General features: G+C 63.4%; 48 protein-coding genes and 1 pseudogene (1 of these 49 running past the window's edge). 28 read left to right on the forward strand and 21 right to left on the reverse strand.

The genetic code is table 11. The annotated features are described in order from the left end of the window. Positions 1-121 precede the first annotated feature (121 nt). Positions 122-286: a hypothetical protein gene (locus HOY34_RS05655; RefSeq protein ID WP_172360732.1), complete on the reverse strand. Its 165-nt coding sequence runs from the start codon at positions 284-286 to the stop codon at positions 122-124. 523 nt (positions 287-809) lie between these two features. On the opposite strand from HOY34_RS05655, the gene HOY34_RS05660 reads away from it, so the two are divergent. Beyond that, positions 810-1,472 (forward strand): hypothetical protein, encoded by a 663-nt coding sequence (locus HOY34_RS05660; RefSeq protein WP_172360734.1) that lies wholly within the window; start codon positions 810-812, stop codon positions 1,470-1,472. 32 nt (positions 1,473-1,504) lie between these two features. On the opposite strand, the gene scpB is transcribed toward HOY34_RS05660, so the two are convergent. Continuing rightward, on the reverse strand, positions 1,505-2,140 hold the full coding sequence (gene scpB, locus HOY34_RS05665; RefSeq protein ID WP_172360736.1) for an SMC-Scp complex subunit ScpB: 636 nt from the start codon (positions 2,138-2,140) through the stop codon (positions 1,505-1,507). 2 nt (positions 2,141-2,142) lie between these two features. After that, positions 2,143-2,844: pseudogene (locus HOY34_RS22005) on the reverse strand (DUF1403 family protein). Positions 2,845-3,302: 458 nt separating this feature from the next. On the opposite strand from HOY34_RS22005, the gene HOY34_RS05680 reads away from it, so the two are divergent. The 4 genes from HOY34_RS05680 to HOY34_RS05695 all read left to right on the forward strand — a co-directional run bounded on the left by HOY34_RS05680 (position 3,303) and on the right by HOY34_RS05695 (position 8,288). Then, on the forward strand, positions 3,303-4,358 hold the full coding sequence (locus HOY34_RS05680; RefSeq protein ID WP_172360738.1) for a tyrosine-type recombinase/integrase: 1,056 nt from the start codon (positions 3,303-3,305) through the stop codon (positions 4,356-4,358). A gap of 378 nt (positions 4,359-4,736) precedes the next feature. Then, a complete protein-coding gene (gene repA, locus HOY34_RS05685; RefSeq protein ID WP_172360740.1) occupies positions 4,737-5,936 on the forward strand; it encodes a plasmid partitioning protein RepA in 1,200 nt (399 codons plus the stop codon). Further along, positions 5,936-6,880 carry a plasmid partitioning protein RepB gene (gene repB, locus HOY34_RS05690; protein ID WP_172360742.1) on the forward strand — a complete coding sequence of 315 codons (945 nt, stop codon included), beginning with the start codon at positions 5,936-5,938 and terminating at the stop codon, positions 6,878-6,880. Before repA ends, repB begins: the two co-directional genes overlap by 1 nt. 250 nt (positions 6,881-7,130) lie before the next feature. After that, complete coding sequence (locus tag HOY34_RS05695; protein ID WP_172360744.1) at positions 7,131-8,288, forward strand: helix-turn-helix domain-containing protein; 1,158 nt, start codon at positions 7,131-7,133, stop codon at positions 8,286-8,288. Between the two features lie 42 nt (positions 8,289-8,330). On the opposite strand, the gene HOY34_RS05700 is transcribed toward HOY34_RS05695, so the two are convergent. Beyond that, a complete protein-coding gene (locus HOY34_RS05700) occupies positions 8,331-8,621 on the reverse strand; it encodes a hypothetical protein (protein ID WP_172360746.1) in 291 nt (96 codons plus the stop codon). Between the two features lie 241 nt (positions 8,622-8,862). On the opposite strand from HOY34_RS05700, the gene HOY34_RS05705 reads away from it, so the two are divergent. Both HOY34_RS05705 and HOY34_RS05710 read left to right on the forward strand, forming a co-directional pair. Then, the gene (locus HOY34_RS05705; RefSeq protein WP_172360748.1) at positions 8,863-10,917 is read left to right on the forward strand and encodes a calcium-binding protein; all 2,055 of its coding nucleotides are present in this window, start codon (positions 8,863-8,865) and stop codon (positions 10,915-10,917) included. Then, entirely contained in the window at positions 10,839-12,593 is a 1,755-nt protein-coding gene (locus tag HOY34_RS05710) for a calcium-binding protein (RefSeq protein ID WP_172360750.1), read from the forward strand. Before HOY34_RS05705 ends, HOY34_RS05710 begins: the two co-directional genes overlap by 79 nt. Positions 12,594-12,689: 96 nt before the next feature. Here HOY34_RS05710 and HOY34_RS05715 read toward each other — a convergent pair whose 3' ends face one another. The 7 genes from HOY34_RS05715 to HOY34_RS05745 form a co-directional block, all read right to left on the reverse strand. Continuing rightward, positions 12,690-13,475 carry an L-fucose dehydrogenase gene (locus tag HOY34_RS05715; protein ID WP_172360752.1) on the reverse strand — a complete coding sequence of 262 codons (786 nt, stop codon included), beginning with the start codon at positions 13,473-13,475 and terminating at the stop codon, positions 12,690-12,692. A 3-nt stretch (positions 13,476-13,478) separates the two neighbouring features. Continuing rightward, positions 13,479-14,753: an L-fuconate dehydratase gene (locus HOY34_RS05720; protein WP_172360754.1), complete on the reverse strand. Its 1,275-nt coding sequence runs from the start codon at positions 14,751-14,753 to the stop codon at positions 13,479-13,481. Then, entirely contained in the window at positions 14,750-15,592 is an 843-nt protein-coding gene (locus tag HOY34_RS05725; protein WP_172360756.1) for an ureidoglycolate lyase, read from the reverse strand. The genes HOY34_RS05720 and HOY34_RS05725 overlap by 4 nt, the downstream gene beginning before the upstream one ends. A gap of 102 nt (positions 15,593-15,694) precedes the next feature. Continuing rightward, positions 15,695-16,639, reverse strand: a complete 945-nt coding sequence (locus tag HOY34_RS05730) for an ABC transporter substrate-binding protein (RefSeq protein ID WP_172360758.1) — start codon at positions 16,637-16,639, stop codon at positions 15,695-15,697. Between the two features lie 105 nt (positions 16,640-16,744). Next, positions 16,745-17,770, reverse strand: a complete 1,026-nt coding sequence (locus HOY34_RS05735) for an ABC transporter permease (protein WP_172360760.1) — start codon at positions 17,768-17,770, stop codon at positions 16,745-16,747. Further along, the gene (locus HOY34_RS05740; protein ID WP_172360762.1) at positions 17,767-19,269 is read right to left on the reverse strand and encodes a sugar ABC transporter ATP-binding protein; all 1,503 of its coding nucleotides are present in this window, start codon (positions 19,267-19,269) and stop codon (positions 17,767-17,769) included. Before HOY34_RS05740 ends, HOY34_RS05735 begins: the two co-directional genes overlap by 4 nt. An 11-nt stretch (positions 19,270-19,280) precedes the next feature. Beyond that, a complete protein-coding gene (locus HOY34_RS05745) occupies positions 19,281-20,027 on the reverse strand; it encodes an SDR family oxidoreductase (RefSeq protein WP_172360764.1) in 747 nt (248 codons plus the stop codon). A gap of 126 nt (positions 20,028-20,153) precedes the next feature. On the opposite strand from HOY34_RS05745, the gene HOY34_RS05750 reads away from it, so the two are divergent. The 3 genes from HOY34_RS05750 (at position 20,154) to HOY34_RS05760 (ending at position 22,357) form a co-directional block, all read left to right on the forward strand. Further along, positions 20,154-20,945, forward strand: coding sequence for an IclR family transcriptional regulator (locus tag HOY34_RS05750; protein ID WP_172360766.1), 792 nt, complete (start codon positions 20,154-20,156; stop codon positions 20,943-20,945). A gap of 166 nt (positions 20,946-21,111) precedes the next feature. Then, the gene (locus tag HOY34_RS05755) at positions 21,112-21,939 is read left to right on the forward strand and encodes a cyclase family protein (RefSeq protein WP_172360768.1); all 828 of its coding nucleotides are present in this window, start codon (positions 21,112-21,114) and stop codon (positions 21,937-21,939) included. A 13-nt stretch (positions 21,940-21,952) separates the two neighbouring features. Continuing rightward, entirely contained in the window at positions 21,953-22,357 is a 405-nt protein-coding gene (locus HOY34_RS05760; RefSeq protein WP_172360770.1) for a carboxymuconolactone decarboxylase family protein, read from the forward strand. Between the two features lie 59 nt (positions 22,358-22,416). Here HOY34_RS05760 and HOY34_RS05765 read toward each other — a convergent pair whose 3' ends face one another. Beyond that, positions 22,417-24,636, reverse strand: coding sequence for a rhamnan synthesis F family protein (locus HOY34_RS05765; RefSeq protein ID WP_172360772.1), 2,220 nt, complete (start codon positions 24,634-24,636; stop codon positions 22,417-22,419). A gap of 324 nt (positions 24,637-24,960) precedes the next feature. On the opposite strand from HOY34_RS05765, the gene HOY34_RS05770 reads away from it, so the two are divergent. After that, positions 24,961-25,161 (forward strand): DUF1127 domain-containing protein, encoded by a 201-nt coding sequence (locus tag HOY34_RS05770; protein WP_172360774.1) that lies wholly within the window; start codon positions 24,961-24,963, stop codon positions 25,159-25,161. 97 nt (positions 25,162-25,258) lie between these two features. On the opposite strand, the gene HOY34_RS05775 is transcribed toward HOY34_RS05770, so the two are convergent. From HOY34_RS05775 to HOY34_RS05800, 6 genes are all read right to left on the reverse strand, one after another. Further along, the gene (locus HOY34_RS05775; protein WP_216654658.1) at positions 25,259-26,698 is read right to left on the reverse strand and encodes a gamma-aminobutyraldehyde dehydrogenase; all 1,440 of its coding nucleotides are present in this window, start codon (positions 26,696-26,698) and stop codon (positions 25,259-25,261) included. A gap of 14 nt (positions 26,699-26,712) precedes the next feature. Further along, positions 26,713-27,522, reverse strand: coding sequence for an ABC transporter permease (locus HOY34_RS05780; RefSeq protein ID WP_172360776.1), 810 nt, complete (start codon positions 27,520-27,522; stop codon positions 26,713-26,715). After that, complete coding sequence (locus HOY34_RS05785; protein ID WP_172360778.1) at positions 27,512-28,453, reverse strand: ABC transporter permease; 942 nt, start codon at positions 28,451-28,453, stop codon at positions 27,512-27,514. Before HOY34_RS05785 ends, HOY34_RS05780 begins: the two co-directional genes overlap by 11 nt. Beyond that, positions 28,450-29,436: an ABC transporter ATP-binding protein gene (locus tag HOY34_RS05790; protein ID WP_172360780.1), complete on the reverse strand. Its 987-nt coding sequence runs from the start codon at positions 29,434-29,436 to the stop codon at positions 28,450-28,452. The genes HOY34_RS05785 and HOY34_RS05790 overlap by 4 nt, the downstream gene beginning before the upstream one ends. A gap of 111 nt (positions 29,437-29,547) precedes the next feature. Then, positions 29,548-30,705: an ABC transporter substrate-binding protein gene (locus HOY34_RS05795; RefSeq protein ID WP_172360782.1), complete on the reverse strand. Its 1,158-nt coding sequence runs from the start codon at positions 30,703-30,705 to the stop codon at positions 29,548-29,550. Positions 30,706-30,969: 264 nt separating this feature from the next. Then, on the reverse strand, positions 30,970-31,872 hold the full coding sequence (locus HOY34_RS05800; RefSeq protein WP_172360784.1) for a LysR substrate-binding domain-containing protein: 903 nt from the start codon (positions 31,870-31,872) through the stop codon (positions 30,970-30,972). 886 nt (positions 31,873-32,758) lie between these two features. On the opposite strand from HOY34_RS05800, the gene HOY34_RS05810 reads away from it, so the two are divergent. The 15 genes from HOY34_RS05810 to HOY34_RS05880 all read left to right on the forward strand — a co-directional run bounded on the left by HOY34_RS05810 (position 32,759) and on the right by HOY34_RS05880 (position 51,286). Next, the gene (locus HOY34_RS05810) at positions 32,759-34,276 is read left to right on the forward strand and encodes an aldehyde dehydrogenase (NADP(+)) (protein WP_172360786.1); all 1,518 of its coding nucleotides are present in this window, start codon (positions 32,759-32,761) and stop codon (positions 34,274-34,276) included. Positions 34,277-34,645: 369 nt separating this feature from the next. Then, a complete protein-coding gene (deoC, locus tag HOY34_RS05815) occupies positions 34,646-35,557 on the forward strand; it encodes a deoxyribose-phosphate aldolase (protein WP_253944255.1) in 912 nt (303 codons plus the stop codon). Between the two features lie 10 nt (positions 35,558-35,567). Beyond that, positions 35,568-37,940, forward strand: coding sequence for an aldehyde dehydrogenase family protein (locus HOY34_RS05820; protein ID WP_172360790.1), 2,373 nt, complete (start codon positions 35,568-35,570; stop codon positions 37,938-37,940). Further along, positions 37,937-38,587, forward strand: a complete 651-nt coding sequence (locus HOY34_RS05825; protein WP_172360792.1) for an HAD family hydrolase — start codon at positions 37,937-37,939, stop codon at positions 38,585-38,587. The genes HOY34_RS05820 and HOY34_RS05825 overlap by 4 nt, the downstream gene beginning before the upstream one ends. Positions 38,588-38,758: 171 nt before the next feature. Further along, a complete protein-coding gene (locus tag HOY34_RS05830; protein ID WP_172360794.1) occupies positions 38,759-39,559 on the forward strand; it encodes a FadR/GntR family transcriptional regulator in 801 nt (266 codons plus the stop codon). Between the two features lie 4 nt (positions 39,560-39,563). Continuing rightward, on the forward strand, positions 39,564-40,346 hold the full coding sequence (locus tag HOY34_RS05835; RefSeq protein WP_172360796.1) for an SDR family NAD(P)-dependent oxidoreductase: 783 nt from the start codon (positions 39,564-39,566) through the stop codon (positions 40,344-40,346). A gap of 10 nt (positions 40,347-40,356) precedes the next feature. After that, positions 40,357-41,259, forward strand: coding sequence for an SMP-30/gluconolactonase/LRE family protein (locus HOY34_RS05840; protein ID WP_172360798.1), 903 nt, complete (start codon positions 40,357-40,359; stop codon positions 41,257-41,259). Positions 41,260-41,319: 60 nt separating this feature from the next. Then, entirely contained in the window at positions 41,320-43,134 is a 1,815-nt protein-coding gene (dld, locus tag HOY34_RS05845) for a D-lactate dehydrogenase (RefSeq protein ID WP_172360800.1), read from the forward strand. 164 nt (positions 43,135-43,298) lie between these two features. Next, positions 43,299-44,078, forward strand: a complete 780-nt coding sequence (locus HOY34_RS05850) for a DeoR/GlpR family DNA-binding transcription regulator (protein WP_172360802.1) — start codon at positions 43,299-43,301, stop codon at positions 44,076-44,078. Then, a complete protein-coding gene (locus tag HOY34_RS05855) occupies positions 44,075-45,673 on the forward strand; it encodes a sugar ABC transporter ATP-binding protein (protein ID WP_172360804.1) in 1,599 nt (532 codons plus the stop codon). Before HOY34_RS05850 ends, HOY34_RS05855 begins: the two co-directional genes overlap by 4 nt. After that, positions 45,674-46,645, forward strand: a complete 972-nt coding sequence (locus tag HOY34_RS05860) for an ABC transporter permease subunit (protein ID WP_172360806.1) — start codon at positions 45,674-45,676, stop codon at positions 46,643-46,645. Positions 46,646-46,707: 62 nt separating this feature from the next. Continuing rightward, the gene (locus HOY34_RS05865; protein WP_172360808.1) at positions 46,708-47,646 is read left to right on the forward strand and encodes an ABC transporter substrate-binding protein; all 939 of its coding nucleotides are present in this window, start codon (positions 46,708-46,710) and stop codon (positions 47,644-47,646) included. Between the two features lie 96 nt (positions 47,647-47,742). Further along, a complete protein-coding gene (gene araD / locus HOY34_RS05870; protein WP_172360810.1) occupies positions 47,743-48,432 on the forward strand; it encodes an L-ribulose-5-phosphate 4-epimerase AraD in 690 nt (229 codons plus the stop codon). A 56-nt stretch (positions 48,433-48,488) separates the two neighbouring features. Further along, the gene (locus HOY34_RS05875) at positions 48,489-50,093 is read left to right on the forward strand and encodes a ribulokinase (protein WP_172360812.1); all 1,605 of its coding nucleotides are present in this window, start codon (positions 48,489-48,491) and stop codon (positions 50,091-50,093) included. Between the two features lie 2 nt (positions 50,094-50,095). After that, complete coding sequence (locus tag HOY34_RS05880; protein ID WP_253944247.1) at positions 50,096-51,286, forward strand: AGE family epimerase/isomerase; 1,191 nt, start codon at positions 50,096-50,098, stop codon at positions 51,284-51,286. Positions 51,287-51,346: 60 nt separating this feature from the next. Here HOY34_RS05880 and HOY34_RS05885 read toward each other — a convergent pair whose 3' ends face one another. Next, on the reverse strand, positions 51,347-52,750 hold the full coding sequence (locus HOY34_RS05885) for an aminotransferase (RefSeq protein WP_172360816.1): 1,404 nt from the start codon (positions 52,748-52,750) through the stop codon (positions 51,347-51,349). A gap of 146 nt (positions 52,751-52,896) precedes the next feature. Between HOY34_RS05885 and HOY34_RS05890 the strand changes: the two genes are divergently transcribed. Further along, entirely contained in the window at positions 52,897-53,361 is a 465-nt protein-coding gene (locus HOY34_RS05890; RefSeq protein ID WP_172360818.1) for an Lrp/AsnC family transcriptional regulator, read from the forward strand. A gap of 53 nt (positions 53,362-53,414) precedes the next feature. Here the strand turns inward: HOY34_RS05890 and HOY34_RS05895 are convergent, their stop codons facing one another. Together HOY34_RS05895 and HOY34_RS05900 are read right to left on the reverse strand one after the other, a co-directional pair. Further along, positions 53,415-54,308 (reverse strand): ABC transporter substrate-binding protein, encoded by an 894-nt coding sequence (locus tag HOY34_RS05895; RefSeq protein ID WP_172360820.1) that lies wholly within the window; start codon positions 54,306-54,308, stop codon positions 53,415-53,417. After that, positions 54,305-56,473, reverse strand: a complete 2,169-nt coding sequence (locus HOY34_RS05900; RefSeq protein WP_216654659.1) for a TonB-dependent siderophore receptor — start codon at positions 56,471-56,473, stop codon at positions 54,305-54,307. Before HOY34_RS05900 ends, HOY34_RS05895 begins: the two co-directional genes overlap by 4 nt. Positions 56,474-56,784: 311 nt before the next feature. Here HOY34_RS05900 and HOY34_RS05905 point away from each other — a divergent pair, with 311 nt between their 5' ends. Further along, positions 56,785-57,671 carry the 5' portion of an AraC family transcriptional regulator gene (locus HOY34_RS05905; protein ID WP_216654660.1) on the forward strand. The gene runs 4 nt beyond the window's last position, so only the first 887 of its 891 coding nucleotides appear in the window; its start codon is at positions 56,785-56,787; its stop codon lies beyond the right edge, outside the window.

Raw genomic sequence — 57,671 nt, forward strand, 5'->3', positions numbered from 1 at the left:
AGCAGCTGCAGTAAGAAAAAAGAAGGAGACACACCCAACCTTGACCCCAGCTTGAACCAAAATCCATAATCAGAGGTGGCTCACTTCTCGGTGACAAAACCGGCTCAGTTCCGCGTGAGATTCAACAGCGTGGGTTCAGAGACAAGAGTGCATCCGGCCAGAATTTTCCGGCGTCGTACTGGGCATCGATCTCGGATTTCAGGTCGGGTGCCCGGATTGCGCCGAATGAACGCGAAAAGTGCTCGTAAGCGCCGATCAACTGGTGGTCAAATTCAAACGCTTTCATTGCAGCCCTTGTCCATCGGAATTCTTCCGGTTTTCAGAAATGCAAACGCTCAGCGCAAGGCCGTGTTTACAGATCCAACGAGTACAAGCGTCCGGAAACGCGTGGTTTTAGTGCTCTTGCTGTGACTGTGAAGCGTCAGCTGCACCTACGTCAAGCCAAGGCCGCAACGGGGAATGTCATATCTCAGCGGCCGACAAGTATAGGGCTGCCACCTTAGCCTGCGGTGATCGCCGTGCAGCGCCCCGACATGCTTCAACTACTATTATAATGCATAATTACAAAGCGATACCTAAGCTTCGATGAGCTCAGCCTCAACAAGTCCGTGACGCCATCCCAACGGACCAACAACCCATAAAAAATGGAAACTTGGCCTCAGGACGAAAAAACCCGCCGCAAACGCGACGGGCTTTCTGCAGATCTTACGACGATGAGGGAAGGCATACACCCGCGAACCTCAAAGCCTTGCTTACCCAAGATAGGTCACTATGGTCTTCGGGTCAACATCGCTATACCGCAACAATCCATGCCGACACGCTTTTCGAACCAGCTGATTCTTGATCTCGAGGCGGTGCTGTCGCCTCCCCGGTTTGCCACCTATCTGCGTGAAGCCGGTGGAGACCGTCAGAAGGCCATGGCCCTCTATTGCTGGAACACGGATGTATCGGCGGCGTTCTACGTCATGTTGCAATTCTGCGAACTGTCGATCCGAAACGGGGCGGTTGAGGCGATCGAGTCGGTTTTCGGCGCGAACTGGCATCTGAACCGAGGTTTTGTCTACACTCTCCCCGCACCTACGAAGGGCTACAGACCCCGAGAAGACCTGACGGGCTGCGCTGCGAAGCTTCCCACGGCCGGCAAGGTAGTCGCCGAACTGAAGTTCGCCTTCTGGCGCTTCATGTTCCTGAAGGGGCAGCAGCCTCGGATCTGGGATCATCATCTAGCCCGGACCTTCCCAGGCTACGACAAGGCGCTTACGCTTTCGCAGGCGCGCGCCAGGTTGTTTGATGACATCGACCAAGTGAGAAAGCTGAGAAACCGGATCGCTCACCACGAGCCGATCTTCGCTCGCAACCTCGCAGAGGACCACGCGCGCATTCGCCGGATCATCGAATGGCGACGCCCAGACGTAGCCGCTTGGTTGGACGGCACTCAGCAGGTTACCGCCCTTCTCGCCAGCCGACCCTGAACAGACTGAAAATCATGAGGTCGGGGGGGAGATCATTCGCCTTCACCAACAATCGGCAGATCCAGCGCGATGTCAGCTGCAGGCTTCAACAGTCCGGCATCTTCCAGCGCCTCAAGGTCCGGCAGGTCGCGTAGGGTTTCCAGTCCGAACTGCACCAAAAAACCCGCTGTGGTGACATAGGTGTAGGGCGCACCGGGTTCGGGGCTGCGCGGACCTCGGGCGATCAGGGCCTGGCGGTGCAGCCGTGCAATCAGATCTCGGCTGACCTCGCGGCCGGTCAGGCGCGAGATCGCACCACGGGTCACCGGCTGCATATAGGCGATGATGGTCAGGACAAGCGCTTCATTCTGGGTGAGATCGCGAACAGCTTCACCCTCGCCGCGCGCTGCCCGGATCGCCGCCGAATGTTGCGGCCTCGTGCGGAACTGCCAGCCGCCTGCGATGCGGGCAATCTCATAGGGTCGCCCCACGAGTTCGGCAGCAATGTCCTCGATCAGCAGGTCCAGCGCGCAATCCCGACCGACCACTCGGGCGAGCACCTCCCGCCCCACCGGCTCGGAGGCGGTGAATAGCACAGCCTCAACCCGCGCCATCCATTCCCGCCAGCGCAACGCCTGCGGCAGCTCGGCGAGTTCGGTGTCCAGTGGCTCGGCGGTTTTCGAGGCCATGGTCACAACCCGTAAAGCCGAAAGGTCGGTCGCCCGGTAAGTTCACGCACCAACCCCAGCGAGGTCAGCCGATCAAAGAGCCGCCGCGCCGCACGATCACTGGCCTCGGCCCCCGCCTGAGCCGCCAGCGCATCCTCCGTCAGGAGCCCGGTGATGATGGATGCTGTGTCCTTTCCCGGCCGCCGCAAATGCGCGGCGCGCAACGCATCGGCGCGGCGGGTCAGCTCGATGTGCAGATCGAAGGCGGCAACCGCCCCCCTGCCCTAGGCACTTGCGCAGGCCGCAAGCCACGCCTCCCCTTCCAGCCGGAGGGCTGCCCGCGGCAAATGAGCGGCGAGCAGCGACACCGGCCGGTCCCAGCCGAGTGCTCGAGCCAAAAGCGCATCCGCCAGCCAGAGCGCCAAGCCGCGATGGGCCGGGCCTAGAGCGAGAATCTCGCGCCCGGTTTCAGCGGCAAAGCGCAGCGGCGGCTTGCGGCCGACAAATCGAGCACCGAGGTCGCGCAAAATCTCCGCGCTCGGCTCGGGTGGCAGGTCAAAGAAGCCGGGCAAGCGCGCGGGCCACTCCGCCGATCTCAACGCCCGCGCCTCGCCCAAGGCGCGCCAGCCGATCAGCATCCGCCCGGCGGGGCCGGGATCATCACCGGGGTTTCGCAGCGCGAAGGCATCCCACAGCTGCGCCTCGCCTTCCCTGCGCCCTTCCAATTGGGAAATCGCCGCTGCGCTAGAGAGCGGCAGCCGCTTGCGCCAGAGGATGCCGATCGGGCGTCGGACCGGGCAATCGGATCGAGAACCGCGAGGGCTGCCCCGGTGGAAAATATCGCTGTTTCAACATCATCGCGGCCCGTGCCCTGCCGGATCCAGCGCGGCATAGCCGGAGGACTTTTGGGTGGCAGGAGAGACTTTTCGGCAATTTTCATAGTGGGACGCTAGCAAGTATCGGCGTTTTATTCTAGTTTTACTTGCAATATCCGCCGCGCCTGTCTCTCTTATATAATGTCCAATAAGATTGCATTATCGGTTGTCTTTGAGTTTAATGCAGAAATAGGCCATCTGCCACATCAGGACGCGGGAAATTGTCACGCCGCCTTCTGGCATTGGCCCATAGCAACCAGGATCAACCTGCGGCATTACCGCCGCGCCAAAACCCATCGGGGCAGAAGATGAACAACGAGGCAGACAGCGGCGGCTCGGCATCGACGCCCCACTCCGTCCTGCGGCAAGAGCACCAGCCCCCCGCCCTGCGCGATCTGGCAGAGCGGGCGCGCGGCTATGCCGAGGCCGCAAGCTCTGCAAACACCCGCAAGGCCTATGCCGCCGACTGGCGCCATTTCTCTGCCTGGTGTCGCCGCGAAGAGCTGGACCCGATCCTGCCAGACCCCCGGATCGTCGGCCTCTATATTACGGCCTGCGCCAGCGGTGCCAAATCGGTCGGCGGGCGCCGGAATGCAGTCACCACTATAGAGCGGCGGCTCTCCGCCCTGGTCTGGGCCTATACGCAGCGCGGCCATAGCCTTGACCGCCGCGACCGCCATATCGCCACGGTGCTGGCCGGGATCCGCAACAGCCATGCCCGCCCGCCGCAGCAGAAAGAGGCGATCCTGCCCGAAGATCTGATCGCGATGCTCGACAGTTGCGACCAGGGCAGCCTGCGGGGCCTGCGCGACCGGGCGATGCTGCTGATCGGCTTTGCGGGGGGCCTGCGCCGATCCGAGATCACCGGCCTTGATGCCGGGCGCGACCAGTCTGAGGACGGCCGCGGCTGGATCAGCATTCTGCCGGGCGGCCTGCTTGTAACGCTGCGCGGTAAAACCGGCTGGCGCGAGGTCGAGATCGGGCGCGGCTCTGCCCCGGCCACCTGCCCGATCACCGCCCTGGAAAACTGGCTGAATTTCTCACGCATCACCCGTGGCCCGCTGTTTCGCCGCGTCACCGGACGCGGAAAAGAGGTTGGGCCGATGCGCCTGAACGACCGCGAGGTCGCAAGGCTGGTCAAACGCGCCGCCCAGGCGGCGGGCTTGCGGGGTGACATGCCCGAGGAAGGACGCCACAGGCTTTTCTCGGGCCACAGCCTCAGGGCAGGTCTGGCCTCTTCCGCCGAGGTCGATGAGCGGCATGTGCAGAAGCAGCTTGGCCATGCCAGCGCCGAGATGACCCGCCGCTATCAGCGCCGGCGCGACAGGTTCCGGGTGAACCTGACCAAGGCGGCCGGGCTGTAAGACCTTGCAACAAGCGGCCTGGCGCAAGGAATCGCCCCCTGCCCCGCCGGACGCTGAAATGGGGCACGAAGGGCGCTGCCGTTCCTGCGGGCTATGCCGCCAAAAGGAACGGAAAACTATCAATCCCACCTGCAGATCAGCCTGTTGATAGGTCTGTGCATTATTTAAATCATTTATTTTCAGCTTATTACGCGACATCAGAGCCACCATGCGCCATCGGAAGGAACGATATTTTGCGCGACATAGCGCGAAATGCGTTCCGTGCAGGCAAAACAAATTCTTGCCACAGAGGCCGGATCGCGCCATAGACTGGACGCTATAAAGCCAAAAATCGGGGAAAAAGCGTTCCAAAGCCCCGACAGTTACGCGAGCGGACAGATGACACAAGCGCTTCATGAACATCTCATGGGCTTTGCGAAGGATCTGACAGCGGCCCTGCGGGCCTTGTCAGAGCGCTCTTTTGCACCCCATGAGGCCAAGACCCTGCGGTCTTTCTCGGCAGGCGAGGCCAGCTATTACCTTGGCGTGGCCGACGGCTATCTGCGCAAGGCCCACCACGAGGGGCGCATCCCCGAGGTCGGAATCGGACCCGGGGGTCGGCGCAAATACACCGCTGCCCAGATCCATGAGATCCGCAGCGTGCTGGCAGCAACCGCCAAGAACCCCGACCAGTTCCGCCCCGGCCGCCACGATCTGGCGAAAGACGAGATGCAGGTTCTGGCCTTCGTCAACTTCAAGGGCGGCTCTGGCAAGACCTCGACCGCGATCCATGCCGCGCAAGAGCTAAGCCTGCGCGGGCTGCGGGTGCTGGCGATTGACTGTGACCCCCAGGCCTCGCTGACGACCTTCTTCGGCTATCAGCCCGAGATCGACTTCTTCGACGGCGGCTCTTTCTATGACGTGATCCGCTACCGCGACCGCGACAGCGGCGAGGGCCCGAAGCCGATCACCGATGTGATCCGCAAAAGCTGCTTCCCCAACCTCGACCTGGTGCCGGGCGGCATTCAGGTTGCCGAGTTCGAACATGAAACCCCCGCCGCGCTGAGCCGGGGCGAGCTGCCGGTGTTCTTTGACAAGATCCGCGCCGCGCTGCAGGTGGTGAAAGATGACTATGATGTGGTGGTGCTCGATTGCCCGCCGCAGCTGGGCTATATCACCATGTCGGCGATCTGCGCGGCCCGCAATATCGTGATGACGATCATCCCCGAGCGGGTCGATCTGGCCTCGGCGGCGCAATTCCTGAACATGGCCGCGTCTTTGACCGAGGTCTTGCACGAAAATGCGGGTGTCGGGCTTTTCGACAATTTCCGTTTTCTGCTCAGCCGCTTTGATACCAATGTGGCGACCCAGGTGGATTTCGCATCCTTCATCCGCGACCTCTTTGGGGATGCCGTGATGAAGGCGGCCTTCCTGAAATCCTCGGCGATCAGTGAGGCGGGTGTCTCGCAGCAGACCGTGCTTGAGGTCGACCTGTCAGAGATGCGCAATCGCAAAACCTATGAGCGGGCGATCCAGTCCGTGCATGAGGTGGCCGAGGAACTGCATGAAATGCTGCAGGCAAACTGGGGGAGGCGCTGATGCGCAGGGATCTTCTGGCGTCCAGTCTGAAGGCCGTTCGTGACGGCAAGCAAACGCCCCCGACCGAGCCGGAACCAAAGGCCCGGCGTCCGGCGGGGATCCTCGATGTGCAGCGCGGGCTTGATCAGCTAAGCGCAGGTGCGCCGCGGTCAATCGACACCGCGCAGATTGCCGACAGCGCCATCCGCGACCGTTTCGACATCACCGATGGCATTGAGGATCTGGTCACCTCGATCAGGGCCTCGGGGCAGCGGTTGCCTGTCTTGCTGCGCCGCGTTCAGGGCGCCGCCCTGCCCTATGAGGTGGTCTATGGCCGCCGCCGGATTGAGGCCTGCCGCCAGCTGGGCATAGAGGTCCAGGCCTATATCAGCGAGATGGACGACCGCGAGGCGCTGATTTCGCAGGGCCTGGAGAACGCGGCCCGGCTGCAGCGCAGCTTTATCGAACAGGCCGTCTATGCCGATCGGCTGCTGAACCACGGCCTGACCCGTGACGAGGTGACGGGCATTCTGGCGGTCGACAAGACGATGATCAGCCGGATGCTGGGGGTGGTCAGCACGGTGCCCGCGGCGGTGATCGCGGCGATTGGCCCCGCGCATGATTCGGGCAGGCGCCCCTGGCAGGCGTTGCGCGATTCGGTTATCGCGCGGCCCGACCTTGCCCCCCCTGCCCTGCTGGCGCTGATCGATCCGGCGCTTCCCAGCAATGACCGACTGCTTGCGGTGCTGAAAGGGCTGAAAGCCCCCTCGCCCGAGGTCACCGAACCCGCGCCTGCCGAGCGCATGGTTAAGCGCGTTTTAACCCCGGGCCTGCAGGTGGAGCGGGAGGCGAAACGTCTGACCCTGCGGCTGTCAGGCAAGGAATTCGCCGGATTTTCAGAGTTTGTGGACGCCCGGCTGGATGATCTGCTGGCAGAGTTCAGGGCCTCGTCCGAACCGAAGTAACAATTGACCAGTGGTCAAATTAGGTAACAAATCGGACCCTTCTTGACCACTGGTCAATACCCGGCCAGCAGGTCGGGTATTTCAACGAAACAACAAGAGGGAGCAGACGTTAAGGCAAAAAAGAAACCCCCCAAAAGCGGTTGGCTTTCAGAGGGCTCCGATTAGCATTGACACCTATTTCGTAGCCCACAATTCGAATCAGCGCAACACCGATTTTGGTGAACGGATTTGGTTTGCCGTCTGAAAATTCATGAAACAGACAGAATGCACGGTCGGGCAGACCGCTGCAGCGGAGATCTGTGTCCAATCCACACCCTTTGCGGCGATGGATATGGGCATGATCAGCCGTCAGCCTGCCTTTCGCCCCGTCACCCGCCGCCAGGTCATGGCCGCGGTCAATACCTGTGCCCGTGATCTGGGCCTGCGGCCAGGGTCAGTTGTGGTGTTGGATGCCTTGCTCAGTTTTCTGCCGTGCCGGGCAGAAACGGGCCAGGAATGCACAGTCACCCCGGCAACCTTGCTGACCATCTATGCCAGCAACCAGACCATCGGCTTTCGCACCAGGGGGCTGACCGAACGTCAGCTGCGCCGTCACTTCGATGCGCTTGAAAAGGCCGGGCTGCTCTGCCGCCGTGACAGCGCCAATGGCAAGCGCTTTCCGGTGATGCGCGCGGGCAAGACCATCGGCGCATTCGGCCTGGATCTGTCGCCGCTTTTCGCCCGCGCCGACGACTTGCTGGCACTGGCCCTGAAACGTCGTGAAGAGGCCGAAGAGCTGCGCGGGATCCGTGCCAGAGTTCTGCGGATGCGCGCCGCCTGCCTTGAACTGCCTCTGCAAGACACGGTCGCAAGCTTTATCGACGGATTGCGCAATCTGATGCGCAGGACCACTTTGACCCTGGTCGAGGCGCGGGCTGTCTTGCAACAGCTGACCGCCCTGCTGACGGGCCAAAAAACAATCGATCCCGCAAAACCCAAAGAAACCGGTGCAGCGGATCTGACAGCCCCTGCCGCGTCAGAACCAAGGCAATCTGCCCCTTTGCCCAGGGTCACGCCCACAGAACCAAAGATGCAAACTGACGCAATGCCCGCCTCTGACGGACATAATGACCGTCACAAAGAGCCAAAGTCAGATACAAAAAAAATCAAGTCAGGCCGGTCAGCTGTCCCCGAGTGGTCTGAGCTGACCCATCTCAGCGCCTTTTATCCCGAACCGAACGGCGAAAGAGAAACTCTCGCCATCGCGTTTGAATTCGGAAGAATGCTAAGAATAGGTCAGGATCTTTTGGTCAGCGCAGTTGCGAAACTGGGCCTTTGGCCGCTTTTGCACCTTCAGGATCGAATGGCAGCACAGGTCGAAACGATTGCACATCCGGATGCCTATCTGCGGGCGGCATTGAAAAGATGATCCCCTTGATGACCCTGGTCAAACATCCGTCAGGAAAGCGGGCTATTTGTTGCTGTCTATCCAGCGCGACAAAAGCTGCCGGTCACGGAAGCATTCATCCGGAATCGCCCGCCGTTTATGCCGCGCAATCCGCTCTGCAAAGGCCACCTGCTTTGAGGTTGGCTCAGACCCGCCCACGGGCTGCAACCTGGCCTGCGCCTCTATCCAGCTGCTCAGCCTTTGGCGATCATGCTGAACATCCCAGGGCAACAACGTCCTGTTGCGCAATGCCAGAGACTTCGCATAGGCGATCTGGCGGGGGGTAACGGGCAGGCCGAATTCAGCGGTTTCCATGGCTGGACCTCCATGTTCATCTGTTTACAGATTTAGAACATAAAGGGAACATTTTCAAGTGCGCTGAAAGAACAGATGGCAGAACTCAGCTGCTGCGACCTGTGATCCCTATATTGTCAGCCGCAATCTCTTTGGTAAGGTGACAGGGCGGTGGCTTTTATATCCGGTATGTTTTTGGGTCAGGGGAGTGTTTGGTATGTGTTATTTGTGCAGCCTGGAGCCAGGGGCCGACCCTCTCGCGATGTTTGACACGCATGTCACGCCAGCCAGCCAGGCGGCGGGCGATACCCCCCGCATCGTGCTGCGCGCCATGACAGGTGGTGCGGGCAATGACTCTTTGGTTGGGGATGCGGGCGACAACCAGTTGCAGGGCTTCGCCGGGGATGACACATTGCGCGGCCTGGGCGGCAATGACACGCTGATTGGTGGGGCAGGGGCCGATGTGCTGGATGGCGGCGCGGGCCGCGATCAGGCCAGCTATTCTGACGCGACGGCGGGGCTGCGGGCGGATTTGCTGTTGCCCGCGACCAATACCGGATTTGCGGCCGGAGACAGCTATATCAGCATTGAGGATCTGGTGGGCTCGGCCTTTAACGACACGCTTCTGGGCGATGGCGGGGCCAATCGGATCTGGGGTGCGGCCGGGAATGACCTGCTTTATGGGCGCAGCGGCAATGATACGCTGTTTGGTGGCGCCGGCAATGACACGCTTTATGGCGGGGCAGGGGCCGATGTTCTGGCCGGGGGCGATGGCCGCGATCAGGTGAATTACTCAGATTCGACCGCCGGGTTGCGGGTCGATCTGGCCGTGGCTGCAAACAATACCGGGATTGCCGAGGGCGATACATTCTCTGGCATCGAGGATGTCATGGCGACGGCCTTCAACGACACCGTCCAGGGCGACAATCTTGCCAATGCCATCTGGGGCGCAGCGGGCCACGACTATCTGATGGGGCGCGGCGGGGACGACAGCCTTTATGGCGGGGCGGGGGATGATACGCTGATCGGCGGCGCGGGGGCGGATCTTCTCTCGGGCGGCGATGGGCGTGATCAGGCGAATTATGCCGATGCGACGGCCGCGGTGCGGGCTGATCTGCTGACGCCTGCGACCAATAGCGGGATTGCCGCAGGCGACAGCTATGCCAGCGTCGAGGATCTTTCCGAATCGACCTATAACGACACACTTCTGGGCGATGGTGGCGCCAATGGGATCTGGGGGCAGGCCGGCAATGACCTGCTTTATGGGCGCAGTGGCAATGACACACTGTTTGGTGGCGCGGGCGATGACACGCTTTATGGGGGCGCAGGGGCCGACCTTCTCTCGGGTGGGGCCGGGCGTGATCAGGTGAACTATTCGGATTCCGGCGCCGGGTTGCGGGTCGATCTGGTTCTGGTTGCAAACAATACCGGGATCGCGGCGGGCGATACATTCTCTGGCATCGAGGATGTCGTGGCGACGGCCTTCAACGACACCGTCCAGGGCGACAACCTTGCCAATGCCATCTGGGGTGCGGCGGGCCACGACTATCTGATGGGGCGCGGCGGGAACGACAGCCTTTATGGCGGCACGGGGGATGATACGCTGATCGGCGGCGCGGGGGCGGATCGTCTCTCGGGGGGGGATGGCCGCGATCAGGCGAGTTACGCCGATGCAACCACCGGGCTGCGGGTCGATATGCTGACCCCTTCGGCCAACACCGGGATCGCTGCAGGCGATATTCTGGACGGTATCGAGGATCTGCGTGGCTCAGAGCATCATGACACGCTGCAAGGCGATAATGCGGCCAATGCGATCTGGGCGGCAGGCGGCAATGACGTTCTGCACGGGCGCGGTGGCGACGACAGCCTTTATGGCGGCGCGGGCAATGACGTGCTTTACGGCGGCGCCGGCAGTGATCTGCTGGATGGTGGCGCGGGCCGCGACCGGGCACAATATTCTGACGCGAACAGTTGGGTGAGGGTCGATCTGCTGACGCCTTCGGCCAATGGCGGGATTGCGGCGGGCGACACCTATGTCAGCATCGAGGACCTCTACGGTTCGGCATTCAATGATGTGCTGCTGGGTGACAATCTGGCCAACGCAATCTGGGGCGCGGCCGGGAATGACCTGCTGCGCGGGCGCGATGGTGATGACAGCCTTTATGGCGGCGCGGGCAATGATACGCTGGCGGGGGGGCGGGCAGCAACCTTCTTGATGGTGGCGATGGCTTTGACGTCGTGGATTTCTCTGATGCCACAGCCGGAATCCTGGCTGATTTCGCCCCCCTGGCCAATAATCCAGGCGGCAATACCCTGATCAGCATCGAGAGCGTCAGCGGCTCGGGTTATGATGATACGATCCGGGGCGGGGCGCTGGATGATCAGATCTGGGGCGCTGACGGCAATGATGTGCTGTCGGGGGGGCTGGGCAACAACGCGCTTTATGGCGGTGAGGGCAACGACACCTTTATCGGCGGGGCCGGGGCCGATAGCTTCTTCGGTGGTGCCGGACGCGATCTGGTGGATTTTTCAGCCTCGGACAGCGCCGTCTGGGTTCGTTTTGATTTTGCGGGCTGGGACTCTGGCGGTGATGCTGAGGGGGACAGCTTCTCAAGCATTGAAGACTTTATCCTTACCAGCCACGGCGACCGTTTTATCGGTGATGCGGTGTCAAACCGGATCTGGGGCGGCGGTGGCGATGACGTTATCGATGGCGGGGCCGGGGATGACAGTCTTTACGGCGGCAGCGGCGATGATAGTCTGATCCCGGGCGAGGGCGCTAATCTGCTTGACGGCGGTGAGGGCAATGATCGTGCGAATTACAGCTTTTCCAGAGAGGCAATCCGGATCGATCTGGAGGCGCCATCTGCAAGCCTTGGTCCGGCTGCGCAGGATACTCTGATCAGCATAGAAGGCCTGTACGGAACGCGCTTTAACGACACGCTGCTGGGGGACGCCGGTGAGAATGTGCTTTCTGGCGGCCTTGGCAATGACTGGTTGGCTGGCCGGATGGGTGATGACTCTCTGCACGGCGATTATGGCGATGACAGTCTCTATGGCGGCAGCGGCGATGACACGCTGAACGGTGACCGTGGCGCAGACATTCTCGATGGGGGCGATGGCTTCGATACCGCAGTATACACCGGCGCACTCCACAAAATTTATCTCGATCTGGCGAACATGGCGGATAATCAGGGGGATGCGGCTGGAGACACCTATATCAGTATCGAAAGAATCGTAGGCACATACTACAGTGACACGATGCTGGGTGACGATCAGGGCAACATCTTCGAAGGCCGGACTGGTGCCGATCTGATCGATGGCCGCGCTGGCAATGATACGATTGACGGTGGCTCGGACAATGACACCATTTATGGCGGTCTTGGCGATGACTCGTTGCTTGCCGGCTTCGGTGATGACCTGGTTTATGGCGGTGCGGGCAATGATTTTATCGATGCAGGCTATAACAATGATTTTGCCTATGGGGGTGTTGGAAACGACACGATCGAGGGGGGGTATGGCGATGACAGGCTTTACGGCGAAGACGGCAACGATGCCCTTTATGGCGGCTATAATTCAGATCTTCTTTATGGCGGGGCAGGGAACGACACTCTCTATGGCGGTCACAACGCTGACACCCTCGATGGTGGGGCAGGGCTGAACCAGCTGTTTGGCGACCGAGGCGCAGATGTATTCGTCTTTTCGACAGCGCTGGCCGCTGGCAATGTCAGCACGCTGGCGGATTTCTCGCCTGCCGAAGACATCATCCAGCTGAGCGCGGCAATCTTTACCGGGCTGACACCAGGCGCGCTGGCGGCATCTGCTTTTACGAAGGGTCTCACTGCGACCACAGCCGGGCATCGGCTGATCTATGACGACAGTTCGGGGCGGATCTATTATGACGCCGATGGCAATGGGGCAGGGGCTGCGGTGCATTTCGCAACCGTATCCGACTGGACCAATCTGACCGCATCGCATTTTGTGATCGTCTGATCCGATGCCGTAACTGAAAAGCGCGGCCCCGAAACGACGGGGCCGCGCTTTTGCTTTTCCGACCTGCGACTGACCTTTGCGGTGCTGCCGCAGCTATCACATACCCTGTGCGCCAAGCGCCCGGTCGAGATGCGTATAGCCGCCGTCAGGGAACAGCCATTGCCCGGTTGTATGGCCTGCACGTTCCGACAGAAGGAAAGCGCAGGTATCGGCGATTTCATGCGCCGTGGTCATCCGCTGACCCAGCGGAATGCGGCGGGTGATCGCGGAAAGCGCGCTTTCGGGGTCGGGCAGGGTATCCAGCCAGCGGCGGTAAAGAGGGGTCATCACCTCGGCCACCACGATGGCGTTGACGCGCACGCCGTCGGGCAGGAACTCGGCCGCCCATTCGCGGGTCAGGCCCAGCTGCGCCGCCTTTGCCGCCACATAGGCCGAGGTGCCGCCCTGACCCGTCAGGGCCGTTTTCGAACTGATGTTCACAATCGAACCACGGCTGGCCCGCAGGTCAGCCGCCAGCAGATGCACCATCGTATAATAATGGATCAGGTTCTGATCGAGGCTGGCGCGAAAGGCCTGAGGTCCCTTGTCCAGCCCGACACCATCATTGGCGCCTGCATTGTTCACAAGGCCGTAGACCGGGCCATACTCGGGGCCCAGATCCGCCTGCAAAGCCGCCACCGCCTGCGCACAGGCCGCGTCATCCGACAGCTCGGCCTCATAAAAACGTGCCCCGGTTTCCGCCAGCCAGGCGGGGTCGGGGGCGCGGCGGGCAATCACCGCCACCCGCGCCCCTTCTTTTGACAGAACCTCGGTAATGCCCTGGCCGATACCCGAGGCACCGCCCGTCACCACCACGACTTTACCGCGCAGGTTCAGATCCATGTGTCAGCCCCGGAACGTATAGGTTTCAAGGCTTTCCGGTTTCATCTCAATCGAGAAGCCCGGCAGTTTCGGCGGCATATAGGCCGCATTCTCGATCACGCAGGGGTCGATGAAATGCTCATGCAGGTGGTCAACGAATTCGATGACGCGGCCTTCACGGGTGCCTGCGATGCACAGATAGTCGATCATCGACATATGTTGCACATATTCGCAAAGCCCGACGCCGCCTGCATGCGGGCAGACCTTCAGGTCGTATTTCGCCGCCATCAGCATGACAGCCAGCACCTCGTTCAAACCACCCATGCGGCAGCTGTCGATCTGGACGACGTCAATCGCGCCTTCCATGATGAACTGCTTGAACATGATGCGGTTCTGGCACATCTCGCCGGTGGCGACCTGGACAGGCGCGACGCCCGCGCGGATCTTGCGGTGGCCTGCAACATCATCGGGCGAGGTCGGCTCTTCGATGAACCAGGGGTTCACGAAGGAAAGTTTCTTCACCCAGTCGATGGCCTGATCGACTTCCCAGACCTGGTTGGCGTCGATCATCAGATTGACATCGGGGCCGACCTCATCGCGGGCGATGGTCAGGCGGCGGATATCGTCTTCCAGATCGCGGCCGACCTTCATCTTGATGAATTTGAAGCCTGCATCGACGGCCTCACGGCACAGGCGGCGCAGTTTCGCATCATCATAGCCCAGCCAGCCCGCCGAGGTGGTATAGCAGGGATAGCCCTCACGTTTCAGGGTCTCGACGCGGGCGGCCTTGCCCTCGGACTGTTTCGTCAGGAAATCCAGCGCCCATTCGGGGGTGATGCAATCGGTCAGGTAACGGAAGTCGATGCAGCGCACCAATTCCTCGGGCGACATATCGGCCACCAGCTGCCAGACGGGCTTGCCCTCGGATTTCGCCCAGAGATCCCAGGCGGCATTGACCACCGCACCCGTTGCCAGGTGGATCGCGCCCTTGTCCGGCCCGATCCAGCGCAGCTGGCTGTCCGAGGTGACATGGCGCCAGAAGCGGCCCATATCCTCGGCGATCCAGGCCAGATCCAGACCCACGACCAGCGGCTTCAGCGCATTGATCGAGGCGACGCAGATCTCATTGCCGCGCCCGATGGTAAAGGTCAGCCCGTGGCCTTCATGCGGGCCATCGGTTTCCAGAACCACATAGGCCGCCGAGTAATCGGGATCGGGGTTCATCGCATCGGAACCGTCCAGCGATTTGCTGGTCGGGAAGCGCACATCAACCGTGCGCAGACCTGTGATTTTTGTCATGCCTTCACCACTTTCTGCATCTGCTCGCCAAGGCCATCAATGCCCAGCCGCATCACTTCGCCGCCCTTCAGATAGACCGGGGGCTTTTGCCCCAGCCCCACACCGGGGGGCGTTCCGGTGGAAATCACATCGCCCGGCTGCAGCGACAGGAAGCGCGACAGATAGGCGATGATCTGGGGCACATTGAAAATCATCGTCGCGGTCGAGCCGTTCTGATACCGCTTGCCGTCAACCTCAAGCCACATGCCCAGATTGTTCACGTCAGTAACCGCATCGGCGGTGACCAGCCAGGGGCCGATCGGGCCGTGGGTGTCGTGGCCCTTGCCCTTGTCCCAGGTGCCGCCGCGCTCGATCTGCCATTCGCGTTCCGACACGTCATTGACGACGCAATAGCCTGCGACATGCGACAGGGCGTCAGCCTCGTCGATATAGCGGCCGCCCTTGCCGATCACCACGCCCAGCTCGACTTCCCAGTCGGTTTTGGTCGCGCCGCGCGGCACTTCGACATCGTCATTCGGGCCCGAGATCGCGCTGGTCCATTTGTTGAAGACCACCGGCTCTTTGGGGATATCCATGCCGCTTTCGGCGGCGTGATCGGCATAGTTCAGGCCGATACAGATGAACTTGCCAACCCGGCCGACACAGGGGCCGATGCGCGGATCACCGGAAACCTGCGGCAGGCTTGCGGGATCAATCGCCTGCAGACGGGCCAGACCCTCGGGGGTCAGCACATCGCCAGCGATATCGTCGATATGGGCCGAAAGGTCACGGATGCCGCCAGCGGCATCAAGCAGACCGGGTTTCTCGTGACCCTTCGGGCCATAACGCAGAAGTTTCATCTCTTCCTCATGGATGGGATCCCTTGACCGGGACAGGCGCGGGGGATCCGGGGCAGGGCGGGGGCCTGAGCCCCCGCCCCAAATCTGAACAACCGGATCGGATCAGTCGTAAAGAACGGCTGCGATGGTCGGATCGTCGATATTGGTGGCGTCATACCAGTAGAAGCCGGTGTCGATGATCTTCGGCAGCTCTTCGCCTTTCGAGGCTGCAAGCGCCGCCTTGACGGTTTCATAGCCGATGCCGACCGGGTTCTGGGTCACGGCGCCTGCCATCAGGCCTTCGCGGATTGCATCGGTCTGTGCCTTGCCGGAATCGAAGCCAACGATGGTCACATTCGCCTTCATCTCGCGCACGCCATTGACGACGCCGATAGCCGCGCCCTCATTGGTGCCGAAGAAGCCCTTGATATCGGGGTTGGCGGCCAGGATCGCCTTGGTGATCTCGGTCGATTTCAGGTGGTCGCCATCGCCATACTCAACAGCCACGATCTCGATATTGGGATATTTCGCGGCGATTTCCTCGACAAAGCCGTCGCGGCGGTCGATCCCGGTCAGCGAGGTCTGGCTGTGGCTGATCACCGCAACCTTGCCCTCGCCGCCGATCAGCGCGCCCAGCTTGTCTGCTGCCAGCGCCGAGGCGGCTTTGTTGTCGGTGGTGGCGGTGGCCACCGGGATGTCGCTTTCAACGCCCGAGTCGAAGGCCACGACCGGGATCCCGGCTTCCTGGGCCTTGCGCAACAGCGGGATCACGGCCTGGCTGTCCAGCGCTGCGATGCCGATTGCGGTGGGCTTATTGGCCAGGGCTGCCGAAAGCATGTCGATCTGCTTGTCGACCTGGGTTTCATTGTCGGGGCCGTCAAAGGTGACTTTGACGCCGAATTCCGCGCCGGCCTTGTCTGCGCCCTGTTTTACCGCCTGCCAGAACTGGTGCTGGAAGCCTTTCGAGACCAGCGGGATATAGATTTCCTCCTGGGCCTGCGCCATGCCTGCGCCGCCGAGGATCGAAAGTGCGGCTGCCGCACCCATCAACTGCCGTCTTGTGAACATGGTGTCCTCCCTTTTGTTCAACAAAATCACGTCGGTTACGAAACTTATATCCGCGGGTCTGCGCCCGAAGCCTGTGCCTGAAGCCTGCCCCCGATCCGTAACGGATCAGGCGGTTTTGCGGCGGCGCAGCTGGTCTGCATAGACGGCGACGATGATGATCGCGCCCGTCACCACGGTCTGCCATTCCGGCGCAACCGACAGCACGCGCAGCCCGTTGGTCAGCACCGCCATGATCAGCGCCCCGATCAGCGTGCCCAGCACCGTGCCGCGACCGCCCGAAAGCGAGGTGCCCCCGATAACCACTGCGGCAATCGCCTCAAGTTCATAGCCAAGCCCAAGCGCGGGCTGCGCCGAGTTCAGACGGCTTGAGATCAACAGACCCGCGATGCCACAGATGCCGCCCGCCAGCGCATAGATGGCGATCTTCCAGCGGTCGGTATTGACGCCCGAGAGACGCACCGCCTCTTCGTTCGAGCCAAGCGCGAAAGTATAGCGGCCCAGCACCGTGCGCCCCAGGATCCAGGCCACCACAGCCGCCACCAGGAACAGCACCAGCACACCATTGGGCAGCGGGAACGCCGGGATGATCTTGCCAACCAGCGAGCCGGTCGAGATATCGGTATAGCCGGGCGTGTCGTTGAAATAGATCGGCTTGGTGCCGGTTACGATCAGCGAAAGACCCTTCAGGATCAGCATCATGCCAAGCGTGGCGATGAATGGCGGGATTTTGGCCCGCGCCACCAGCGTGCCAGAGATCAGCCCGCAAACCGCCCCCGTGGCAATCGCCGTCGCCACACCCAGGATCAGCGGCGCGCCCAGCCATGTCAGCACGACCCCGGTGATCACCGCGCAAAAGGTCATCATGGTGCCGATCGACAGGTCAATGCCGCCGGTGATGATGATCAGCGTCACGCCGATCGCCAGCACCCCGTTGACCGAGGTGGCCTGCAGGATCGACAGGATATTGTCGACGCGGAAGAATTTGTCGGTCATCCAGGAAAAGACGATGACCAGCACGATCAGGCTGGCAAAAGCCAGCAGCTTTTGCTGTGCCCCGCCGCCCAGAATGCCGCCCTTTGCACCGTTTTCGGCGGCGGCCGGTTTCGTCTGCTGGCTGGTTTCGCTGCTCATGCCGCCATCCCTTCACGTCTTGTCGCAAGTTTCATGATCTCTTCCTGGCTGGCCGTGCCAGGCAGGATTCCGGTCAGGCGTCCCTCGCACATGACCGCGATGCGGTGGGCAAGGCGAAGCACCTCTGGCAGCTCACTGGAAATAACAATAACTGCCTTGCCCGTTGCTGCCAGTTCGTTCAGCAGGCGGTAGATCTCTGCCTTCGCCCCCACATCGATGCCGCGGGTCGGCTCGTCAAAGATCAGGATGTCGCAATCGCGCAGCAGCCATTTTGCGATGACCACCTTTTGCTGATTGCCCCCCGACAAAAGCCGCACTTCCTGGGCGTCGCCGGGCGTGCGGATGCTAAGCTGTCCGATATAGCCTTCGGCGATGCGACCCAGCTCTGGCTCATTGATGGTGCCCAGCGGGCTGGCAAAGCGCGACAGGCTGGCCATGGCGATATTGGCACGCACATCCATCGTCAGCGCCAGGCCGAATTGCTTGCGGTCCTCAGAGAGGTAGCCGATCCCGGCGCGCACCGCGTCACTGGGGGTGCGGATCCGGGTGGCGCGGCCATTGACCAGGATCTCGCCTTTGTCGCAGGGCTCGGCGCCAAAGATCGCGCGGGCCAGCTCGGTGCGGCCTGCGCCCATCAGCCCGGCAAAGCCAAGGATCTCGCCCTTTTTCAGGCTGAAGGAAATGTCGCGCAGCTCGCGTTTGCGCCAAAGCCCCCTGACTTCCAGCGCGGTTTCCGCCGCCGAGAGATCGGGGATCGCGGATTTCTCTTCGGTCAGCTCGCGTCCGACCATCATCGAGATGATCTTCGAGATCGGCGTTTCAGAGGCGGGGACGGTATCGACCCAGGCCCCGTCACGCATCACCGTGACCCGGTCAGATATGCGTTTGATCTCATCCATCTTGTGGCTGATATAGATCAGCCCGACGCCATCGGCCTTCAGCGCGGCGATGATGCGGAACAGCTCTTCGATCTCGGCGTCATTCAACGCGGCGGTCGGCTCGTCCATGATCAGCACGCGCGAGCGGTAAGACAGCGCCTTGGCGATTTCCACCATCTGCTGGCCTGCGATGCTGAGGCTGCTCATGGGGGTGCGCGGGTCGATGTTCAGGTTCAGCCGCGACAGGATCTCTGCCGCATCGGCATTCAGCTTTGTCTCATTGATGCGGCCAAAGGAAAGACGCGGCTCGCGGCCGATCCAGATATTCTGGCCGACCGTCAGATCGCGCATCAGCGCCAGCTCCTGGTGGATGATGCCGATTCCCAGGCCTTGGGCCGTGGCGGGATTGGGCAGGCTGACCTCAGCCCCGTCAACCAGAATGCGGCCCCCATCGGGCTGATAGACGCCGGACAGCACCTTCATCAGCGTCGATTTTCCGGCCCCGTTCTCGCCCATCAGCGCATGAACCTCGCCGGCGCGCAGGTCGAAACTGACGGATTTCAGGGCATGAACACCAGGGAAGCGCTTTTCAATCGCCTCCATTCTGATCAGATCGGTCATGGTCGTCCCCCTCAGATCGTCACGCCGCCATCGACCAGCATCGCCTGGCCAGAGACGAAACGGCTTTCATCCGACAGAAGGTAAAGGACCAGCGGCGTGATATCCTCAACCCGGGCCAGGCGGCCCATCGGCTGGCGGGCGATAAAGTCCTTCTCCGCCTGCACCGGATCGGCGGCCGAGGCGATGCGCCCGCGCAGCGACGGCGTATCCACAGTGCCCGGGCAGATCGCATTGCAGCGGATGCCCTGTTTCACGAAATCGGCGGCAACCGCCTTGGTCAGCCCGATCACCGCCGCCTTGGTCGCGCCGTAAGCGGTGCGGTTGGTGAAACCTTTGATCGAAGAGGCCATCGAGGCCATGTTCAGGATCGAGGCCGTGCCCGTCACCTCGGCCCGCGCCAGCATGCCCGGCAGCAGGGCCCGGGTCAGCCGCATCATCGAGGTCACGTTGACGGCAAGGCTTTGCTCCCATGCGTCATCGGTCAGATCAAGGATGCTGCCATTGGCGACGATGCCCGCGCAGTTGAACAGCCCGTCCAGCCCGCCTTTGGCGTTCAGATCGGCTGCAAGATCCAGGATCGCTTTGGGATCGGTCACGTCCAGAACGCGGGTCTCGATCTGGCCCATACCGGCCAGCAGATCGGCACGCAGATCGGTTGCGATAACCCGGGCGCCCTCGGCTGCCAGCGCCTCGGCGCTGGCCCGTCCCATGCCCTGTCCGGCCGCCGTGACCAGCACCGTTTTGCCGTTCAGCCGCATGAGACCCTCCCCAGTCCTGCTATTCTGATATGAACAGAGTATTCAGATATGAAACTTGTGCGCAAGCGGTTTCTTGCAAGGGTTGCGATTGCTGGCTAGCTTTGCGCGATGGGGCAGGGGGAAATCATGGCAGAACAACAGACGGCAGAGCATCTGTCCGAAGAGGGCGAAGGCAGCGCGGCGGCAGACCGCTACCGGGCGCCCGCTTTGGACAAAGGCCTTGATATTCTTGAGGTTCTGGCCGACCAGGCCCGTGGCCTGACCCGGTCCGAGATCGTGCGAGAGCTGGGCCTGAGCCCCTCGCAGATCTATCGCATGTTAGAGCGTCTGGTCTCGCGCGGTTATGTCAGTCGCGATGAGGGGGGCGACCGCTATGCCCTGACGATGAAGCTGTTCCAGCTGTCCACCCGCCACCCGCCGCTGCGCCGTCTGGTGGCGCAGGCGCAGCCTCTGATGGATGAATTTGCGCGTATTTCCCGGCAATCGTGCCATCTGGTGGTGCCCGATCGCGGCCTTGGCCATATCATCGCCCAGGCCAGCCCCACCGGGCATTGGGAGTTCCGCGCCCGAATCGGCGGGTTGCTGGACCTGTTCACCACGGGCTCGGGGCTGACGTTGCTGGCCTTCCAGCATCCCGACCGCGTGATCGAGACCCTTGGCACCTGGGGTGTCGCTGACGCCCGGGCCAGGCTGGATCCCGTCGCGCCCCAGCTGCAGGAGCTGCGCCGCCTTGGGTCCAGGACCGAGCCTTCGGGCCATCTGGTGGGCGTGACCGATATCAGCGTCCCCGTCCTCAGTCCGCGCGGCGAGGCGATTGCCGCGCTGACCTGCGCCTTTATCGAACATCCCGCCGAAAGCGGCACCGAAAGCCGTGCCGATGTGCTGGCGGCTTTGCAGGCGGTGGCGCGGCAGCTGTAATTGCAAAGCCCCGTTCTCTCTTTGCTGCCCCGGGCAGCAGCCGCCTTCTCTTTGCGGGCGGGGGCGGTGCGAATGCGGAAAAACGCTTGACCGGATCGGCCCGCGCCCGGTTCTCTGATGGGATCTGCCGCAAGGGCAGGGGATCACAACATCAGAGGGCTTTTCCATGTGCAATGCCTGTATCATTGAGGGTGCGAAACATCACATGCTGTCGCGGCGGTCGCTGTTTTCCGGCGCGGCGATGGCGGGGGCGGCCAGTGTCGCGGCGGGTCTTTCCGCCGGGATCATCGGCGCAAAACCCGCCCTGGCCGAGGCCTCTGGCCGCGTTGTCGATCTGACCCATACCTATGACAGCACCTTCCCCACCTTTGACGGCAAACCCGGCATCCTGATGGAGCCCGACAAGATCTTCGATAAGGACGGATACCAGCTGTATAAGCTGACGATTTTTGAGCACACCGGCACCCATATCGACACGCCTTTGCATTTCTCGGCCGATGGCACTTCGGTTGACGAACTGGAGGTCGGCAATCTGATCGCGCCGCTTTGCATCATCGACATCACCGCCAAAGCCCGCGATGACGCCAATGCCACCGTCGAGGCCGAGGATATCGAGGCCTGGATCGCCGCGCATGGCGAGATCCCCGAGGGTGCCTGCGTGGCGATGAACTCGGGCTGGACGGCAAAGATCGGCCAGCCGGACTGGCGCAATGATGCGGCGGGAAATCTGGCCTTCCCGGGCTTTGGCAAATCGGCGACCGATCTTTTGCAGCAGACCAAAGCCGCCTCGATCGGGGTGGATACCATGTCGCTGGATCCGGGCAATTCGGCCGATTTCGCGGTGCATTATTCCTGGTTGCCCTCAGGCCGGTTCGGGATCGAAGGGCTGGCCAATCTGGAGAGCCTGCCGCCCAAAGGCGCCACCGTTTTCATCGGCGCGCCAAAGCACCGGGGCGGCACAGGCGGCCCGGCCCGCGTGATTGCGGTTCTTTGATGGGGGGGCTTTGATGGCGGTATTGCCCCCCCTCAGCGACGCGGATGCCAGCCCCGAGGCGCGGGCGGTGTTTGACCAGATCCGCGCCTCGCGAAAGACCGATTTCATCAATAATTTCTGGCGTGTGCTGGCCCATGATCCGCCGCAGCTGAAAGCCACCTGGGAAAGGCTTTCGGGGGTGATGGGGCCGGGGTCGCTGGATCCTTTGGTCAAAGAGCTGATCTATATCGCGGTCTCGACGGCGAATGGCTGCAGCTATTGCATCCATTCCCATACCGCCGCCGCCCGCGCCAAAGGCATGAGCGAGGCCCAGCATGCAGAGCTGATCGCGGTGATCGGCATGGCGGCGCAGACCAATGCCATGGTGACCGCGCTGCAAGTGCCGGTGGATCAGGTCTTTCAGGCCGAATTGCCCTGAAACAGGCCCGGCGTAACGCCTGCAGCAGAGGGCCTGCAGGCGTTATGATCTGGCGGCGTTTACGGCGTGGCCAGATCGCTTTGAAAGGGCAGCTGACGGGCCTCAAGCGCGCGACGCAGCTCTCCGTTAGAGCCAAATCGCAGCTGGAATTTCGCATGCAGCCGGGTCTGGGCACCCGAAACCGGCATCAGATGATAGCCGCCGGTGGTGACCACCAGGCCCAGCATCCGCTCCAGCGCGTGGGCAAGGGTGCCGTCAACCTGGCCTGTCTCGGGCGGGAAATGCTGCGGGCCAAGATCCAGATCCAGCAGCGGGCGCAGCGCCGCCGTCCTGGCCCAGAACATCGAGCCCACCGGAAAACGCAGCTGGTTCGCCCCCGGCAGCGGTGTTTCCATCCCCAGCCGCCAGGCCAGCTCGCGGGCGATATCGAGATTGTCGCCCCAATGCGCCGCGCCCAGCACCTTGCGAAAGGTCAGCGGCGTGATCATGCCCAGCTGCGGGATGCTGTCGAAGAACGAGAGGATGCGGTTGACCTCTTGCTCTGGGCCCAGCAGGCAATCCAGGATATGCGACAGCCATTCATCCAGCGCCCCGGAATGCAGCGATTTCTTGCCATGAAGATGCAGCACGATGTCGTGGTTCTCATAGGCATCGGCAAAGCCGTATAGCTTCGGGTGAATGTCGCGGCCGCGATTTTTCATCACCCGGATGTCCGCATCCCCGATCCCGGCGGCATCCAGATGCTGGCCGATCCGCGCGGCTTTTTCAGGCGTATCGGTCGAAATATAAAGCCGCAGCGGGGCGTTGATATGCGCCAGCCTGGCGGCAAATACCGGGGTCAGCGCGTCATAATAAAGGTGGATGAAAACGCCGATTGCGCGGGCGGGCTGCGCAGGCTCGCGTCTTGGCCAAAGCCGCAGGCTGCTTTTGCCGCCATCGCGGTCGAAGCCCTCAGCCGTATGCGCCCAAAGCGGCTGGTCATTGATGACCCGGTTCAGCAGATAATCAGGCGGGGCATGCCCTGTCCTGAACGCAAGCGGAGAGGTGCGGTCCAGCAGCGCCTCATGCAGGCGGCGGGCGCGGGCGGCAAGGGCGGTGATGCGCGGCAGATCGCGGCCATCAGGTGATTTGCGGGCCTGCGCCTGCATCTCTCGCTGATCTGCCATCAGCGCATGGATCACCCCCTGATCGGCGGGCGCGGTTACTGGCTGGTCGGGCGGCAGGGCAGGGGCCACCGGATCCGCCAGATAGGCGGCCAGCGCCAGGATCTCCTGCGCCGATCCGTCAAGCGCTGCGGCCAGTGTCGTGGCCGAGCGGGCCGGATCGGCTGGCAAAGGCGGCGCCGCGGCCTTGTCCTGCATGATTTTCACAGCGGTTTTGCCCGCCGCTTCGGCCAGCAGCGCCCCGGCACAATCCAGCAGCACCCGTGCCGTCTGGTCAAAGCTGTGACGCGCCACCATTCGGTCATGCAAGGCCAGCCGCTCTGCCATGCTCAGCGCCGGGGCCTGCAGCCGCGCCGACAGCTGCGCTTGCAACTCGGCGCGGGTGGCGACCATGGTCAGTTCCGGCAGATCGGGGGCCGAAAAGCCCGCCACCGGGTCTGAGACCACCATCGCCCCCGCCATCAGCGCATCATAGCTGCGATTGCTCATGAAACCGAGGCGCGCCATATGCGGCATATGGCTGTTCAGGATCACCTTCGCGCGGGCGTAAGCCTCTGTCAGACCATCATAATCCAGCCGCTCGCCTTTCCACAGATGATCGGGGATCGCGCCTTTCCAGCCCGGCCCCCAGATCTGCGGCTGGAACCCCGCCGCCACCGCATCCAGCACGATGCGCCGCCCCGCTCGTTCCGCCAGGCCGCCAACAAAGAGCAGATCAATATCGGGCGCACCCGGCTCGCGGCGGCCCGGGTGGAAATGGCTGGCCTCGCTGGCCTGGGGCAGAAAGGTCATCGGGCAATTCAGCGCGCTATAGCGCTGGCTTAACACCTCTGAGGCGCAAAACCGCGCCTGATAGCGCCCCAGCATACCCATCGTCGCCAGATTGGGCGGGCTGATCATCCAAAGGATATTCGGCATGCCGGGCTGCGGCTCTTCGAGATGGGGGCCGACAATGCGGATCAGAACCGGGGCGTGGCCGGGCGGAAACCCGGGTCCGGCCAGAGGGGATTCGCCACGAAACAGCAGCTGCACCGGGGCGGCTGCCAGGCGGGTGATCGCGCGGCCCAGCCCCTCGGCGAATTGCGTGTCACCCCAGCTGGCCTGATTCGACCGCATCGCATTGACGCTGATATAGAAAGCAGGTTTCGCGCCGGGCAATCGGTGTCCTTACAGGTCGATGTTTTGGCCCGTAGTGGCGGGGCCCGCCGTAATGCGGCTGCCGCCATTGTTGCCACCCGTATCGGGCGCAGACAAGATCCACCGCATATCGGCGCCGATCCTGGCCGCGCCCCGATATACAGAGCCCGGTGCCGAGGCTTGCGATTTATGCAAGGCGGCAATGCTGCAGTGCAGCTAGCTTTGTCACAAAATGCATACTATTTCGGCGCTAACAGAGACGATGTGACGTCTCGATGGGCAGATTAAAAAGGAATAAAGATCATGGCCGCTTATACACTGGATCGCACTCAGGCTGTCGGCTCTGCTGCTGTGCAGCATGGTTCGGCCCTTGCGCGGCTGTTCTCTGGCATCAAAGCCTGGAATGAGCGCCGCCAGACCCGCAACGCGCTGAACCGTCTGACCGACCGCGAGCTTGCCGATATCGGCATCCTGCGCGCTGATATCGCAACGCTGGGCAAATAAGCCCGCGAGGCCGCTTAGGCCCCCGCCGTTTCGGGAAAAGATCCGATTGTGACAAACCGCGCCCGGCATCGCAGGGCGCGGTTTTGTTTTGCGCGGCCTAGTGGCGGATCATCACATGGCGCACGACCGTGTAATCTTCCAGCGAATAGCCCGACATATCCTTGCCATAGCCCGACTGTTTCAGCCCGCCATGCGGCATTTCATTGGTCAGCATGAAATGGGTGTTGATCCAGGTGCAGCCGTAACGCAGCTGCGCCGCCACCTCCATCGCGCGACCGGCATTGCCGGTCCAGACCGAGGACGCCAGACCATAATCGCTGTCATTGGCCCAGGAGATCGCCTGATCGGCATCGCTGAAGGGCGTGACTGAAACCACCGGGCCGAAAACCTCGCGCCGAACGATCTCATCTTCCTGGGTCGCGCCTGCCACCACGGTCGGGCGGTAGTAATAGCCCTGATCCAGCGATTCGCCGCCGGTGGTGACCTCGATATGGCTGACCTCGCGGGCGCGGTTGACGAAGCTGGCCACCCGGTCGCGCTGGCGCTGGCTGATCAGCGGCGGGATCTCGTTTTTCGAATCATCCGCGTCGCCAAGCGTGATCGAGGCGGCGGCAGCGGTCAGCTCTGCCACCAGTTTCTCATAGACCTTTTTGCCCGCATAGACGCGGCAGGCGGCGGTGCAGTCCTGGCCTGCGTTGTAGAAGGAAAACGCCCGCAGCCCCTCGACCACCGCCGGGATATCGGCGTCATCAAACACGAGGACGGGGGCCTTGCCGCCCAGTTCCAGATGGGTGCGCTTGACGGTTTTTGCGGCCGCATCCAGCATCTTCTTGCCGGTGGCGACATCGCCCGTCAGGCTGATCATGTCGATATTTTTGTGGTTGATCAGATGGTTGCCGACAGTCTGGCCGCGCCCGGTGACCACATTGACCACGCCCTCGGGCAGTTCCTCTGCCAGGATCCGCGCCATTTTCAGCGCGGTCAGCGGCGTCTGTTCTGATGGCTTGAACACCACCGTATTGCCGCCCGCAATCGCCGGGGCCAGCTTCCAGGCCATCATCATCAGCGGATAGTTCCAGGGCGCGATAGAGGCCACCACCCCCACCGCATCACGGCGCACCATGCTGGTATGTCCGGCCAGATATTCCCCCGCCAGCGCCCCATGCTGATTGCGCACCGCGCCTGCGAAAAAACGGTAGCAATCGACGGTCGCGGGCAGCTCGTCATTGGTGGCAAGGCCGATGGGCTTGCCGCAATTCAGCGCCTCAAGGGCGGCGAAATCGGCGGCCTCACGTTCAAGCCGGTCGGCGATGCGCAAGAGGGCAGCCGAGCGCTCGCCCGGGGTGGTGCGCGACCAATGGCCGAAGGCCTTATGCGCGGCGGCCACGGCGCGGTCGACCTGGGCCAGAGAGGCCTCTGGCAGATCAAGGATCACGCTGCCCGTGCGGGGGTTCAGGATCTGCTCGGGTGTTTCGGTGCCTGCCTCATGGCTGTTGCCAATCAGCAGCGATGTGTCGATCCGGGGAAGTGAGGTCATGAGAATGGCTCCTGTCATTTACCCATGCCGGCGGTCTCAGAGCCGCCGCGGGTCAGGTAATAGGCGATTAGGATCGGCAGGAAGGTGGCCATGAAAACCACGATTGCCACGACATTGGTGACCGGGCGCTGACGCGGGCGGACCAGCTCATTGAGCATCCAGATCGGCAGCGTCGATTGCTGTCCTGCGGTGAAGGTGGTGACGATAACCTCATCAAAAGACAGGGCAAATGCCAGCATCCCGCCCGCCAGCAGCGCCGAGCCAAGGTTCGGCAGCAGCACATAGCGGAAGGTCTGGAAAGCATTCGCGCCCAGATCGGCCGAGGCCTCCATGATGCCACCGGACAGGCGGCGCATGCGGGCAACGGCATTGTTGTAGACGATCACGATGCAAAAGGTCGCGTGGCCGAGAATGATCGTCCAGACCGAGAAGGGGATGCCCATGATGCCAAAGGCCGAGCGCAGGCTCATCCCCGTGATCACGCCTGGCAGCGCGATGGGCAGCAGCACCAGAAGCGTGATCTGATCGCGGCCGAAGAACTTTGTCCGGCTCATGGCGGCGGCGCAAAGCGTGCCCAGCACCATCGCCATCGCGGTCGAGATCGCGGCGACCTTCAGCGACAGGTAAAGCGGCGGCCAGATGTCGGGGCGCTCAAACCAGGCGACCGAGAACCATTTCGTGGTCAGGCCCGGCGGCGGGAACTGATAGGTCTTTTCCTCGGTCGTGAAGGCGTAAAGGAAGATCAGCAGGATCGGCAGATGCAGGAACAAAAGGCCCAGCACGGCACCGATGCGCAGCAAAAGGGTGGGGCGGTCAGAGTGCATCAAAAGCCCCCGCGCGTTTGGCCAGCCACAGATAGACCAGCATGATCAGGATCGGCACGACCGCGAAGGCGGCGGCCAGCGGGATGTTTCCGGCGGTGCCTTGCAGCTGATAAACCGCCATCCCGATGAAATTCGCTGAATTTCCAACGATTTGCGGGATGATGTAATCGCCCAGCGTCAGCGAGAAGGTAAATATCGACCCCGCGATCACCCCGGGCAGCGCCAGCGGCAGGATCACGGTGCGAAAGGTCTGGCCGCGCGTTGCGCCCAGATCGGCCGAGGCCTCCAGCATCGAGGTCGGCACCCGCTCCAGCGCTGCCTGCATCGGCAGGATCATATAGGGCAACCAGACATAGACGAAGACCATGAAAGTCCCCAAGGGCGAGGTCGACAGGGACGAGCTGCCAATCACCGGCAGGGCCAGCAGCCCGTCGATGATGAAAGAGGTGCCGGTGGCATTGGCAGCCCAGGACAGGATGCCCTCTTTCGCCAGGATCAGTTTCCAGGCGTAGACCTTGACCAGATAGCTGGACCACAAAGGCAGCATGACGCCCAGGTAGAACACCGCCTTCCAGTGGCCTTTGGCGAAACGCGCCGCGTAATAGGCGATGGGAAAGGCGATTGCGGCGCAGGCCAGCGTGACGGCGGCGGCCATCACCACGGTGCGGATCAGGATGTCCAGGTTTTGCGGGCGCAGCAGTTCGCCATAGGTTTTCAGCGTCAGCTCCTGGCGGACCATGCCCGAAAACTCGTCGATCGAGTAGAAGCTTTGCAACAGCAGCGCCAGCAGCGAGCCAAGGTAAATCACCCCCAGCCACAACAGCGGCGGCAACAGCAAAAGCAGCAGGAAAATGCCGGGGCGGCGCCAGAACAGCCCGGTCAGCCGGTCGGCAATGCCGCGGGTCGGCAGGGTGGCGGTGGAGGGGGTCATTTCTCCTCCATCACGTTCAGGGCTGCGGCGTCGAAATTCAGATATGCGATGCTGCCCTCGGCGGGGACGGGCTGGCCTGCGGGCACGAAAGCGGCGACCTGGGTGCCCTCGGCGTCGATCACAACGCGGGTGCCCGCGCCCAGATAACGCAGCGCGGTGACGGGGCCGAAAAGCGGGCCCGCGTCTGCAAGGCGGATCTGCTCGGGCCGGATAGAGGACCATTGCGCAGGCCCGCCCAGTTTTTGCGTAAGCTGGGGCGGCAGCACGTTGGACGATCCGACGAAGTCGGCGACAAAGCGGGTGCGCGGGCGGTCATAAACCTCAGCGGGGGTGCCGATCTGCGCGATTTTCCCATCCGAGAAGACCGCCAGGCTGTCGGCCATCGACAGCGCCTCATGCTGGTCATGGGTGACGAAAACAAAGGTCAGGCCCAGGCGGTGCTGCAGGGCTTTCAGCTCATCCTGCATCGCCTCGCGCAGTTTCAGATCCAGCGCGCCGAGCGGCTCGTCCAGCAAAAGAACGCGTGGCTTGTTGACCAGGGCGCGCGCCAGGGCGACGCGCTGACGCTGACCGCCTGAAAGCTGGCTGGGCTTGCGATCGCCAAACTGGCCCAGCTTGACCAGATCCAGCATTTCCTCGGCCTGCGAGAGGCGCTCGCGCTTGCCCATACCCTTGACCATCAGCCCATAAGCGACATTGTCGCGAACCGACATATGCGGGAAAAGCGCGTAGTCCTGAAAGACGGTATTGACGTTGCGCAGATGCGGCGGCGTGTTCGAGACATCCTCGCCAAAGATCCTGATCTGGCCGCCGGTTGGCTGTTCAAACCCGGAAATAAGCCGCAGGCAGGTGGTCTTACCAGAGCCAGACGGCCCCAGCATGGCAAAGAAAGAGCCCTCTTCGATCTGCAGATCCACGCCATCCACGGCTTTCACAGAGCCAAAATGGCGTGAGGTATCTGAAAACTCGACGGCGATGGTCATGGCAAGGCGCCCCGGACAAAATACGACCTCTGGCACGGGCAGAGGGCCCGCGCCTTTGGGTCAGGGAGGGATGGGAAAGGGCCCGCCCGAGGGCAGGCCCCGAGGTATGGATCAGCGACCGCCGATCACGCCGATATAGTCGGAAACCCAGCGGTAATAGGGCACGCAGGCGCCTTCGCCAGCCGCACAATTCGAGACCGGGGTGGTCCAGAATTTGATCCGCTCGAAATCATCCAGACCGTTTTTGGTGCAAATCTCCGGCGTCAGCATGCCGCGCTTGTCGGTGCAGGCCGCCAGCACGCTGGGGTTGGCGCCAAACCAGACCGCAAGGTCGGATTGCAGGTTCGACGACAGCTGGTGATCGAACCACATATAGGCGCAGTTCGGGTTTTTGGCGTTCACATGCAGCATCGAGGTATCGGCCCAGCCCGTCGCGCCCTCTTTCGGGATCACGCTGGCCACCGGCACGCCATCGGCCTGCAAAAGGTTGACCATGAAGGGCCAGGACCCAGAGGCGACGATACCCTCATTCTTGAAGTCATCCATCTGGATGAAGGCGTCATGCCAGTAGCGGCTGGTCAGCTCGCGCTGGCCGCGCAGAAGATCCAGCGCGGCGGCATATTGATCCTCGTTCAGCTCATAGACCGAGGTGATGCCCAGTTCCGGCTTGTTCGCCATCAGATATTGCGCGGCATCGGCGATATAGATCGGGCCGTCATAGGCCTGAACGCGACCCTTGTTCGATTTGCCATCGGGCAGGGTCTGCTCTTCAAACACCACATTCCAGGAGGTGGGGGCCTCTTTGAAGACCTCGGTGTTATACATCAGCACATTCGGCCCCCACATATAGGGAACGCCGTAATGAACACCGTCAACCGTGTGCCAGGGCGCGTTCTTCAGACGGTCATCGACGTCTTTCCAGGACGGCACCAGATCGACATTCACCGGCTGCACCCGCCCGCCCGCGATCAGCCGCAGCGAGGCATCGCCCGAGGCGGTGACCAGGTCAAACCCACCCTCATTCATCAGCGCGACCATCTCATCCGAGGTGGCAGCGGTCTTGACCGAGACCTTGCAGCCGGTCTTTTCCTCAAACCCCGTCACCCAGTCAAAGGCCGGATCGGTCTCACCGCGCTCGATATAGCCGGCCCAGGCCACGATCGACAGCTGGCCCTCGCCCGGGCCGATTTCAGCGATCTGGGCCATAACCGGGGTCACAGCCGTCAGGGTGGCCAGCGCCGTCGTCCCGATCAGTTTCAGGTATTTCATCCGATCTCTCCCGTTGGATGGGCCATGCCGCAGAGGGCACGGGCACGCGTTTCGTCGCCTGAGGCGATCTTCTGCGCCCAGGGTGATTTGCGCGCGCGGCTTTCGCAATAACAAAATAGTGATGGCTGCAATCGGTTTTTCCGATATGTCAGCTAAGGTATGGGCCTGACATGACTTTGCCTGAAACCAGAGCGCGAAGCGCCCTGATGTCTGTGCCTGAAATTTCAGCATTTACGGCAAAGCCGCCCCGGGTCAGGGATGGCGTCAGCGGCTGGAAATCGCCCCCTGGGCCGAGCGCACGAAATTTCGCGCCGGTTGTGACAGCGGTGCGCCGCGCCGCCAGGCCAGCCCCACCTGCACGCTGGGCAGATCGCCCGAGACATCGCGGGTGGCGATCCGGTCGCCTTCCAGCGACCAGGGGCGGTAGACCAGGCTCGGCAGCAGGGCCAGCCCCGCCCCGGTGGCGACCAGGCTGCGCACCGCCTCGACGCTGCGGGTGCGGAAGGCGACTTTTGGCTTCACCGGCAGCGAATTGGTCATTTTGCGGGTCGATTCCTCGATCTCATCGACCATCAGCTGGATCAGTGGCTGGCCTGCCAGTTCCTCCAGGGCGATGGTCTCCTGGTCGGCCAGCGGATGGCCCAGCGGCATCCACAGCCGATAGGGCGAGACCTGCAGCGTTTCGACATGCAGCGCCATGCGGTCCTTGACGGAAGAGGTGACCAGCACCGCCACATCCAGCTCGCCGCCGATCAGCAGATGCTGCAGATATTCGGTGCTGTCCTCGATCACCGACAGCTCGATGCCCGGCCAGGCGCGGCGATAGCGCGACAGGATATCAGAGAGCACATAGCCCGCCACCAGCGAGGTGACGCCCAGCGACAGCCGTCCCGTCGCCGCCTCGGCCTCGTCCCGAAAGGCCGAGCGGGCGGTTGAAACATCGGTCAGGATCTGGCGGGCATGGCGCAGGAAGGCCTGGCCCTTCTGGGTGATCTCAAGGCCCCGGCCGTGGCGGTCGAACAGCCCGACGCCGAGGTCATCCTCCAGGGCGCGGATTGCCTCGGTGACCGAGCTTTGGCTGATTGACAGCGAGCGCGCCGCCCCGGTCACCGATCCGGTTTCGGCCACGGCGACAAAGAATTGCAACTGGCGAAGCGTGAAGGCCATCGGTCTCTCTGCTGGGCGGCGGATTGGCCGTTTATAGCCCGCAGCTTATGCGCAGGGGAAGCTATGACAGCAGCCAGACGCCGATGGCCAGCGTGATCAGGGTGACCGGGGCGCCGATGCGCAGCCAGGCCCGGAAGCTGATGGTGATCCCCTCACGCGCGGCGCGTTCGGCGACGATCAGATTGGCGACAGAGCCGGGCAGGGTATCTGTTCAGCGACAAGGGACTGCGCCGCCTTTACGCCTATGTCGAGGATCACAATCTCGCTTCGCAGCGGCTTTGCGAAAAGCTCGGCATGCGCCGCGAGGGCCTATTCGTCGAATTTGTGTCCTTCACCACGGATCCGGCCGGAAATCCCATCTACGAAAACACCATGCAATACGCGATCCTGCGCCGGGAATGGTTTGCCAGGGGCAATCAGGATCCGGCCCAGGGCGTTTCGCGGTACCTTAAATAGGTGACTGCCAACTTGATTTTGCGATGAGTGTAATGCCCCGCGTGGTAAGGCGGCTCTCCGCCTTTCGCTCAAGGTGCTGTTTGGGTTGCTGCTCCGTCAACCGACAGGGTTCGTGGAGATCCGCATCACACCCATGAACCCTTGCACATCACCCGGCACGCCCGAGACTGCGCGCAAGCGCCGAAGATAGCCGGGAAAGGGACAGGTTCGGCCGCATCCGAATAGCGCAACAAAGGCGCTGCGATTAAGCCGTTCGCGCTCAAATAATCACAGGTCAGCTCCGCAAGCGAATAGCAGGCTTGCTGCGAAGCGCAGGTGACTGAGGATCTGTTCGCCTGGGCAGATTGCCAGCGGATCGCTATGGACCAGCGGGGGCAGAGGGCATTATGTGCAGGCACCGCTTTTGTTTACCGAACAGAAAGAGACTGAAATGAGCTTTACCCCCCATGGCAAACATCTGATCGCAGGCGAATGGGTCAGCGGTGAGAGCCGTTTCACCTCTGAACCCGCCCATGGCAGCGCTTATGAATTCTCGGTCGGCACGGTTGATCTGGTCAATCGCGCCGCCCTGGCCGCCGAAGAGGCCTTCTGGTCCTATGGCTGGGCTTCGCGCGAAGACCGTGCCACCTTCCTTGAAACCATCGCCGATGAGATCGAGGCCCGCGCCGAGGCGATCACCGAAATCGGTTCCTCGGAAACCGGCCTGCCCGCCGCACGTTTGCAGGGCGAGCGGGGCCGCACCACCGGCCAGCTGCGGCTGTTCGCGGCCCATATCCGCAAGGGCGACTACCTTGACCGCCGCCATGACGCAGCGCTGCCCGATCGTCAGCCGCTGCCGCGCCCCGATCTGAAACTGCTGGAACGCCCCATCGGCCCGGTCGCGGTCTTTGGTGCCTCAAACTTCCCGCTGGCCTTCTCGACGGCGGGCGGTGACACGGCGGCGGCGCTGGCGGCGGGCTGCCCGGTCGTGGTCAAGGGCCATTCCGCCCATCCCGGCACCGGCGAGATCATCGCCGAGGCAGTCCATGCCGCGATCGCAAAATGTGGTGTGCATCCGGGCGTATTCAGCCTGATCCAGGGCGGTCGCCGCGATGTGGGCACGGCATTGGTGCAGCATCCGCTGATCCGCGCCGTCGGCTTTACCGGCAGCCTTGCGGGCGGCCGCGCCCTTTTCGATCTTTGCGCCCAACGCCCCGAGCCGATCCCCTTCTTCGGCGAGCTGGGCTCGGTCAACCCGATGTTCATTCTGCCCGAGGCCGCCAAAGCCCGCGCCGAGGCACTGGGCCAGGCCTGGGCCGGCTCGCTGACCATGGGGGCGGGGCAGTTCTGCACCAATCCCGGCATCGCCGTGGTGATCGACGGGCCGGATGCGGATCGTCTGATCGCGGCCACCAAAGAGGCGCTGGCGAAAATCGGCCCGCAACCCATGCTGACGCCCGGCATCGCCCAGGCCTATCAGGACGGCCAGGCCCGGCTGCGCGGGCGCAACAGCGTGAAAGCGGTTTTTGAAAGCACCTCTGAGGGCCGCAACGCGCTGCCCAATCTCTATGAGACCAGCGGCGCGGAATTCCTGGCCGATCACGCGCTGTCCGAAGAGGTTTTCGGGCCGCTTGGCCTGGTGGTGCGCGTCGGCTCTGCCGATGAGATGCAGCGCCTGGCTCTGGGCTTTGAGGGGCAGCTGACCGCGACGATCCATATGGATGCGGGCGATACCCCCGCTGCGCAGCGCCTGCTGCCGGTGCTGGAGCGCAAGGCTGGCCGCGTGCTGGTGAACGGCTTCCCGACCGGGGTCGAGGTGGCCGATGCCATGGTGCATGGCGGGCCCTATCCGGCCTCGACCAATTTCGGCGCCACATCGGTCGGCACGCTGTCGATCCGCCGCTTCCTGCGCCCGGTGTCCTATCAGAACCTGCCAGAGGCGCTGGTGCCTGCCGATTTCAACGCCTGAAACGGCAACCTCTGATCTGGAAAGGCGCGGCCATCCGGCTGCGCCTTTTCTTATGATCCGGGGCAGCCCCAGGACGCCCCCCCAGGATGGGCCCCCAGGACGGGCCCGCAAAACGGACACGCGCCTTCCCGCCGTCTGGTCTGCCCTTGCAAAGAGGCAGTCGAAATCCCCGCGCCGATGTTGCATGATCTGCCTGACGCCAGCCCCGAGGCCCCGCAGCCGTGGATTCTGGCAACTATGGTATTGGAGCATATCTAAATGACCGCTGACTCTGCAGCAGCCGGGGCCGCCTTGTCTGGCCGGGATGATCAAAAGCCCGCCCATCTGCCAAATGCGCCCCGCAACCCCGGCATCCCCCTTGATCTGGCGATGTTTGAGGGGCACGGCGTCAACCGCCAGGCGGCAGAGCGTCGGGCGGCATCGCTGGGGGCGCGGCGCTCGGTCAAGAAAGACCATCAGGCGGCCTGGCTGATCAATGCGGTCCGCTGCATCGACCTGACCACACTTGCGGGCGATGACACCGCAGATCGTGTCCGCCGCCTTTGCGCGAAGGCGCGCCAGCCGCTGGCCCCGCATATCATTCAGGGCCTGGGCATTGAGAACCTGAGGCTGACCACCGGCGCGGTCTGCGTTTACCCGACCATGGTCACCCATGCGGCAAAGGCGCTGCAGGGCACGGGGATCCCGGTCGCCTCGGTCGCCACCGGCTTTCCGGCGGGGCTGATGCCCCTGAACCTGCGGCTGGAAGAGATCCGCTATGCGGTGGCTGAGGGCGCCGATGAGATCGACATCGTCATCACCCGCGAACATGTGCTGACCGCGAACTGGCAGGCGCTTTATGATGAGGTGGCCGCCATGCGCGAGGCCTGCGGCCCGGCCCATCTGAAGGCGATCCTGGCCACGGGCGACTTGCAGACGCTGCGCAATGTCTATTCGGCCTCAATGGTGGCGATGCAGGCGGGGGCGGATTTCATCAAGACCTCGACCGGGAAAGAGGGCGTCAATGCGACGCTTCCGGTCAGCCTGGTAATGGTGCGGGCGCTGCGCGACTATCTGGATGCCACCGGCCACGCCATCGGGTTCAAACCCGCAGGCGGGATGAAATCGGCGAAAGACGCGCTGAACTGGCAGTTCCTGATGCGTGAGGAAATGGGCCGCGACTGGCTGCAGCCGCATCTCTTCCGGCTGGGGGCCTCTTCCATGCTGGGCGATATCGAGCGGCAGCTGGAACATCATGTCACCGGACGCTATTCGTCCGCATCGCGGCTTGCGCTGGCGTAAGGGGGATAAAATGAACAAGATCAATGAGATCCTGACCACGATGGACTATGGCACCGCCCCCGAAGACAGCTCTGTCGTGCGCGAATGGCTGCAAGGCCATCAGGCGGGCTTTGGCCATTTTATCAATGGCCAGTTCACCGCGCCCGCCCAGACTTTCGCGGTGACCAATCCCGCGAATGGCGAGGTGATCGCCCATGTCTCGCAAGGCTCTGACGCCGATATCGAGGCCGCTGTCAAAGCCGCCCGCACAGCCCAGGGCAAATGGGCGGCGCTGCCCGGCCATGCGCGGGCAAAGCATCTTTACGCGCTGGCCCGCCACGTGCAGCAGCATGCGCGTTTTCTGGCGGTGCTGGAAACCATCGACAACGGCAAGCCGATCCGCGAAAGCCGCGACATCGATATCCCCCTGGTCGCCCGCCATTTCTATCACCATGCAGGCTGGGCTGAGATCCTGGCGGATGAGTTTCCGGGCGCCGCGCCGCATGGCGTTTGCGGCCAGGTGATCCCGTGGAATTTCCCGCTGCTGATGCTGGCCTGGAAGGTCGCGCCCGCGCTGGCGGCCGGAAATACCGTGGTGCTGAAACCCGCCGAATATACGCCGCTGACCGCGCTGGCCTTCGCCGAAATCGCGCGTGAGGCCGGGCTGCCCAAGGGCGTTCTGAACATCGTCACCGGCGACGGGGCGACGGGTGCGGCGCTGACCGGGCACCCGGGCGTGGACAAGGTGGCCTTTACCGGCTCGACCGCTGTGGGGCGGCAGATCCGCCGCCAGATCGCCGGATCGGGCAAGGCGCTGACGCTGGAGTTGGGCGGAAAATCCCCCTTTATCGTCTTTGCCGATGCCGATCTTGATGCCGCGGTCGAGGGCGTCGTTGACAGCATCTGGTTCAACCAGGGCCAGGTCTGCTGCGCGGGTTCACGCATCCTGGTGGCCGAGGCGGTGGCAGAGCGTTTCACCACGCTTCTGAAGCGCCGCATGACCACCCTGCGCACCGGCGATCCGATGGATAAATCCATCGATATCGGCGCAATCGTGCATCCGGTGCAGCTGGCGCGGATCACGGATCTGGTGGAAAAAGGCCGTGCCGAGGGGGCGGTTCTGCACCAAAGCGCGATGGATACTGCCCCCAAAGGCGGCTGTTTCTACCCCGCGACGCTGGCCACCGGGGTCGAACCCGCCTCGATCCTGGCGAGCGAGGAAATCTTTGGCCCGGTTGCCACCCTGACCCCCTTCCGCACCCCCGAGGATGCGGTGGCGCTGGCCAATAACACCCGCTATGGCCTCGCCGCCTCGGTCTGGTCGGAAAATATCAATCTGGCGCTGGATGTGGGGGCCCGCGTGCGTGCGGGCGTCGTCTGGATCAACGGCGCCAATATCTTTGACGCAGGCGCAGGCTTTGGCGGCACCCGCGAAAGCGGCTTTGGCCGCGAAGGCGGGCGCGAGGGCATGGCGGCCTATCTGAAACAGCCCGCACCAAAGGCGAAAAAGCCCGAATCCACCCCCCCCGCCCCCGATGCCAGCCCGGCAGAGGCGCTGCCCGCCACCGCCATCGACCGCACGGCGAAGCTTTACATCGGCGGCAAACAGGCGCGGCCCGATTCCGGCTATTCCTATGTGGTTCACGGCAGCAAGGGCCCGGTCGGCCTGGCCCCTCTGGGCAGCCGCAAGGATATCCGCAACGCGGTCGAGGCGGCGCATGCGGCCAAAGGCTGGGGCGCACAGACCGGGCATAACCGCGCCCAGGTGCTTTATTATCTGGCTGAAAACCTCTCGGCCCGGGCGGCAGAGTTTGAGGATCGTCTGCGCAGCTTTGGCCAGCCCGCACCGGCGGCGAAGGCCGAGGTCGAAACCGCGATCCGCCGCATCTTCTGGTATGCCGCCCAGGCCGATAAATTCGACGGCGCGGTGCATTCGACGAAATCGGCGCATGTGACCCTGGCCCTGCATGAGCCGATCGGCGTCATGGGCGTCGTCTGCCCGCTGGCGCTGCCGCTTCTGGGGCTGGTGTCGCTGGTGCTGCCTGCGGTGGCGATGGGCAATCGGGTGGTGGTGGTGCCCTCGCAGATCCATCCGCTTGCTGCGAGCGACCTTTATCAGGTGTTTGAAACCTCAGACCTGCCGGGCGGCGTGATCAATATCGTCACCGGCGAGCGTGAGGCCCTGGCCGCCACGCTTGCCGCGCATGATGATGTCGATGCGCTTTGGTATTTCGGCACGGCCTCTGGGGGTGCTGCGGTGGAATCCGCCTCGGCCGGCAATCTGAAACAGACCTGGACCGAGGATGGCGCGGCCCGCAACTGGCTGTCGGGCGAGGGCCAGGGCCGTCAGTTCCTGGCGCGTGCCACCCAGGTCAAAAACATCTGGGTGCCCTACGGCGAATGATCATCTTTGATTGTGACGGGGTTCTTGTTGACAGCGAGATCCTCTCGAATGCCATCGACGCCCAGCTGATGACTGCCGCAGGCTGGCCGATCACGGCGGGTGACATCATCCGCGGCCATATCGGTCAGCCCAAAGCAGTGATCTGGGCGCAGATCGCCGCCCTGCGCGGTGCCCCCTGGCCCGAGGGCCTGCTGGAAGAGGCCGATGCGCTGCTTTGGCAGCGTATGGCGACAGAGCTGCAGCCCGTCGAAGGCATCCGCGACGCGCTGGAACGGCTGCCCGGGCCGAAGGCGGTGGCCTCTTCATCGGCGCTGCCGAAACTGCGACGATCCTTAGAGGTCTGCGGGCTTTCAGACTTTTTCGGCCCGCATGTCTATTCGGCAAGCCAGGTGGCACGCGGCAAACCCTTCCCCGATGTCTTTCTGTTTGCTGCCCGCCAATGCGGGGTCGATCCGGCCGATTGCCTGGTGGTCGAGGACAGTGTCGCAGGCGTCACGGCGGCGCGGGCGGCGGGGATGCGGGTGGTTGGCCTGACCGCAGGCCGCCACAGCTGGCCAGAGCACGGCCCGCAGCTGATGGCGGCGGGGGCCGCGCGGATCTTCACCCGCAGCGCCGATCTGACGCAGGCGGCGCTGGCCGCGCTATAGCGGCGCTCCCCTTTGTTGGGCCAGGTGGTGCGATATTCGCCCATTTTCGGGTGAAACTGCGCTGCGACCCCCTGTATTCCCCATGTTCAAATCTGCACATTGACCTTGCGTTGATTTTGGCCCAACAAATGCCGCCAGAGGGGGCGGTGCCAGGGGCCGCCCGGGGACGGCATGGACAGCGATTCAAATCAGACCGGACGCCTTTCGGCCACCGACCGCCTGGTCGGGCAGATTCGCCTGCTGATCTCGGATCGCGGGCTGGGCCTTGGCGATCCGCTGCCCACCGAACGCGAGCTGGGCGAGCAGTTCCAGGCCGGGCGCAATACCGTGCGCGAGGCTTTGCAGGTGCTGCGCGCCTATGGGATGATCGAAAGCAGGCCGAAGATCGGTGCCGTCATCGCTGGCGGCCAGGGCGAGGCGCTGCGCCGTCTGTTCGCCTTTCACAATGACATCTCGCCCGGCAGTTTCCGCGATCTGCAGGGCTTTCGCAAAATCCTGGAAATCGGCGTCTGCGATCATCTGATCGTGCATGGGCAAGAGGCGGACTTCGACCGTCTTGACGCGCTGAATGACCGCATCCTGGCCGCCGACAGCGTTGAGGCCTCGGCCCGCGCCGATTTCGCCTTTCATGAGGCGCTGATCGCCCTGGCCGACAACCGCACCACGCTGGCGACCTGGCAGATGCTGGGCACCGTGATCGAGCATCTGATGCGGGTCGGCAAATCCAGCCGCATGGTCAATGCCCAGACCCATGCCGCCCATGCCGAAATCGTTGCCGCGCTGCGGGCCCGCGACCGCATCGCCTATACCTATCTGATGAGCCGCCATCTCGATTATGGCCTGCGTTTCGTCGCGCCTGACACCTGGCCCACGACGGTGCCGGCCACGGCGTCGACTGCAGTGCCGACCACCGCCCCGGCTGTCGGGCCCAACCCTGTGCCGCTATCAGAGCCTTTAACCCCTGAAGGATAAGATCATGCCCGAATTCGATGGAAAGGTTGCCATTGCCACCGGAACGACCGGGATCGGCCGCGCCTCGGCGCTGCGCCTGGCCGAGGGCGGGGCGCAGGTGGTGTCTTTTGGGATCGACCCGGCCGCGAATGCAGAGCTGGACGCGATTGCAGCCGCACGCGGGCTGACGCTTGCCACCCGGCTGACCGATGTCTCAGATGAGGGGCAGGTCCAGGCGGCGGTGGCCGAAGTGGTTCAGGCCCATGGCGGGCTGGATATCATCGTCAACTCGGCCGCTGTGCACCCCTATGGCACCGTGGTCACCACCGATCAGACCAGCTGGAACCGCTGCATGGAGGTCAATGTCGGCTCGATCTATCTGACCGGGCGCTTTGGCATCCCGCATATGATCCGGCGCGGCGGCGGGGCGGTGGTGAATATCTCATCGGTGCAGGGGAATGCCTGCCAGCCCAATGTTGCGGCCTATGTGGCGTCAAAAGGGGCGATCCATGCGCTGACCCGCGCGATGGCGCTGGATTTTGCCGCAGACAAGGTGCGGGTCAATTCGGTCAGCCCCGGCTCGGTGCGCACGCCGATCCTGTCTTTGTCGGCGCAGATGTTCGGGGGCGGCGAAAGCGAGGATGAGATCTTCGCCCGTTTCGGCGCGGCCCACCCCATTGGCCGCATTGGTGAGCCGGAAGAAGTGGCTGAGATGGTGGCCTATCTGGCCTCGGAGCGGGCGTCATTCGTGACAGGGGCGGATTTCCGCATCGATGGCGGTCTGCTGGCCGGCATCGGCGTGCGCTGAGGGCGGGCCGATGTCAGCACCGACCTGTATCGCGCCCAGTGGCGACCGCTGCGGCGAAGCCGCCACCTGGTCTGCCGCCGAGGCGGCGCTTTACTGGGTCGATATCAACCGCTTCCTGATCCATCGCCTGGATGAGGCCAGCGGCGCGGTCAGAAGCTGGTTCTTCGATCAGCCGGTGACCGCGCTGGCGCTGGCGGGGGAGGGCTGCCTGCTGGTCGCGCTTGGTGATCGGCTGATCTGGTGGTGGCCCGCCACCGATCGCCGCCAGGACCACGGTTTTCAGCTGTCGGGCGCGCCGCATCTGCGCCTGAACGATGGCCGCGCCGATCCGCTGGGGAATTTCTGGGTCGGCTCGATGAAGAACAACGTCAACGCCGATGGCAGCGCGGGCGAGGTCGCCAAAGGCCAGGGCAGCCTGTATCGCATCGCGCCTGACGGCTCGGTTTCGCAATGGCGGCACGGCCTTGGCATCCCCAATACCCTGTGCTGGAGCCCGGAGGGCACCACCTTCTACTTTGGCGACACGCTGGAAGATACGATCTTCGCCTGGGATTTCGACCCGGCCAGCGGCGACATCAGCAATGAGCGGGTGTTCTTCGCGGGCGCTGCGGCGGGCGCAGGTGGGCGCGGTCTGCCCGATGGCTCGACCATCGACGCAGGCGGTTATCTGTGGAACTGCCGCTATGGCGGCGGCGCGGTTTTGCGCATCGCCCCCGATGGGCGGCTGGCGCAAACCATTCCGCTGCCGGTCAGCAATGTGACCACCTGCACCTTTGGCGGCGCGGATCTGCGCACCCTTTACATCACCACCGCCAGCGCGGGCGCAGGCCCCGGCGAGCGTCTGGCAGGCGGGCTGTTCGCAATCCGCACCGAGGTGCCGGGCCTGCCTGAAAACCACGTTCACCGTATCTGACGCCGCATCTGGCCCCTCACCCGTCTGGCGCAAAGTCTGACCCATCAGAGTAGATCGCAAATGTCCTCTCCCGCATCCCCGACCCCGACCCAGACCCAGACCCCGACCGCTGATCCTGCGGCTGACCGCTCTCGCGCCCGGCTGCTGGCCGATCTGGTGGCGATTTCCGGCAAGGCCCATGTGCTGACCGCGCCCCGCCTGACGCGCCGCTACAGCCGGGGCATCCGCTTCGGCGGTGGCCCGGTGGCGGCGGTGGTGCGCCCGGGCAGCCTGGTTGAGATGTGGCGCATCCTGCGGGTGGCGGTTGCCGCCGGGCGGGCGGTGATCTTCCAGGCCGCCAATACCGGGCTGACCGGCGGCTCTACCCCCTGGGGCCAGGCCTATGACCGTGAAATCGTTCTGATTTCGGTCATGCGCATTGCGGGCATCCATCCGCTGGATCAGGGCCGCCAGGTGCTGTGCCTGCCCGGCGCGACCCTTGACCGGCTGGAAAAAACCCTGCGCCCCTTCGGCCGCGAGCCGCATTCGGTGATCGGCTCCAGCTGTATCGGGGCCTCGGTTCTGGGCGGCATCTGCAACAATTCCGGCGGCTCGCTGATCCGGCGCGGGCCCGCCTATACAGAGCTGGCGCTTTACGCCGAGGTGCGTGCGGATGGTCAGGTCGCGCTGGTCAACCATCTGGGCCTTGAGCTGGGCGATGACCCCGAAGAGATCCTGACCCGGGTGGAAAAGGGCGATCTGCCCGCGCCGCAACCCGGCGAGGCCTGGGCCTCTGACCATGAATATGCCGATCACGTCCGCCAGATTGGCGAGGCGACGCCGGCACGCTTCAACGCCGATCCCCGCCGCCTGCATGAGGCCTCGGGCTGTGCGGGCAAGCTGGCGGTTTTCGCGGTGCGGCTGGACACATTCGAGGCCGAGAAAGAGAGCGCCGTCTTCTACATCGGCACCAATGATGCGGCAGAGCTGACCACGATCCGCCGCCATATCCTGGCCAATTTCCGCAGCCTGCCCATCGCGGGCGAATATATCCACCGCGAGGCCTATGACATCGCCGCCCGCTACGGCAAGGACACCTTCCTTTTCATCAAACACCTGGGCACCGACCGCATGCCCGCGCTTTTCGCCACCAAGGCCCGGGTTGACGCCCTGACCGAGAGGCTGGGCCTGGGCGTCACCATCTCTGACCGCATCGCCCAGGGCATTTCCCGCCTGATGCCGCAGCATCTGCCCAAACGGATGAACGCCTTCCGCGACCGCTATGAGCATCACCTCGTGCTGCGCATGGCCGGAGAGGGGATCAAAGAGGCCCGCGACTGGCTGGGGGCGCGGTTCCCCTCGGGCAGCGGTGATATGTTTGAATGCACCAGCGAAGAGGGGCGCGACGCTTTCCTGCATCGTTTCGCGGTGGCGGGGGCGGCGGGGCGTTACCGCGCGATCCACAAATCCCGGGTCGAGGATATCGTGGCGCTTGATATCGCGCTGCGCCGCAACGACGAGGACTGGGTCGAGACCCTCCCCGCATCCCTTGAGACGCAGATCGAGAAGAAACTCTATTACGGGCATTTCTTCTGCCATGTTTTCCACCAGGACTATGTGGTGAAAAAGGGCAATGACTGTATCGCGCTGGAACATGCGATGTGGGATCTGCTGGACCAGCGCGGCGCGGAATACCCGGCCGAGCACAACGTCGGCCATCTTTACAAGGCCAAGCCCGCGCTGGCCGATTTCTATCGCCGGATCGACCCGACAAACACGCTGAACCCCGGTATCGGCCAGACCTCCTGCTGTGCGGGCTGGCATGAGAACGGCGCGCATCAGCATGCAGATGCGGCGGGGCATACGGCAGATCAGGCGGCGGGGCAGGATCGGTGATCGCCGCCGCATCTGCAGCATATCCGGCGCGGGGCGCGTTTCGCAGCGGCGAAAGAAGTTGCTCATATCATGAGCAACTTTCCTCGCGCATGACAGAGTATTTACATTCCGCCCCCCTGAAATTAGGGTATTGCGTGGGAAGAGACTCACGCGGGGAGGGCGTGATGAGCGATATTGATCGCCAGGAACGCATTGCCTCGCTGTTGCAGGAACGGGCCTTTGCCTCGGTTCGTGACCTGCAGCTTCTGACCGGGGTCTCTGGCGCAACCATCCGCCGCGACATCGAAAAGCTTGATGGCGCGGGCCGCGCCCGCAAGGTCTATGGCGGCGTCTCGGCGCTGGAGCCGGGCGGGCGTGCCCGTGCCGCCTCGCTGCCTTTCGTCGAGAACCGCGATATTGCCGTGGCGCAAAAGCGGGCGATTGCCCAGGCGGCGGAAAAGCTGATCCGCGACGGCTCATCCGTGGTGATCCATGCCGGATCGACCTGTTTTCACCTTGGCATGCTGATCGCCAATCGCAATCTGCGGATCTTCACCCATTCGGTGCCGCTGGCCGCCTGGCTGGCCGAGCATGGCACCTGCCAGGTGGCGGTGGGCGGCGGCGATCTGCACCGCGATCCGGGGATTTTCTACGATCCCGCCGCCGCGCCCAACCGCTTTTACGCCGATCAGTTCTTTGTCGGTGCCCTGGGGGTTGGCGAGCAGGGCCTTTTGGAACAGCATCCGGTGCTGGTCCGGCTGACCCATGAGATGAGCAAGCTTGTCGCGGGCACCACGCTGCTGGCCGACAGCCGGAAGTTTGAGATGACGGCTCCGACGGTGGTGCTGCCATTGTCACGGGTCAACCGTGTGGTTACCGACGACGGCCTGGCCGATCGTCACGCGGCCATGCTGGAACGCGAAGGGGTGGAAGTGATCATCGCCCAGACAGAGAGTGAGACATGAACCAGCAAAGCGGGCAGGGGGCGATCCCTGAAACGGGTGCCGATACGGGAGCCGCGCCCATCCTTGAGATGAGCCATATCTCGAAAACCTTCGGCGTGGTGCGGGCGCTGCGCGATGTCAGCCTCAGCGTGCGCCCCGGTGAGCTGCACGCCCTGATGGGCGAGAACGGTGCCGGGAAATCGACGCTGATGAAGATCCTTTCGGGGGCCTATAAGGCCGATCCGGGCGGCGTCATCACCATCAGCGGCCGTCCGCAATCCGAGGCCGCAGGCCAGGTGGCGGTGATCTATCAGGAACTGTCGCTGGCCCCCAATCTGACCGTGGCCGAGAATATGTTCCTTGGCCGCGAGATCGCCACCCGTGGCGTGATCAATATGAAAGAGACCATCGCGCGGGCCACGCCGATCCTGAAGCGCCTGGGCGTGTCTTTCGGCCCGCATGACCGGGTGGCCGATCTGTCTCTGGGCGAGCGCCAGATGGTCGAGATCGCCCGCGCCCTGACCACCGATGCCCGGCTGATCGTGATGGATGAGCCGACGACCTCGCTGTCCTCGCGTGAGACAGAGCGGCTTTTCGAGGTGATCGCCCGGCTGAAATCGGAAAACATCGCCATCATCTATATCAGCCACCGCATGGAAGAGATCTATGCGCTTTCGGATCGGGTCTCGGTGCTGCGCGACGGCGTCTATATCGGCACGCTGGAGCGCGCCGATCTTTCGGCGGAACGGCTGGTCTCGATGATGGTCGGGCGCAACCTCGACAGCTTTTACAAGAAAGAACACGCCTGCGAGGCCGCCTTTGGCGGCGGTGCGCCGCTGTTGTCGGTGCGCAATATGGCCGATGGGCGGATGGTCAAGGACTGTTCCTTTGATCTTTACGCAGGCGAGGTGCTGGGCATTGCCGGGCTGGTCGGCTCTGGCCGGACCGAGCTGGCCCGCCTGATCTGCGGTGCCGATCCGAAAACCTCGGGCGAGGTGGTGCTTGAGGGCAAAACCCTCGACATCCGTGGCCCGCGTGACGCGCTGCGCGAAGGCATTACCTATCTGACCGAGGACCGGCGCAAGCTGGGTCTTTTCCTCGATATGTCGATCTCTGAAAACGTCAATGTCGCGGTGATCGGCGATGATGCTTTCGCGGGCGGGCGTCTGAATTTCGCCAGCGCCGCACGCCGCGCCGCCGCCGCAATCGAGCGTCTGGCGGTCAAGGCCAGCTCGGCGCTGGCACCTGTGGGCGGGCTGTCGGGGGGCAACCAGCAAAAGGTGCTGATCGCACGTCTGCTGGAAACCGGGCCGCGCATCGTGATCTTTGACGAGCCGACCCGCGGCGTCGATGTCGGCGCGAAATCTGAGATCTACAAGCTGATCGACGCGCTGGCCCGCCAGGGCGTGGGTGTCGTGATGATCTCAAGCGAGCTGGCCGAGGTGATCGGCGTCTCTGACCGCGTCCTGGTGATGCGCGAGGGCCGGATTGCGGGCCAGGTGCCCGAACAGGCCGGCGCCGAGATCACCCAGGAGGCCATCATGGCCCTTTCGACCGGGACCGCTTCCAATGCCGCGCCGTCGGCCAAGACCGCCACGGCGGAAGGAGTTGCATAAATGACTGATACCAAAACGGGCTCTGGCCTCAGCTTTAAGGCTGTTTTCGCAGCGCTTGGCATGTTGCCGGTGCTGATCCTGCTGGCAATCGCCTTCGAGCTGATCAGCGGCCGCTTCCTCAGCGTGAACAATATCTCGAACGTGGCCCAGCTGGCGGCGATCAACGTGGTTCTGGCCTCGGGCATGACCTTTGTGATCCTGACCGGGGGGATCGACCTTTCGGTGGGCTCGATCCTGTCGGTTTCGGCCATGGTGGCGGTGATCGTCTCGCTGATGCCTGAATTCGGCTGGCTGGGCGTGCCTGCCGCGATGGTGGTGGGCCTGGCCTGCGGTCTGATCAATGGCGTGCTGATTTCCGCGTTAAAGCTGCCGCCCTTCATCGTGACGCTTGGCTCTTTGACCGCTGTGCGCGGCGTGGCGCGGCTTTTGGGCAAGGATACCACGGTCTTCAACCCCGATCTGCCCTTTGACGTGATCGGCAATGGCAGCATTGCGGGCATTCCGTGGCTGGCGGTGATTGCCATGGTGGTGGTGGTGATCTCCTGGTTCATCCTGAAGCGCACCGTGCTGGGCACCTGGATCTATGCCGCAGGCGGCAACCCCGAGGCCGCCCGCCTGACCGGGATCAGCGTGCCTTTCGTGCTGCTTTTCGTTTACGGCCTGTCGGGCCTGCTGTCGGGCCTTGGCGGCGCGATGGCGGCATCCAGGCTTTATGCGGCCAATGGTCTGCAGCTGGGCCAGTCCTATGAGCTGGACGCGATCGCGGCTGTGATCCTTGGTGGCACCAGCTTTACCGGCGGTGTCGGCTCGATCTGGGGGACGCTGGTCGGTGCGCTGATCATCGCCGTGCTGTCAAACGGGCTGATCCTGATCGGTGTCTCGGATATCTGGCAATATATCGTCAAGGGTCTGGTGATCATCATCGCCGTCGCCCTGGACCGTTACCGCACTTCCGGTGGCGCCCGGACCTGATCCGGCCGCCCCATCCCGGCAAGACCCCTCTTCGTCAAACGCATCTTTTGGGAGGATTTCAAATGCGTTCGTTCAAAACCTTCGCCTCGGCGATTGCACTTGGTGCCGTTCTGGCCGCTCCGGCCTCGGCCAAAGAGCTGGAAAGCATCGGCATCTCGGTTGGCCTGCTGGGCAACCCCTTCTTCGTGGCCACCATCAACGGCATCGAAGACGCGGCCAAAAAGATCAATCCCGACGTCAAGGTCACCTCGGTTTCGGCCGATTATGACCTGAACAAGCAATCGGGCCAGATCGACAGCTTCATCGCCGCTGGCGTTGACATCATCATGCTGAACGCCGTTGACGCCGAAGCCATCGCCCCGGCCGTGAAACGCGCCCGCGATGCAGGCGTGATCGTCGCAGCCTTCGACGTGTCCGCCCCCGGCGCAGACGTCACCGTGATGACCGACAACCTGAAAGCCGGCGACAAAGCCTGCGAATACATCGCAGAAAAGCTGGGCGGCAAAGGCAATGTGCTGATCGTCAACGGCCCGCAATCCTCGTCGATCCGTGACCGCGCCCAGGGCTGCCGCGACGCCTTCGCCCGCCACCCAGAGCTGGTTCTGCTGTCGGATGACCAGAACGGCCAGGGCTCGCGCGAGGGTGGTCTGGCCGTTGGCCAGGCGCTTCTGGCCCGCTTTGACCACATCGACGGCGTGTTCGCCATCAATGACCCGACCGGCATCGGCTTTGCGCTGGCAGCCAAACAGGCGAACCGCAATGAGTTCATCATCACCGGCGTAGACGGTGCCCCCGATACCGAAGTGGCGCTGCAGGATGCAGACAACCTCTTCAAGGCATCGGCCTCGCAAGACCCCTATACCATGGCAGGCCAGTCGCTTGATCTCGCCTATCAGGTCTTGCAGGGCAACCCGCCCGCAGAGCCCGTCGTTCTGCTGGAGCCGGCGCTGATCACCAATGAAAACATTGCCGATTACAAAGGCTGGACCGCCCCGCGCTGATCGCTCGGAGCTGACTGATACCGCCGCGCCGGGGGCATTCCCCGGCGCGGCACCCCACTGAAATACCCACTGAAATACACTGCGGTGCCCCATCCCATGAGCGAGCTTTCCCTTCGCAAGGCTGTTTTAGAGGCCAATCTTGCCACCGTCCGGCATGGTCTGGTGATCTCGACCTTTGGCAATGCCAGCGCCATCGACCGTGAGGCGGGCCGCATCTATATCAAGCCAAGCGGCGTGCCCTATGAGGATCTCTCAGACGCGGATATGGTCGCCTGTGACCTGGATGGGCGGGCGCTGGACAATCGGCTGAAACCCTCCTCCGATCTGGCCACCCATGCCGTGCTTTACCGGGCCTTCCAGGGGATCGGCGCGGTGATCCACACCCATTCCACCTATGCCACGATCATGGCCCAGGCGAAACGCGCCATTCCCGCGCTTGGCACCACCCATGCCGATTATTTCTATGGCACGATCCCGGTCACCCGCGATCTGACGGCCGAGGAAATCACCAGCGACTATGTCACCAATACCGGCCGGGTGATCGTTGAGACCTTTGAGGGCATCGACCCTCTGACCATGCCTGCGGTTCTGGTTGCGGGCCATGGCCCCTTTGTCTGGGGGCGCACCCCGCAAGAGGCGGTCCATAACGCCTTTATCCTGGAAGAGGTGGCGCGGATGGCCTGGCATGTGCTGTCGCTGAACCCGAACGCCGCGCCGATCTCGCAGGTGCTGCTGGATCGCCACTTCCTGCGCAAACATGGTGCAGCGGCCACTTACGGCCAGTAAGCATACCCCAACCCACCCTGCGGGCCCCGCAGTCCAACCAAAGAGGAGAGGCCAGGATGATCGTCGCCGGCGTCGATTTTGGCACGCTCAGCGTGCGCGTCACCCTGATGGAGACCGATACCGGGGCGACCCTGGGCGGGGCTGCGGCCTCTTATCCGCTGAAACGCAGCGCCGATGATCCGCTTTTGGGCGGTCAGGCCCATGCCGATCACATGGACGGGCTGACCCGCGCGATGCGCGAGGCGCTGGAAACCGCCGGGATCGACGGGGCCCAGGTTGCGGCGCTGGCCTGTGACACCACCGGATCAAGCGTGGTGATGCTGGACAAAGACCTGCAGCCGCTGGCCGATTACTACCTCTGGTGCGATCACCGCGCCCATCATGAGGCCGCCGAGATCACCGCCCTGGCCCGGGCGGAGGGGCTTGAGGCGATCAACTGGTGTGGCGGCACCTATTCGCATGAATGGGGCTATGCGAAGGTGCTGCATTTCCTGCGCCACAACCCCGATCTGCGCCCCCGTTTCGCCACCGCGATCGAGCATTGCGACATGGTCGCGGCCACGCTTTGCGGCATCCGCGAGATTGCCGATCTGCCGCGCAGCATCTGCGGTGCGGGGCATAAGTGGATGTATGGCGCGGCCTGGGGCGGGCTGCCGCCGCAGGATTTCCTCAGCCGGGTTGATCCGCTGTTTGACGGCATCAACGCCAAACTGGCGGGGCGCTATCTGACCTCGGACAATATCGCGGGCCATCTGTCGCCGGAATGGGCGGAAAAGCTGGGGCTGAAGGCCGGGATCCCGATCCCCGTCGGGGCCTTTGATGCCCATTGGGATGCGATTGGCGCGGGCGGGCAGCCGGGTGATGTGATCAATGTGGTCGGCACCTCGACCTGTATCATCGCGCTTGGGCCGGAAGATTTCCGCCCCGTGCCGGGTCTTTGCGGCGTGGTGCCCGGCAGCGTTCTGCCCGGCTGGGCCGGGATCGAGGCCGGGCAATCCGCCACCGGCGATGTGTTCGAGGCCATTGCGCGGCGCGGCAATCTTGATCTGGCCACCGCGCTTGACGGCTATGACGATCTGATCCCCGGCGGCACCGGGCTGATGCGCATCAACTGGGACAATGGCGACCGCACGGTTCTGGTGCGCTCTGACCTTGGGGCGGTGACGCTGGGCTGGGATCTGAACCACCGGGCCGCGGATGAGCTTTTCGCCGCCATTGAGGGCATGGCGATGCATGTGCGCATCATCATCGAGCGCATCGCCTCGGGGGGCGCGGAATGCGGGCGGATCGTCAATGCAGGCGGCATCCCGCAGAAGAACGCGCTTTTGAACCAGATCTATGCCGATGTGCTGAACCGCGATGTCTATGTGCCGCAGACCTCGCCCACGGGGACGGGGTCGTGCATCTTTGCAGCCGTTGCCGCCGGGGCCTTCCCCGATTTCGCCAGCGCCCAGGCCGCCCTTTGCCCGGCCCCGCGCATCTATCACCCAAGGGCGGAAAACCGCGCCGGATATGACGCGCTTTTCGCCCTTTTCGCGGACCTTTATTTCGCAATGGGCGAGGGCCGCCCTGCCGATCTGGGGCGCATCCTGCCCGCCTTGCGCCAGTGCCGCCTTGCTGCGGCCGAGGCCCGTCACACCCCATCAAATCAGGGACAATGATCATGACCAGCACCCCCGATTACCGCAGCCAGGACTGGCTGCTGTCTCAGGCCCGCGCCATTCTGAAGTTCCACGATGCGGGCCGTGACCCCTCGGGCGGGTTCCGGGCGCTGGATCTTGAGGGCAAGCCCTTCCCTGCAGGCCCGGGCGGCGCGCCCCGGATCCTGCATGACATCTGCCGCATGATCCATTGCTATGCCATTGCCACCCGGATCGACTGGCCCGGCGCGGCGGAGATGGTCGATCACGGCATGAACTGGCTGCTGACCCGCCAGTATGATGCGGTGAACGGCGGCTTTTTCTGGGCGGTCGATGACAATGGCCCGATTGATCCGCTGAAACAGGCCTATGGCCATGCTTTCGTGCTGCTGGCTGCGGCCTCGGCGCATCAGGCGGGCCATAAGGACGCCGAAAAGCTGCGCGATCTGGGGCTGGATGCGCTTTGGACCCATTTCTGGGATCAGGATTTCCAGGCCGTCAGCGATACCTTTGATGCCGACTGGAGCAATGGCCTGCCTTACCGCGGCCAGAACGCCAATATGCACCTGACCGAGGCGCTGATGGCGGTCTATACCGCCTGGGGCGACCCCGATATCCTGGCCGCCGCCACTGCGATCAGTGAGCGGATCATCAACCAGAATGCCCGCGCCGCCGGCTGGGTGGTGCCCGAGCATTTCACCCCCGGCTGGCAGATTGATCCCGATTTCGACGGCGATGCGATGTTCCGCCCCTCGGGCACGACACCGGGCCATGCGCTGGAATGGTCGCGCCTTGTGCTGGAACTGTGGCAGCTGTCCGGCCGCCGCGCCGCCTGGATGCCCGAGGCCGCGCAGGGGCTTTACCGCCAGGCGGTGGCGCTTGGCTGGCTGCCCGAGGGCGGCTTTGCCTATACGCTGGGCAATGACGGCAAGGTCTCGCGTGACTGGCGGCTGTGGTGGCCCTGCGCCGAGGCGATTGCCGCCGCCTGGGCGCTGGATCAGACCGTGCCGGATCCATTCTGGGGCACCTGGTATGACCGGGTCTGGGCCTTCACCGATGCCAGTTTCATCGACCATGAATTCGGCGGCTGGATCCATGAGATCGACCCTGAGGGCAAGCCCCAGACCCGGGTTTTCAACGGCAAACCCGATATTTACCACGCGCTGCAGGCCTGTCTGATCCCGGCAGGGGTGATGGGGCCGCGCTACCGCTGAACTGACATCTGACGCCCCCGGGCCGCGATGGATGCGCGGCCCGGGGGTATCGGTATCGGATCAGGCCAGCGCCTTTTCGCGTGCCAGCTCATCCATGACCTGGCGCACCGCTTTGGCGGCGATCCCGACGATCTGATCGACCTCATCGCGGGTGGTCACCAGCGGCGGCGCAAAGCCCAGGATATCGCCATGCGGCATCGCCCGCGCGATCAGCCCATGGGCCCGCGCCGCAGCCGAGACACGCGCCCCCACCTTCAGCGCCGGATCGAACCTGGTTTTCTGCGCCCGGTCAGCCACAAATTCCAGCGCCGCCATCAGCCCCACGCCGCGCACCTCGCCCAGGATGGGCAGCTGCGCAAAGGTCTTTTGCAGCTGCGCCTGGAAATAGGCCCCGGTCTCGCGGGCATTGCCGGTCAGATCCTCGCGCTCGACAATATCCAGCACCGCATTGGCGCAGGCGACGCCGACCGGATGGCCCGAATAGGTATAGCCATGCGAGAAAGCCCCGACCCGTTCCGCCCCGTCCTCGATCACCTTGCAGATCTTTTCGCTGACAATCGCCGCCGACAGCGGGATATAGGCTGAGGTCAACCCCTTGGCGACGGTGATCAGATCGGGGGTGATCGCGTATTTATCCGCGCCAAACATCGCCCCGGTGCGGCCAAATCCGGTGACCACCTCATCGGCGATCAGCAGCACATCATATTTCGTCAGCACCGCCTGGATCGCCGCCCAATAGCCCGCAGGCGGTGGCGTGATGCCGCCCGTGCCCAGCACCGGCTCTGCGATAAAGGCACCGACGGTTTCGGGGTCTTCGCGCAGGATCATCGCCTCCAGCTCTGCCGCGCGGCGGGCCGAGAACTGCTCTTCGGTCTCGCCCGGCGCGGCCCCCCAATAGTAATGCGGTGCCCCGGTGTGGCGGATCAGGCCCATCGGCAGATCCATATGGTCGTGATAAAAGCTCATCCCCGTCATCGAGCCCGAGATGACCGAGCAGCCGTGATAGCCGCGCTCGCGGGCGATGATCTTCTTCTTTTTCGGCAGGCCGCGCAGGTTGTTGTAATACCAGACCAGCTTGGCCTGGGTCTCATTGGCGTCAGAGCCGGACATGCCGTAAAAGACCCGGCTCATCTTGCCCGGGGCCATTTTCACCAGCCGGTCTGACAGGGTCGCCAGCCCCTCGGTCGTATGCGCGGCATAGGAATGGTAATAGGCCAGCTGATGCGCCTGTTTTGAGATCGCATCCGCCACCTCGCTGCGGCCATAGCCGATATTGACGCAGTAAAGCCCGGCGAAAGCGTCGATCAGCTGGTTGCCATGGGCGTCCTGGATGCGAATGCCCTTGCCCCCGGTGACGATCACCGGATCACCCGATTTGCCCGAGGCGAAATCCTTCAGCTGGGTGAAGGGGTGCAGAACGCTTTGGCGGTCTTTTTCCGCGATGGCGGCGATGTCGATGGGCATATGGGCTCCTGCCTGGCGATGTTTTGGGGGCTGTTTTGGGGCTGTGTCCGGCGCAGTTTAGCAGCTGCTTTGCGATGGATTCCGGCGTATCCTGTGGCTGTGGCGCTGAAAAACTGCGTTGAATCGCCGAATGCGAAGGAAAACCGATGGAGCTGGACGCAATCGACCGCCGCATCCTGCGTGAGGTGCAGCTGAACAACCGTATGACCAGCGAAGAGCTGGGCGCTTTGGTCGGCCTGTCGGCCACCGCCTGCCAGCGGCGGCTGAAACACCTGCGGGCAGAGAGGGTCATCGAGGCCGATGTGGCCATCGTCTCGCCGCGCAAGGTGGGGCGGCCGCTGACCACGCTGGTCCAGGTCTCACTGGAGCGCGAGCGGGCCGATATCATCGACCGTTTCAAAGCCGCGATCCGCGACACGCCAGAGATCATGACCGGCTATTACGTCACCGGGGATGCCGATTTCCTGCTGGTGGTCACCGCCCGCGACATGGAGGATTTTGAGCAGTTCACTCGCAGGTTTTTCTATGAAAATCAGGATATAAAGGGCTTCAAGACCATGGTGGTGATTGACCGGGTCAAGGCAGGCTTTGGCCTGCCGCTGGAGGTTTAGGCCCGGCGTAGCCCCCCGTTGCAGCCGCGCTCCCTCAGCAAGGGGCGGCTTTGTCAGCCCATCATCTGCGCAAGTGCCGCATCGACCAGCGCGGCCAGCGTGTCATAGCCGCCAAAGGCCCAATGCGCCCCGATCAGCCGCACCTGGCCCTGGCGCACCAGCGGCAGCGCCTGCCACAGTCTGCTTTGCGCCAGGGCCTCGGGCAGCGTGTCTGTCAGTAGCAAAAGCCGGGTATCCGGCGCCAGCCGCGCCAGCGCCTCTGGCCCGATGCGGACAAAGCCGAAGCGGGCGTCAGGATCCTGGATCGCGGGTTGCAGGCCGATGCGGCCTAGCGCCTGGGCGGCGGCGGCGTCAGAGGTCATCGCCCGCAAATGCGAGGTGCCGGGCAAAAGCTGCGCCAGCACGAAACTGCGGGTCGGGGGCGGGTTCTGGGCGACACGCCTTTGCCGATCCTGCAAAAACGCCGTGAATTCAGCGGCTTTTTCCGCCGCCGGGCGGTCAAGCGCCGCGCAGACATCAAGCCAGGCCTGATCCACCATCTGCAGCTGATCGCCATCGGTCAGATCATTGATCAGAACCGTTGGTGCGATTTCCTGCAGCTGCTGGCGCAGCCCCTGATTGCGCAGAACCGAGCCAAGGATCAGATCGGGCTGCAGCCGCCGGATGGCCTCAAGCCCGGGTTGCTGCCGTGCGCCCAGCGTCTGCGCATCGGCCAGCTGCGCCTGGCCAAAGCCGACCCATTCTTTGTAAAGCGCCAGATCAGCCACCCCCAGGGGGGCGACCCCAAGGCTGAGGCACATCTCTGTCGCCAGCCATTCCAGCGTGACGATGCGCAAAGGGGCCGCCGCAAGACGGGCAAAAGCCGCCCCCGGAAAGGGGACGGCAAAGGGCGCGGCCAGGGCACCTTGTAAAAAGCGCCTGCGTGCGAGGGCGGGCCTATCCGTCAAAATGTCTTGCTCAGCGTGGCGGTGAAGGTTCTTTCCCCGCCGAAATAGCACTGGCTGGCGACGTTACAACCCGCGACATAGCGCTTGTTGCCAAGGTTATAGGCGTTCAGCTGCAGGCGGTAGTCGTCAAAGGCATAAGACACAAAGGCATCCGAGACCGTGTAGGACGGCACCATGAAGGTGTTCAGCGTATCGCCCGCCGTCTCGCCGACATAGCGCACCCCAAGGCCCATGCTGAGATCGCCGCTGATCATCGGGGTATCGACATCATAGCTGACATAAAGCGAGGCCTGCTTTTTCGGCACCGTATAGGGCAGCTTGCCGATCTCGGCGGCGTTTTCCGAATGGCTGACTTTGGGGTCCTGGTAAGAGGCGGCGGCATTCACATGCCACTGGCGGCCGATGTCCAGCTTTGCCTCCAGCTCCCAGCCTTTTACGGTGACCTCATCGGTCTGATAGAAGGCCCCGGCGATCCGCTTGACCACATTGGTCTGATTGGCCTCGAAATAAGACAGACCAATCATCCAGGGACGATCCGAGGGCGCATATTTGATCCCGATCTCTTTCAGCTCGCCTTTGGTCGGCTTCAGCGGCGTATCCGCCAGGGTCAGTGCGGGCAGGAAAGAGGTCGAGTAAAGGATATAGGGCGCGATGCCATTCTCAAACGCCCAGGAGGCGCCGATCCGGCCGGTCAGCTGCTCGCCCGATTGCAGGTAATCGGCGCTGGTGCCGGCCAGCAGCTCTGTCTGCGTCGAGGCGGTGGTATAGCTGTCATAGCGCAGCCCGCCAACAACCGTCAGATCCTGCCAGCGCAGCGTGTCCTGCAGATAGATGCCGCGCTGGTAATTGGTCTGGGTCAGGCTGCGGGTCGGCACGGCCGGGGTCAGCGCCACGGTATAATCGGGGTCATAAAGGTTCAGCCCCGGCCCCGCGGTCGAGCTGGTCAGGTTCACCAGTTCCTGGCGCTGGAAATCGACCCCGGCGATCACCTCATGATCGACCGCGCCCGTCTGCGGCCGCCAGGTCAGATGCGCGTCGGTGATAAAGGCCTTCAGATCGGGCTGCGCCAGATAGTTGTAGCGGTTCACCGTCTGCCCGTCGGCCTGCAGCGGACCAGAGAAAAGGCTGCGATAATCCAGCCGCATCCGCGTGTAGCGCATGGAATGCGACAGGGTCAGATCGGGGCTGAGGTCATGCTCCAGCTCATAGCCGATCATCTGCGTGGTCTTTTTATAGACCGCCTGGCGCGGATCGCCGTCTGACACATCAACCGGCAAAAGCTGGCCATGCGCATTCGGGAAGATCGAGCCCTCTGCAGGCACGATCGCGCCGGGCTGGCCGATATCATCCTTCAGATAGCTGGCGCTGAAGGTCACCCTTGTCGCATCGCTGGGCCGCCAGGTCAGGCTGGGCGCAAAGGCGATGCGGTCATTGCGGGAAAAGGCGACCATATTGTCGGAATCGCGCAGCACGCTGATGACGCGATAGCTCCAGTCAGAGCCCTCAGAGACCGGACCGGTGAAATCAAGGCCGATCTCTTTGCGGTTATAGCTGCCAAAGCGCAGATAAAGTTCGCCGCCCGCCGTGGATTGCGGCTTTTTGGCATTCATGCTGACGATGCCGCCGACATTGCTTTGCCCGAACAGCGCCGAGGCCGGGCCGCGCAGCACCTCGATGCTTTCGATCATGAAGGGCTCGACCATCACCCCGGCATAACCGCCGGTCTGATTGCCGATCTGGGGCACGCGCAGCCCGTCGAGGAACAGATCCGAGGGGAAGCCGCGCACGCTGAAATAATCCGAGCGCGGGTCGGTGCCATAGCGCTGGCCATTGGTGTTCACGCTATAGGTCAGCGCCTGCGCGACAGAGCTGACCGCCTGATCGTCCATGGTCTTGCGGCTGATCAGCGTCACCGCCTGCGGGGTGGTGGCCAGGGGCGCGGGCGATTTCAGCGCGGTTTTCGCGGTGCGGGTCACATCGGCCGACGAGGCCCCGATGCCGCCTGCGCCTTCCAGGAAGATGGTGCCCAGACTGACGGCGTCCTGCGCGGTTTCCTGTGCAGCGGTCTCCTGTGCTGCGGCCTCTTGCGCGGTGAGGGGCAGGGCTGCGCCGATCACGGCCACGGTGCAAAGGTATAGGCATCTCACGCCGGGGCGAGCTTGCATGGTATTTCTCCGGTAACAGACAATCGGGCTGCCGACCTTGCGCGGGGGCCAAAGGCATGGGGCCAATGGCATGAGACGGGCCGGATGGCCTCTCACAGCTGGGCAAGCAGGATTTCGCCCCCGGAATACGAAAGTTAACCGTTTTTGTCGGGCCAATCATCGGCTGAATCGGGCCAGAATATGGCCCGATTTTGCATCCGTATTGATATTGACGAAATCGGGCCTTATGGGGTGATTGACCCTGCAATGTGCCCGCCGCTATTCCCGCCAGCCATGCAAAATCGGAAACCCCCCCTCCGGAGACTGCTGTTATGGGAGAGAAAGAGCCGCCTGTGCAAGTCATTCCGCCCGCCTCTTACGGGGCTGCGGTGACCCCGCCGCTGCCCGCCCCACCTTTGCCCGTCCCGCCTTTGCCCGTATCGTCTCTGCCCGCCTCGCAGCTGACGGCCAGCCAGTGCCAGACCTCTTCGCGGGCGGTTGCGGCCATGGCGCGCAGCTATCCTGACGGTCTGCGGGTGGGCTGGCACAGCCATCGCCGGGGCCAGCTGTTGTGCTGCGCCAGCGGGTATATGAGTGCGCAGACCATGGAGGGATCTTTCATCCTGCCCGCAGGCCATGGCCTGGTGATCGCGCCAGACCTGCCGCATTGCGTGGGGGCGCATGGGCAGGTTGAGATGCGCACGCTTTACATCGAACCCGACGCCGTCGCGCCAGAACTGTGGGGGCCAACCCGCGTGGTGCGGGTCTCTGATCTGATGGGGGCGCTTTTGCAGGCCCTGACCGAGGCCCCCGCCACCGATGCCGAAACCACTGAGGCGGGGCAGGCGCGGTATCACCACCTCTCGGCGCTGGTGCTGGACGAGCTGGCGGTGGCCCCAGAGATGCCCTTTTGCCTGCCATGGCCGCGCGACAAACGTCTGCAGCGCCTGTGCGAGACCCTGACCAATGAGCCGGGCCATACCGGCGGCCTGGATGACTGGGCGCAGCTGATCGGGATGAGCAGGCGCAGCCTGACCCGCCATTGCCGCGATGAGCTGAACATGAGCTTTCTCGAATGGCGTCGCCGCATGCGGCTGGCGCGGGTGCTGAAGGCCCAGGCCGATGGCCAGCCGATGGAGCAGATCGCCCGCGAAATCGGCTATCGCAGCCCCTCGGCGCTGCGCAGCGCCCTGCGTCAGACCCTCAGCGAGGTGCAGAT

Source organism: Pseudogemmobacter hezensis (genome assembly GCF_013155295.1).
GTDB lineage: Bacteria > Pseudomonadota > Alphaproteobacteria > Rhodobacterales > Rhodobacteraceae > Pseudogemmobacter > Pseudogemmobacter hezensis.

What these genes read in the sequence shown, in the direction of transcription:
- HOY34_RS05655 (WP_172360732.1), bottom strand. Translation starts at nt 286, where the DNA reads ATGAAAGCGTTTGAATTTGACCACCAGTTGATCGGCGCTTACGAGCAC.
- HOY34_RS05660 (WP_172360734.1), top strand. Translation starts at nt 810, where the DNA reads ATGCCGACACGCTTTTCGAACCAGCTGATTCTTGATCTCGAGGCGGTG.
- scpB (WP_172360736.1), bottom strand. Translation starts at nt 2,140, where the DNA reads ATGGCCTCGAAAACCGCCGAGCCACTGGACACCGAACTCGCCGAGCTG.
- HOY34_RS05680 (WP_172360738.1), top strand. Translation starts at nt 3,303, where the DNA reads ATGAACAACGAGGCAGACAGCGGCGGCTCGGCATCGACGCCCCACTCC.
- repA (WP_172360740.1), top strand. Translation starts at nt 4,737, where the DNA reads ATGACACAAGCGCTTCATGAACATCTCATGGGCTTTGCGAAGGATCTG.
- repB (WP_172360742.1), top strand. Translation starts at nt 5,936, where the DNA reads ATGCGCAGGGATCTTCTGGCGTCCAGTCTGAAGGCCGTTCGTGACGGC.
- HOY34_RS05695 (WP_172360744.1), top strand. Translation starts at nt 7,131, where the DNA reads ATGAAACAGACAGAATGCACGGTCGGGCAGACCGCTGCAGCGGAGATC.
- HOY34_RS05700 (WP_172360746.1), bottom strand. Translation starts at nt 8,621, where the DNA reads ATGGAAACCGCTGAATTCGGCCTGCCCGTTACCCCCCGCCAGATCGCC.
- HOY34_RS05705 (WP_172360748.1), top strand. Translation starts at nt 8,863, where the DNA reads ATGTTTGACACGCATGTCACGCCAGCCAGCCAGGCGGCGGGCGATACC.
- HOY34_RS05715 (WP_172360752.1), bottom strand. Translation starts at nt 13,475, where the DNA reads ATGGATCTGAACCTGCGCGGTAAAGTCGTGGTGGTGACGGGCGGTGCC.
- HOY34_RS05720 (WP_172360754.1), bottom strand. Translation starts at nt 14,753, where the DNA reads ATGACAAAAATCACAGGTCTGCGCACGGTTGATGTGCGCTTCCCGACC.
- HOY34_RS05725 (WP_172360756.1), bottom strand. Translation starts at nt 15,592, where the DNA reads ATGAAACTTCTGCGTTATGGCCCGAAGGGTCACGAGAAACCCGGTCTG.
- HOY34_RS05730 (WP_172360758.1), bottom strand. Translation starts at nt 16,639, where the DNA reads ATGTTCACAAGACGGCAGTTGATGGGTGCGGCAGCCGCACTTTCGATC.
- HOY34_RS05735 (WP_172360760.1), bottom strand. Translation starts at nt 17,770, where the DNA reads ATGAGCAGCGAAACCAGCCAGCAGACGAAACCGGCCGCCGCCGAAAAC.
- HOY34_RS05740 (WP_172360762.1), bottom strand. Translation starts at nt 19,269, where the DNA reads ATGACCGATCTGATCAGAATGGAGGCGATTGAAAAGCGCTTCCCTGGT.
- HOY34_RS05745 (WP_172360764.1), bottom strand. Translation starts at nt 20,027, where the DNA reads ATGCGGCTGAACGGCAAAACGGTGCTGGTCACGGCGGCCGGACAGGGC.
- HOY34_RS05750 (WP_172360766.1), top strand. Translation starts at nt 20,154, where the DNA reads ATGGCAGAACAACAGACGGCAGAGCATCTGTCCGAAGAGGGCGAAGGC.
- HOY34_RS05755 (WP_172360768.1), top strand. Translation starts at nt 21,112, where the DNA reads ATGTGCAATGCCTGTATCATTGAGGGTGCGAAACATCACATGCTGTCG.
- HOY34_RS05760 (WP_172360770.1), top strand. Translation starts at nt 21,953, where the DNA reads ATGGCGGTATTGCCCCCCCTCAGCGACGCGGATGCCAGCCCCGAGGCG.
- HOY34_RS05765 (WP_172360772.1), bottom strand. Translation starts at nt 24,636, where the DNA reads ATGCGGTCGAATCAGGCCAGCTGGGGTGACACGCAATTCGCCGAGGGG.
- HOY34_RS05770 (WP_172360774.1), top strand. Translation starts at nt 24,961, where the DNA reads ATGGCCGCTTATACACTGGATCGCACTCAGGCTGTCGGCTCTGCTGCT.
- HOY34_RS05775 (WP_216654658.1), bottom strand. Translation starts at nt 26,698, where the DNA reads ATGACCTCACTTCCCCGGATCGACACATCGCTGCTGATTGGCAACAGC.
- HOY34_RS05780 (WP_172360776.1), bottom strand. Translation starts at nt 27,522, where the DNA reads ATGCACTCTGACCGCCCCACCCTTTTGCTGCGCATCGGTGCCGTGCTG.
- HOY34_RS05785 (WP_172360778.1), bottom strand. Translation starts at nt 28,453, where the DNA reads ATGACCCCCTCCACCGCCACCCTGCCGACCCGCGGCATTGCCGACCGG.
- HOY34_RS05790 (WP_172360780.1), bottom strand. Translation starts at nt 29,436, where the DNA reads ATGACCATCGCCGTCGAGTTTTCAGATACCTCACGCCATTTTGGCTCT.
- HOY34_RS05795 (WP_172360782.1), bottom strand. Translation starts at nt 30,705, where the DNA reads ATGAAATACCTGAAACTGATCGGGACGACGGCGCTGGCCACCCTGACG.
- HOY34_RS05800 (WP_172360784.1), bottom strand. Translation starts at nt 31,872, where the DNA reads ATGGCCTTCACGCTTCGCCAGTTGCAATTCTTTGTCGCCGTGGCCGAA.
- HOY34_RS05810 (WP_172360786.1), top strand. Translation starts at nt 32,759, where the DNA reads ATGAGCTTTACCCCCCATGGCAAACATCTGATCGCAGGCGAATGGGTC.
- deoC (WP_253944255.1), top strand. Translation starts at nt 34,646, where the DNA reads ATGTTTGAGGGGCACGGCGTCAACCGCCAGGCGGCAGAGCGTCGGGCG.
- HOY34_RS05820 (WP_172360790.1), top strand. Translation starts at nt 35,568, where the DNA reads ATGAACAAGATCAATGAGATCCTGACCACGATGGACTATGGCACCGCC.
- HOY34_RS05825 (WP_172360792.1), top strand. Translation starts at nt 37,937, where the DNA reads ATGATCATCTTTGATTGTGACGGGGTTCTTGTTGACAGCGAGATCCTC.
- HOY34_RS05830 (WP_172360794.1), top strand. Translation starts at nt 38,759, where the DNA reads ATGGACAGCGATTCAAATCAGACCGGACGCCTTTCGGCCACCGACCGC.
- HOY34_RS05835 (WP_172360796.1), top strand. Translation starts at nt 39,564, where the DNA reads ATGCCCGAATTCGATGGAAAGGTTGCCATTGCCACCGGAACGACCGGG.
- HOY34_RS05840 (WP_172360798.1), top strand. Translation starts at nt 40,357, where the DNA reads ATGTCAGCACCGACCTGTATCGCGCCCAGTGGCGACCGCTGCGGCGAA.
- dld (WP_172360800.1), top strand. Translation starts at nt 41,320, where the DNA reads ATGTCCTCTCCCGCATCCCCGACCCCGACCCAGACCCAGACCCCGACC.
- HOY34_RS05850 (WP_172360802.1), top strand. Translation starts at nt 43,299, where the DNA reads ATGAGCGATATTGATCGCCAGGAACGCATTGCCTCGCTGTTGCAGGAA.
- HOY34_RS05855 (WP_172360804.1), top strand. Translation starts at nt 44,075, where the DNA reads ATGAACCAGCAAAGCGGGCAGGGGGCGATCCCTGAAACGGGTGCCGAT.
- HOY34_RS05860 (WP_172360806.1), top strand. Translation starts at nt 45,674, where the DNA reads ATGACTGATACCAAAACGGGCTCTGGCCTCAGCTTTAAGGCTGTTTTC.
- HOY34_RS05865 (WP_172360808.1), top strand. Translation starts at nt 46,708, where the DNA reads ATGCGTTCGTTCAAAACCTTCGCCTCGGCGATTGCACTTGGTGCCGTT.
- araD (WP_172360810.1), top strand. Translation starts at nt 47,743, where the DNA reads ATGAGCGAGCTTTCCCTTCGCAAGGCTGTTTTAGAGGCCAATCTTGCC.
- HOY34_RS05875 (WP_172360812.1), top strand. Translation starts at nt 48,489, where the DNA reads ATGATCGTCGCCGGCGTCGATTTTGGCACGCTCAGCGTGCGCGTCACC.
- HOY34_RS05880 (WP_253944247.1), top strand. Translation starts at nt 50,096, where the DNA reads ATGACCAGCACCCCCGATTACCGCAGCCAGGACTGGCTGCTGTCTCAG.
- HOY34_RS05885 (WP_172360816.1), bottom strand. Translation starts at nt 52,750, where the DNA reads ATGCCCATCGACATCGCCGCCATCGCGGAAAAAGACCGCCAAAGCGTT.
- HOY34_RS05890 (WP_172360818.1), top strand. Translation starts at nt 52,897, where the DNA reads ATGGAGCTGGACGCAATCGACCGCCGCATCCTGCGTGAGGTGCAGCTG.
- HOY34_RS05900 (WP_216654659.1), bottom strand. Translation starts at nt 56,473, where the DNA reads ATGCAAGCTCGCCCCGGCGTGAGATGCCTATACCTTTGCACCGTGGCC.